44 protein-coding genes and 6 tRNA genes (2 of these 50 running past the window's edge) are annotated in these 57671 nt (G+C 49.6%); 22 read left to right on the top strand and 28 right to left on the bottom strand.

Features of this window, described 5'->3' with window-relative positions; translation table 11 throughout:
• The 10 genes from NATSA_RS05880 to hisF all read right to left on the bottom strand — a co-directional run.
• Positions 1-309, bottom strand: the 5' portion of a protein-coding gene (locus tag NATSA_RS05880; protein WP_210511075.1) for an OsmC family protein. Its footprint begins 120 nt before the window's first position; the window shows 309 of its 429 coding nt (coding positions 1-309); its start codon is at positions 307-309; its stop codon lies beyond the left edge, outside the window.
• A gap of 108 nt (positions 310-417) precedes the next feature.
• Positions 418-2013: a DUF4301 family protein gene (locus tag NATSA_RS05885; protein ID WP_210511076.1), complete on the bottom strand. Its 1596-nt coding sequence runs from the start codon at positions 2011-2013 to the stop codon at positions 418-420.
• A gap of 186 nt (positions 2014-2199) precedes the next feature.
• Complete coding sequence (gene pdeM / locus NATSA_RS05890) at positions 2200-2937, bottom strand: ligase-associated DNA damage response endonuclease PdeM (protein WP_210511077.1); 738 nt, start codon at positions 2935-2937, stop codon at positions 2200-2202.
• Between the two features lie 5 nt (positions 2938-2942).
• Positions 2943-5456, bottom strand: coding sequence for a ligase-associated DNA damage response DEXH box helicase (locus tag NATSA_RS05895; protein ID WP_336244689.1), 2514 nt, complete (start codon positions 5454-5456; stop codon positions 2943-2945).
• Between the two features lie 20 nt (positions 5457-5476).
• Positions 5477-6400, bottom strand: coding sequence for a sensor histidine kinase (locus tag NATSA_RS05900; RefSeq protein ID WP_210511078.1), 924 nt, complete (start codon positions 6398-6400; stop codon positions 5477-5479).
• 108 nt (positions 6401-6508) lie between these two features.
• Complete coding sequence (locus tag NATSA_RS05905) at positions 6509-9460, bottom strand: CotH kinase family protein (protein ID WP_210511079.1); 2952 nt, start codon at positions 9458-9460, stop codon at positions 6509-6511.
• A gap of 55 nt (positions 9461-9515) precedes the next feature.
• Positions 9516-12305 carry a CotH kinase family protein gene (locus NATSA_RS05910; protein ID WP_210511080.1) on the bottom strand — a complete coding sequence of 930 codons (2790 nt, stop codon included), beginning with the start codon at positions 12303-12305 and terminating at the stop codon, positions 9516-9518.
• A gap of 212 nt (positions 12306-12517) precedes the next feature.
• The gene (locus tag NATSA_RS05915) at positions 12518-15781 is read right to left on the bottom strand and encodes a T9SS type A sorting domain-containing protein (RefSeq protein WP_210511081.1); all 3264 of its coding nucleotides are present in this window, start codon (positions 15779-15781) and stop codon (positions 12518-12520) included.
• Between the two features lie 296 nt (positions 15782-16077).
• Positions 16078-16686 (bottom strand): bifunctional phosphoribosyl-AMP cyclohydrolase/phosphoribosyl-ATP diphosphatase HisIE, encoded by a 609-nt coding sequence (gene hisIE, locus NATSA_RS05920; RefSeq protein WP_210511082.1) that lies wholly within the window; start codon positions 16684-16686, stop codon positions 16078-16080.
• Positions 16687-16712: 26 nt separating this feature from the next.
• A complete protein-coding gene (gene hisF / locus NATSA_RS05925) occupies positions 16713-17468 on the bottom strand; it encodes an imidazole glycerol phosphate synthase subunit HisF (protein ID WP_210511083.1) in 756 nt (251 codons plus the stop codon).
• A gap of 104 nt (positions 17469-17572) precedes the next feature.
• On the opposite strand from hisF, the gene NATSA_RS05930 reads away from it, so the two are divergent.
• Together NATSA_RS05930 and NATSA_RS05935 are read left to right on the top strand one after the other, a co-directional pair.
• Positions 17573-18190 carry a hypothetical protein gene (locus NATSA_RS05930; protein WP_210511084.1) on the top strand — a complete coding sequence of 206 codons (618 nt, stop codon included), beginning with the start codon at positions 17573-17575 and terminating at the stop codon, positions 18188-18190.
• 80 nt (positions 18191-18270) lie between these two features.
• Positions 18271-19698 carry a DUF4139 domain-containing protein gene (locus NATSA_RS05935; RefSeq protein ID WP_210511085.1) on the top strand — a complete coding sequence of 476 codons (1428 nt, stop codon included), beginning with the start codon at positions 18271-18273 and terminating at the stop codon, positions 19696-19698.
• A 17-nt stretch (positions 19699-19715) separates the two neighbouring features.
• On the opposite strand, the gene hisA is transcribed toward NATSA_RS05935, so the two are convergent.
• The 3 genes from hisA to cysS all read right to left on the bottom strand — a co-directional run bounded on the left by hisA (position 19716) and on the right by cysS (position 23280).
• Positions 19716-20441 carry a 1-(5-phosphoribosyl)-5-[(5-phosphoribosylamino)methylideneamino]imidazole-4-carboxamide isomerase gene (gene hisA, locus NATSA_RS05940; protein WP_210511086.1) on the bottom strand — a complete coding sequence of 242 codons (726 nt, stop codon included), beginning with the start codon at positions 20439-20441 and terminating at the stop codon, positions 19716-19718.
• A gap of 224 nt (positions 20442-20665) precedes the next feature.
• Complete coding sequence (gene lgt, locus NATSA_RS05945) at positions 20666-21742, bottom strand: prolipoprotein diacylglyceryl transferase (protein WP_210511087.1); 1077 nt, start codon at positions 21740-21742, stop codon at positions 20666-20668.
• Positions 21743-21750: 8 nt separating this feature from the next.
• Positions 21751-23280 (bottom strand): cysteine--tRNA ligase, encoded by a 1530-nt coding sequence (cysS, locus tag NATSA_RS05950; protein WP_210511088.1) that lies wholly within the window; start codon positions 23278-23280, stop codon positions 21751-21753.
• A 252-nt stretch (positions 23281-23532) separates the two neighbouring features.
• Between cysS and NATSA_RS05955 the strand changes: the two genes are divergently transcribed.
• From NATSA_RS05955 to NATSA_RS05970, 4 genes are all read left to right on the top strand, one after another.
• Positions 23533-24864, top strand: a complete 1332-nt coding sequence (locus NATSA_RS05955; protein ID WP_210511089.1) for a glycerate kinase type-2 family protein — start codon at positions 23533-23535, stop codon at positions 24862-24864.
• Between the two features lie 95 nt (positions 24865-24959).
• Positions 24960-25889, top strand: a complete 930-nt coding sequence (locus tag NATSA_RS05960; RefSeq protein WP_210511090.1) for a VWA domain-containing protein — start codon at positions 24960-24962, stop codon at positions 25887-25889.
• 57 nt (positions 25890-25946) lie between these two features.
• Positions 25947-27071, top strand: coding sequence for an ATP-grasp domain-containing protein (locus tag NATSA_RS05965; protein ID WP_210511091.1), 1125 nt, complete (start codon positions 25947-25949; stop codon positions 27069-27071).
• 267 nt (positions 27072-27338) lie between these two features.
• Positions 27339-28142 (top strand): HAD hydrolase family protein, encoded by an 804-nt coding sequence (locus NATSA_RS05970; protein ID WP_210511092.1) that lies wholly within the window; start codon positions 27339-27341, stop codon positions 28140-28142.
• A 14-nt stretch (positions 28143-28156) separates the two neighbouring features.
• Here the strand turns inward: NATSA_RS05970 and NATSA_RS05975 are convergent, their stop codons facing one another.
• From NATSA_RS05975 to NATSA_RS05985, 3 genes are all read right to left on the bottom strand, one after another.
• On the bottom strand, positions 28157-31513 hold the full coding sequence (locus NATSA_RS05975; protein WP_210511093.1) for a coiled-coil domain-containing protein: 3357 nt from the start codon (positions 31511-31513) through the stop codon (positions 28157-28159).
• Positions 31514-31620: 107 nt separating this feature from the next.
• Positions 31621-32496, bottom strand: a complete 876-nt coding sequence (locus NATSA_RS05980; protein ID WP_210511094.1) for an MBL fold metallo-hydrolase — start codon at positions 32494-32496, stop codon at positions 31621-31623.
• An 85-nt stretch (positions 32497-32581) separates the two neighbouring features.
• The gene (locus NATSA_RS05985) at positions 32582-32923 is read right to left on the bottom strand and encodes a MerR family transcriptional regulator (protein ID WP_210511095.1); all 342 of its coding nucleotides are present in this window, start codon (positions 32921-32923) and stop codon (positions 32582-32584) included.
• Between the two features lie 59 nt (positions 32924-32982).
• On the opposite strand from NATSA_RS05985, the gene NATSA_RS05990 reads away from it, so the two are divergent.
• Together NATSA_RS05990 and NATSA_RS05995 are read left to right on the top strand one after the other, a co-directional pair.
• The gene (locus NATSA_RS05990) at positions 32983-34053 is read left to right on the top strand and encodes a glycosyltransferase family 2 protein (RefSeq protein WP_336244691.1); all 1071 of its coding nucleotides are present in this window, start codon (positions 32983-32985) and stop codon (positions 34051-34053) included.
• Positions 34046-34879: a class I SAM-dependent methyltransferase gene (locus NATSA_RS05995; RefSeq protein ID WP_210511096.1), complete on the top strand. Its 834-nt coding sequence runs from the start codon at positions 34046-34048 to the stop codon at positions 34877-34879. Before NATSA_RS05990 ends, NATSA_RS05995 begins: the two co-directional genes overlap by 8 nt.
• Before the next feature lie 37 nt (positions 34880-34916).
• Here NATSA_RS05995 and NATSA_RS06000 read toward each other — a convergent pair.
• The 7 genes from NATSA_RS06000 to NATSA_RS06030 all read right to left on the bottom strand — a co-directional run bounded on the left by NATSA_RS06000 (position 34917) and on the right by NATSA_RS06030 (position 36795).
• Positions 34917-34992: transfer RNA gene (locus NATSA_RS06000), tRNA-Glu, on the bottom strand.
• A gap of 10 nt (positions 34993-35002) precedes the next feature.
• Positions 35003-35076 (bottom strand) — tRNA-His (locus NATSA_RS06005).
• Positions 35077-35096: 20 nt separating this feature from the next.
• Positions 35097-35169: transfer RNA gene (locus NATSA_RS06010), tRNA-Glu, on the bottom strand.
• A gap of 25 nt (positions 35170-35194) precedes the next feature.
• Positions 35195-35265 (bottom strand) — tRNA-Cys (locus tag NATSA_RS06015).
• A gap of 15 nt (positions 35266-35280) precedes the next feature.
• A tRNA-Arg gene (locus NATSA_RS06020) sits at positions 35281-35354 on the bottom strand.
• A gap of 83 nt (positions 35355-35437) precedes the next feature.
• A tRNA-Pro gene (locus tag NATSA_RS06025) sits at positions 35438-35511 on the bottom strand.
• Between the two features lie 258 nt (positions 35512-35769).
• The gene (locus tag NATSA_RS06030) at positions 35770-36795 is read right to left on the bottom strand and encodes a glycosyltransferase (protein ID WP_210511097.1); all 1026 of its coding nucleotides are present in this window, start codon (positions 36793-36795) and stop codon (positions 35770-35772) included.
• Between the two features lie 184 nt (positions 36796-36979).
• Here NATSA_RS06030 and NATSA_RS06035 point away from each other — a divergent pair, with 184 nt between their 5' ends.
• Positions 36980-38119: a hypothetical protein gene (locus NATSA_RS06035; protein ID WP_210511098.1), complete on the top strand. Its 1140-nt coding sequence runs from the start codon at positions 36980-36982 to the stop codon at positions 38117-38119.
• Positions 38120-38280: 161 nt separating this feature from the next.
• Here NATSA_RS06035 and NATSA_RS06040 read toward each other — a convergent pair whose 3' ends face one another.
• The 3 genes from NATSA_RS06040 to rpsT form a co-directional block, all read right to left on the bottom strand.
• The gene (locus NATSA_RS06040) at positions 38281-40950 is read right to left on the bottom strand and encodes an ATP-dependent Clp protease ATP-binding subunit (RefSeq protein ID WP_210511099.1); all 2670 of its coding nucleotides are present in this window, start codon (positions 40948-40950) and stop codon (positions 38281-38283) included.
• A 163-nt stretch (positions 40951-41113) separates the two neighbouring features.
• Positions 41114-42625, bottom strand: a complete 1512-nt coding sequence (gpmI, locus tag NATSA_RS06045) for a 2,3-bisphosphoglycerate-independent phosphoglycerate mutase (RefSeq protein WP_210511100.1) — start codon at positions 42623-42625, stop codon at positions 41114-41116.
• A gap of 95 nt (positions 42626-42720) precedes the next feature.
• Positions 42721-42972 carry a 30S ribosomal protein S20 gene (rpsT, locus tag NATSA_RS06050; protein WP_210511101.1) on the bottom strand — a complete coding sequence of 84 codons (252 nt, stop codon included), beginning with the start codon at positions 42970-42972 and terminating at the stop codon, positions 42721-42723.
• Positions 42973-43143: 171 nt separating this feature from the next.
• Here rpsT and cmk point away from each other — a divergent pair, with 171 nt between their 5' ends.
• The 3 genes from cmk to nadA all read left to right on the top strand — a co-directional run bounded on the left by cmk (position 43144) and on the right by nadA (position 47125).
• A complete protein-coding gene (gene cmk / locus NATSA_RS06055) occupies positions 43144-43815 on the top strand; it encodes a (d)CMP kinase (RefSeq protein ID WP_210511102.1) in 672 nt (223 codons plus the stop codon).
• A gap of 138 nt (positions 43816-43953) precedes the next feature.
• On the top strand, positions 43954-45981 hold the full coding sequence (gene rpsA, locus NATSA_RS06060) for a 30S ribosomal protein S1 (RefSeq protein ID WP_210511103.1): 2028 nt from the start codon (positions 43954-43956) through the stop codon (positions 45979-45981).
• A gap of 103 nt (positions 45982-46084) precedes the next feature.
• A complete protein-coding gene (gene nadA, locus NATSA_RS06065) occupies positions 46085-47125 on the top strand; it encodes a quinolinate synthase NadA (protein WP_210511104.1) in 1041 nt (346 codons plus the stop codon).
• Between the two features lie 102 nt (positions 47126-47227).
• Here nadA and NATSA_RS06070 read toward each other — a convergent pair whose 3' ends face one another.
• Both NATSA_RS06070 and NATSA_RS06075 read right to left on the bottom strand, forming a co-directional pair.
• Entirely contained in the window at positions 47228-47479 is a 252-nt protein-coding gene (locus tag NATSA_RS06070) for a hypothetical protein (RefSeq protein ID WP_210511105.1), read from the bottom strand.
• An 84-nt stretch (positions 47480-47563) separates the two neighbouring features.
• Positions 47564-48535 (bottom strand): AAA family ATPase, encoded by a 972-nt coding sequence (locus NATSA_RS06075; protein ID WP_246481718.1) that lies wholly within the window; start codon positions 48533-48535, stop codon positions 47564-47566.
• A gap of 270 nt (positions 48536-48805) precedes the next feature.
• On the opposite strand from NATSA_RS06075, the gene NATSA_RS06080 reads away from it, so the two are divergent.
• From NATSA_RS06080 to NATSA_RS06125, 10 genes are all read left to right on the top strand, one after another.
• A complete protein-coding gene (locus tag NATSA_RS06080) occupies positions 48806-49327 on the top strand; it encodes an NADH-quinone oxidoreductase subunit J family protein (protein WP_210511107.1) in 522 nt (173 codons plus the stop codon).
• Positions 49320-49622 (top strand): NADH-quinone oxidoreductase subunit NuoK, encoded by a 303-nt coding sequence (gene nuoK / locus NATSA_RS06085; protein ID WP_210511108.1) that lies wholly within the window; start codon positions 49320-49322, stop codon positions 49620-49622. Before NATSA_RS06080 ends, nuoK begins: the two co-directional genes overlap by 8 nt.
• Positions 49623-49695: 73 nt before the next feature.
• Positions 49696-51717 (top strand): NADH-quinone oxidoreductase subunit L, encoded by a 2022-nt coding sequence (gene nuoL, locus NATSA_RS06090; RefSeq protein WP_210511109.1) that lies wholly within the window; start codon positions 49696-49698, stop codon positions 51715-51717.
• Positions 51718-51735: 18 nt separating this feature from the next.
• Positions 51736-53361: a complex I subunit 4 family protein gene (locus NATSA_RS06095; protein ID WP_210511110.1), complete on the top strand. Its 1626-nt coding sequence runs from the start codon at positions 51736-51738 to the stop codon at positions 53359-53361.
• Positions 53358-53639: a 4a-hydroxytetrahydrobiopterin dehydratase gene (locus tag NATSA_RS06100; protein WP_210511111.1), complete on the top strand. Its 282-nt coding sequence runs from the start codon at positions 53358-53360 to the stop codon at positions 53637-53639. The genes NATSA_RS06095 and NATSA_RS06100 overlap by 4 nt, the downstream gene beginning before the upstream one ends.
• A 9-nt stretch (positions 53640-53648) precedes the next feature.
• Positions 53649-55079, top strand: coding sequence for an NADH-quinone oxidoreductase subunit N (locus NATSA_RS06105; RefSeq protein WP_210511112.1), 1431 nt, complete (start codon positions 53649-53651; stop codon positions 55077-55079).
• A 152-nt stretch (positions 55080-55231) separates the two neighbouring features.
• Positions 55232-55600, top strand: coding sequence for a 30S ribosomal protein S6 (gene rpsF / locus NATSA_RS06110; protein WP_210511113.1), 369 nt, complete (start codon positions 55232-55234; stop codon positions 55598-55600).
• A gap of 37 nt (positions 55601-55637) precedes the next feature.
• Entirely contained in the window at positions 55638-55889 is a 252-nt protein-coding gene (gene rpsR / locus NATSA_RS06115; RefSeq protein WP_210511114.1) for a 30S ribosomal protein S18, read from the top strand.
• Between the two features lie 23 nt (positions 55890-55912).
• The gene (gene rplI / locus NATSA_RS06120) at positions 55913-56362 is read left to right on the top strand and encodes a 50S ribosomal protein L9 (protein WP_210511115.1); all 450 of its coding nucleotides are present in this window, start codon (positions 55913-55915) and stop codon (positions 56360-56362) included.
• Positions 56363-56462: 100 nt separating this feature from the next.
• A protein-coding gene (locus NATSA_RS06125; protein WP_210511116.1) for a hypothetical protein crosses the window boundary here: on the top strand, positions 56463-57671 show its beginning. 2298 nt of this gene lie beyond the right edge of the window; the window shows 1209 of its 3507 coding nt (coding positions 1-1209); its start codon is at positions 56463-56465; its stop codon lies off the right edge, out of view.

Raw genomic sequence — 57671 nt, forward strand, 5'->3', positions numbered from 1 at the left:
GTGTGCGTCACAGTCCAGGTCGATTTCAGAAATTTCAAAACCACTGTCGACTTTGACCAGGTGAACGCTGGCTGTGGTTTTAACACTCTGAGGCTCATAACCCTCTTTGCCCAGGGCTCCGGAAAAAGCCATGGAAAAACATCCTGCATGTGCGGCTCCAATCAGTTCTTCGGGATTGGTGCCCACCCCTTCCTCGAACCGGGATGAAAATGAGTACGCTCCTTCAAAAGCTCCGCTTCCCAGAGCCATTGTTCCGTTTCCTTCCGGCAATTTACCCTTCCACTCGGCATTTGCTGTTCGTTTAGGCATATCTTTTCTCCATTTATTTGATGAGGTATGAATTAGTTATACAACGATGTGTGAATCAGCCACAGAGCAATACGCAAAACTGTCTGTATTTCTGATATGGCTATAACATCAGTATAACTCTGATTCATTCCGGTGTTCTTCCCTTAGAAGGTCATTGACCGTTTTTACCGGACAAAATGTAGAACCGGGAACTTCAACAAAAACGGTATTCCAGAAAGCCATACTACCGTTCCACAAGCCCGGGAGTTCAAGTGCTTTCAGGTCCCGGCCCTGATAGGACTTCATCGAAATAAAGCCGGTTTCCGGGTCACGATAATACTGCAGATCAAAGGGATGGCCCTTGTAATCACGAAGAGAACAGACCAGATCAACCGGATTGAAATGGGTGGATGACTCGAATATTTTTCGCTGTTGTACATCCTCCATATTGACTTGTGCACTTTCAACGATTTGAAGGGATGTTGTACCGTCATCATGATTGACTATGAACGGTCCGCCTCCCGGCTCTCCTTCATTTTTCACCATCCCGCAAACGCGGATAGGGCGGTTCAGCCGGTTGTACAGCCATCGAATCACCAGTTTGTCATCGCTGCGCTGCTTTTTGGCTTCAGCAATCTCATCAGGCAGGTCGATGAATAATTCTGACCGGAGGAACGCGATGATTTCATCCAGGATATGGACCGGCACTTCACCGCGGTCAAGCTCTTTCAGATAGTAGAAAATCTTGTCCTGAATGGTGAGCAGATATCCGCCGATCAGCTTTTTATAGGTATGGGTAGTTTCCTTGAGCCGGTCGGGGACAACGTTGTCAATATTTTTAATGAAAACGATATCGCCCTGCAGCTCTTCAAGGTTTACCAGCAGTGCGCCATGTCCGCCAGGTCGAAATACCGCATTTCCCTCATCATCCAGAAAAGGCTGATTTTCAGGATCGGCAGCTATGGTGTCGGTTTCAGGTTTCTGAAAGGATGTTTCCACGTGAAAGCGGGTATCATCAGATTCAAACTTGCTGCGTACAGACTCCAGCCTCTGGTAAAACAGCTTTTCGTGCTCCGGTGAAATGGTAAAGTGAATGCGGATGGAGCCGTTTTCAGGACGTGTATAGGCAATGGCCTCTGCAAGATGTTCTTCCAGCGGAGCCCGGCGGTGATCATCGTACCGGTGGAACGGGATCAGGGCTTTCGGAAGTGATGCCAGTCCCAGGCCCCTGTTTTCGAGAACAAAGGACAGCAATGTGTGATAATCGCCGCTTTTTTTCAGTTCAGCCGGATCCTTGCCCGCTTTCTTAAGTACTTCAACCAGGTCTTCATAAAAAGCAAAAACCTCCAGGTTGTCCAGAAATGTTTTGGCAAACCGGACATCTTCGTGATCCTTGTTCGCTTCAAAATACTGCGGAGTAAGCTTTTCCGGCTCATTTAGCATGGACTGGAGCACCTTGAACATCCTGCTTGCCGCTCCAGAAGCCGGCACAAACTTCATAACCCTTCCCTCTTTTTGTGCCTGATGGAAGCGCTCAGTCAGATGAGGTTTCTGGTCTTCTGACAGGTCAAGAATTCCGTCACCTATGGTCGCCGGCCTGTCGATTTCAAGGTTGGAAAAACCTTTCCGGAACCGGTCAAGCTGGGATTGAACATCAGCAGGGGAAATACCGTGTTCCTTGATTTGCTGGTCAAGTTTTTCAGAAAACCGTTCGCTCATACTCATGGATGCAGTTTAATTATGTGTTTTAGTGTGCGGATGATGCTGTGCCGGTGACGTGGCGGGCACTGGAAAAGCTGTGCCTGAATCATACGTCACAATATGAAAATTACGCTTATCAGTAAAGTGCAGACCGGAATATAATATGTAATCTTCAATGCAAGGAAAATGCAAAGAAATCTTCGCTTCAAATTATTGTTCCTTGCTGATTACCGACCCGGAAGTGATCATGTAGAAACGGGCACCTGGGGTGTCCGGAAGAGTGTGTGATCCGGTAAAACTGCCGAATGCGGGCATGATGATACTATTGTTTCGGACCCTGAAGCACGGCAATGTCACCGTCTGGCGGGCACGTCCGCGGATGCGGCATGAGGGATGCAGGTGGCCTGCAATGTAAGTCTGGTCATCCTGCGCTGGTGGCTCATGCGTCATCATGAAGGGACCGGCCTGAAGTGTGCTGACGCACTCCAATCCCAGTTGATGGTATGTTTCCTGATGCATAATGTCGTGGTTTCCCATGACAAGGATCATCTCCGGTTTGCGGAAGTGAGTGTCCCGCCACGTGTCAAAAGCCTTCATTACTTTACTGATACTGCTGTTTTCCGTGCTGTGAAACAAGTCCCCCAGAAATATGATGCGGGTAACCGATAAATCACTTATCAGCGCATGCAGCCGCAGCAGGTCGTCATCCGTACCTTTGCCGGGTACCGGAATGCCCTGCTGCTGGAATGTTTCGGCTTTACCAAAATGGGTGTCTGAAAGAATGAGCGTGCCGCCAGCCATCGCCTGATTATTCCGGGAGGGTTCGGATGCATCAGGCCAGTAAATCGCTTTTTGCGGAAGGAGCCAGAGTGTCTCTCCGGCTGCCTGCACGACACATCCACGGGAAAAATCGTATCTGTTCTGACTGAATAATTCAGGTTTTTGCATGGTATTTATGAAATAATCTGTTGCTGCATTTTTTTGATGCGATCCTCAAGCTCTTCCGAGCTCAGCTGGCCCCGCAGCCGGTCAGCAAGAATGGGAATGCAAAACGGCGACGGCTTTTGCAAAGGCTGGACTACGATCTCTTGTCCGGCAATCCGGTCCACAGCAGCTTTCAGCCGCCGGAGGTCTATCTGTCGGTTCAGCACTTCCGAGACAGCCTGCCCGATCAGCAAGTTCTCAGGATCATACTTCCTGAAAACGTCAAAAAGCATTTCCGAACTGGCTTGCAAGTGTCTGGCACCTTTTGGATTTCCCGGGTAACCGCTGAACACAAGACCCGCCACCCGTGCAATTTCCCGGAAGTGTCTGCGGGACATTTCCGATGCGTTGATGGCCGCGGTCAGGTCTGATACCAGGTCATCCGGAGAAAACAGGTCTTTGAGCAGATCCGGTGTAAGGTCAATATGCTGATCACTAAGCAGCTCAAAGCCGAAATCATTCATGGCGAGGGAAAAAGTGACCGGTATTTTCCGGGCAATCCGCCAGCTCACCAGTGAGGCCATGCCTTCGTGGATGGCCCGCCCTTCAACCGGATAAAAAAACAGGTGGTATCCTTCACGGCTTTTGAACTGCTCTGCAAGCAATTCATTATTCCTGGGAATGCGCGATCTTTCCGACTGTACGGTAATTATTCGGGCGATAGCTCTGGATTCGGCTGTGTCAAAAACACCTTCCGAAAGTTTCTCAAACACGGCCCTGATTTCACCTGCAAGCTGAGAGCTGAGCTGCATCCGTCCGCCCATCCACCGGCTGACAATGCCCCGCTTTTTCTTCGAACGCCTGACGTATACGGTCATGTCTTTCAGGCGCACGATAGTGAGCCATTTTCCTGCGAACAAAAATACGTCGCCACTCCGCATGCGTGAAATAAAAGACTCTTCAATTGTTCCGAGAAAGCCTCCCTTGAGATACTGCACTTTGAGGACAGGATCGTCCACTATGGTTCCGATCGAAAGCCGGTGCCGCCTGAGCTGCTTTTTGTCTGTCAGAGCGTACAGGCCGCCGGTATATTCCAGCTTTTTGTAATCCGGGTAGGACCGAAGCGCCTCTCCGCCGGTACTCAGAAACCGCAGCGCCCACTGCCACTCCGCATCTGTCAGATTCCGGTAAGTCACCGTTTTCCGGGTCATTGCCAGTGTATCATCCGGACTGAATCCGTTTCCTGCGGCCAGTGTCGACAAAAATTGCAGCAGGACGTCAAGCGGCTTGTCATATAGCGGCCGCGACTCGATACGGTTTGCAGATGCCGCGCGGTGCAGAGCATCAGCTTCAATGAGTTCCATTCCGTGAGTAGGCACAAACCAGATCCGGCTTTCGGATCCGGGCTGGTGTCCGCTTCGCCCGGCCCGCTGGAGATAACGGGCCACGCCCTTCGGGCTTCCGACTTGTATTACGGTTTCGACCGGACTGAAATCTACTCCCAGATCCAGACTCGATGTGCTGATAACCACCTTCAGTTTTTCATCCCTGATGGCCTGCTCCACCCATTCACGCAGTGACTTGTCTACCGACCCATGGTGAATGGCTATTTGTCCGGCCAGTCCCGGTTCGTATTCAAGCAGTTTCTGGTACCATACTTCCGTTTGTGACCGCGTGTTGGTGAAAAGCAGTGTTGTCCTGCTGTCGCCAATTATCTCTTCCACTTTGGGCAGCAGTTTAAGCCCCATGTGGCCGGCCCATGGAAAACGATCGGCGCGATCGGGAAGCAGGGTCTGCATCCGGATTTTTTTCTTAACTCCGGAGCGTATGAGCTTGAATTTCTGTTGCTGTTTATGATCGCTGCCTGCGAGGACGTTCATCGCCTCTTCAAGATTTCCAATCGTGGCGGACATCCCCCAGACGGAAAGCTCCGGCTGCAGATATCGCAAGTAGGCGAGGGCGAGTTCGGTCATTATACCGCGTTTGGAGCCTGTGAGCTCATGCCATTCGTCAGCAACTACCGTATCAAGACTGGAAAACAGCTCCTGGTTTTTGGAACCCGAGATAAGTACATGAAGACTTTCGGGAGTGGTGATGAGGCAATCCGGCGGCTTTCTGGTAATGGATGTCCGGGTTGCTGATGAAGAGTCACCTGTGCGTCTTTTGATATTCCAGTCTGTTTCCAGTTCGGCACAGATACGCTTCAGTGATTCTTCGGTGTCACGCGCCAGCGCACGGAGCGGTGTGATCCAGATGACCTTGATTTTCCGTGATGAGCGTGAGCTGACACTTTTTCCGGTCAGTTTTTCAATTATGGGAAGCCAGATGGCAGCGGTCTTGCCGGTACCGGTGGGCGCGTTCAGTAAACCGGAGTAACCCTCAAGATATGCCCGGTATGCTGCAACCTGATGTTCAAAGGGTTCCCACTTCCTTCCGGAATAAAAACGCTGCATCAGCGACGGAGAAAGCTCACTGTTCTTTTTGGGATGACGGATGTTATCAGTTGCCGGACGCTCTTTCATGGCTATCAGAACAGTCTGCACGGCAACCGGGTTTCCTCTGGCTAAACATCTTCCTGTGTTTCTGCCGGAACCGGTATTTCAAGTGTTATGGCTGTACCCTTGCCCGGCAGGGAATCGATCCACATCCGCCCGTTCATTTTCTGTGTGACATAGCACGCTTTGGTGAGTCCGAAACCGCCTCCCCGGGTTCTGTCGCCGGCGTTTTTGCCCCGGTAGCCGAAGTGTACAACCATGTCAATGTCCTGCTCGGGAATTCCGATGCCGTTGTCCCGGACCTCCAGGACAAGTTTTTCCCCGTCATTTGCAAGCAGTGCCGAGATCTGTCCGCCGGGTTTTGTGTATTTGCGGGAATTGGCGATCAGGTCTCGCAGGCAATCCTGAAGGATAGTCGGCATTACAATGGTTTCTTTATCCGGACTTTCGACAGTAAAGGTGAACAGATAGTCGTTTTCTTTCTGATCTGCCTGGTTGCCCACGATCCGGTATCTCCCCCTGCTGTTATTTTCTATCGCGCGGAGCATCTCCTCAAGATTGCTTTTAATATCACTTATTTTGAGTGATTTCCACATTTCAGGAGCGATCTTCTGATGAGTGTGCATCCTGACGAGGTTGTGCAATATCCGGAATAATGATCGTATGTTGTTGATGGTTTCATCAATGGCATCCCGGTTTTTTTCCGCGTCCGCAAAGTCCCGTATTTCGCTTGCAATCTCCTGTTCCACAAGGTTATGCAAATCCTGGATGTGATGTGATGACAGCAACGGAAAGCTGGTATCATCAAAAGCATTTTTAATCCGGCCTGCCATCCGGCGTGATCCGCTGAAAGCGTCGGCATTACCAAAGGATCCTGCAAGGGAGGCCAGATCATCGGCAAGGATGTTCAGTATATTGAGGTAGCTGTGGGAATAAAGAAGCGCTACCTGATTTTCCGTTAATGACAGAGCCCGTGATATTTCTTTTTTCATGATGTCAATCTAACCAAAAAATCATTTCAGATGAACAGGCAATCACGGGAGCTGTACTACGCACTGACTGAATACCGGCAATTTCACGGAAACGCGGTGTGATGCCGCCTATTTAATCAGCGTCATTCTGCGCACTTTGTGATAGTCCGTGTGCCCGTTTTGTGACATAACCTGCATCCGGACAACATATATCCCGCTGGCCCACCTGTCCGCATCAATCTGAAGCTGATGCCTGCCGGCATTCTGCATTCCTTCATCGAATGTGGCAACACGCCTTCCGTCAACAGAATAGACCGTAATAACCACGTTTCCGGCTTCGGGAAGCTCGTAGGGTATGGTGGTCCGGTTATTGAATGGATTCGGATAATTCTGGCCAAGACGGTAGGCTTCCGGTTTTGAAGTGTCATCATCACTCTGGCCGGCAGAGGTGTCAACGGAGCGAAACACGGCAGTGAGTTCCAGATCATCTTCCGAAGTTATGGTCAGAAGTGAATCATGATGATCCGGATATTCTTTCCATCCCTCGAATATGTGACCGCTGTCGGGAACAGCAGTAAACGTTATGGGATAATCCTTGAAATAGGTTCCGCTCCAGGGCCATGGATCATCGGAAACACCGCGGGTACTGCCCTTTACAGCCATATCATTAATGCGAATATGCCCGCCTGTTCCTGAACGGCTTTGCTCTGAGGTCGTCATTTTCCCGACAATATCCCCGTTGTCCGCGTTGTTCCCGGAAAGGGACTCTTCGCCGAACGTTTCCGAAACATCAAGGGTAACCCGTATGGTATCGGAAAGCTCATCGAAATATCCGATCATGTGACTGCGATGGGCGGCCGGCCGGTCCGAAGCGAAATTTTTCAGAAATTGAATGTGCGCATGCCAGTTTTGCAGACTGGTGGGATACTGCCAGCGGCTGATATGTTCTTCAATGACGGGCGCAATGGCTTCCCGGTAGTGCCGGATGTGCTCCCGGACATATTCCGGTGAGAAGAACGTGTTCATGTAATTTGCGGAGCGGTTGATGAATTTGCTCCGAAAGGTCTCGTTCTTCAGAAGGCGGCTCAGCTCAATGGTGGACCAGCCCGGATTCGGCGCTTTGTCACTGGGTGTTCCCGTAGCAATGGCAAGCATATCAAGGAAGGCATCCTCATCCGGATCACCATGGCCGCGTGATGGATCCCGGTGGCCAAAGCCATAATCCGTGTCCACAAGCATGTATCGCCACCGCCCGTCCCGGCCGGGGCCGGCATCCGGATCATATTCGGTCTGATACCGGAAAAAATCGCGGTTGTTTCCCGGCCAGTCCCGGTTGGCAATGTAAATATTCGTGATGTTGTAATCGATGAAGTTGTCGATATCCAGCATGGTGGTGATATGCGCGTAATGGGAGCTGTCCTGCATGTCGTTACCGGACAAGTAGTCCCGGTACTCGTCATAATGACTTCGCGAACCTTCCTTGACCGTGGAAAACTGGGTCATCAGATCAATGCGGTCATCGGGAATATCATAGGTTCTGCTGATGTAGTGACGGTCATAGCGCTCGCGTATATTCATGATGCCCCAGAACTCCCCGTTCAGAAAAACCACCGCGGGACGATATGCCTGGGTGTCAAAATTAAGATGGTCCACCAGCCCCTGTGCCATGGCATCGCGGAACATGGTGGAAAACAGGAAGAAATCCTGACCGGAGTTGCGGAGTATGAGCCGGTTGTAGGAGGGAGGGTCGTCTCCCGCACCGAAATGAGGGCCGTCATACTCCGGACGGGAATCGGGATGATCAAAAAACGGGTAGTCAAACCGCCGCTCTCCGTATTCACTTCGGGCATAAAGACGAAGCGACTTCAGCGGGAGGGATCGTGATGTGCTGCCGTGAATCCGGATGCCGATGTCCTGGGCAAGCACCCGCCCTTCGCCGGGCTCGAAAAGCTCGAAGCCGGCATGTCGCTCCCACTCTCTGCCGCGGTAGAAGTAGTTTCCGTAGGGCATGCCCCAGGGGGGATTGAAAAAGCCATCCTCATAACGCTTTCCGGGAATGTAAATGCCGTCCTCGTGATCAAAAAAACCGTGCGGATCCGTAGTTATGGAGACCACAGGAAGCGGATACCTGCTTGCCGACGGATCGCTCCGGCTGTAAACTTCTGCATCATGTTCACCGGCTGCTGCGCCTTCATCGCCGGTCACAAAATAGGTGTTTGTGATAATTCGCGATGGCATGGCACCGTCACGGAAACCACGGATTCGCAGGTTAGTTGCCAGAAACGGTGGTTCTTCGGGTTCCCTCCAACGCCGGTTTTCGGGCATTTCAGGCGGATTTGTCGGGATCAGGGATAACAGATCACCGTCCGGCTGGCGCTTGCTGATGGTCATGGTGTCCGGCCAGACAGGGTCATTTTCATCTGGCTCGGATCCATCCAGGGTGTAATGAAGCCGGGTTCCGGGTTCGCTTGTAACAGTGAGAGTGATGGGACCGTCATAAAAACCGCCGGAGTGCGACGGTTCCGGATCGGCGACCTGATCATCCCACGACGGCTGCCTGTTCGGACTGGCCGGGGTGGGGAAGTTGAAAAAACGCCAGTTGTCGGTTCCGTCCGGATAGCGGCCGTACGATATGTCGGACGGAATGCGGGTCGGCGGGACATGGTCGATCCGCTCCCCGGTTTTGTGGTGAGTCAGCAGCACCTCTTCACCGGCCTGTGCAATACTGAAGCTGGTGTGCAGCTCTGCGTCAGGATCCCGCCGGTCTTTGCCCGATGCCCAGACAAGCAGATAATCTCCAGGGGCCAGCTGTACCCCCTCGGGAAACGTCCATCGGAAGGGGCGGTCGTAATCATCGGAGAGTCCGTGAAACGACAGATCGGCAGTATCGGAGCCGGCGTTGTAAAGCTCGATCCAGTCCTCATAATCCCCGTCAGCATCGGCATAGGTCGTGTTGTTGGATGCCAGGATCTCATTGATGACCACCCGGGGTCCGGCTTCCGAAATATGCACGAAACCCATTATCGCGCACAGCGTTATCAGGAGGGTGAATGATGTTGCATACGTTCTGTCCGGACTCATTTTGCCGGGTTTGCATCGGAGTTGTTCTGTGCTGACAAGCTAAGGAAGTATTTGCTTAACGAACAATCACCATTTTGATTGACTCGCGGACAGGATTGCCTCCGGACTGCGGCTCCATGTTCAGCCGGGCAATGTAGACACCGCTGGCCATGCCGGAGGCATCGACACGGACGGAATGTTCGCCGGGCTGCTGCGTTCCTTCACGGATACTGCGCACCAGCCGGCCGTCAGCACTGTAAATGTCCAGTGTTACAGCCGCATTTTCGGGAAGCTGATACGGAATAACGGTCTGGTTGTTAAACGGGTTTGGGTAGTTTTGCTTTATCCGGAATTGATCCGGGATTTCCTTCGCTTCCTCAGATACGACTGTCAGGCGGCGAAATTCGGCAAGAAGGTGGATATCTTCTCCCGGTTTCAGCTTTACGTTTTCCTCCGTTGAATAGACTATGGTATCATCCTCAACAACCTGCAGCCAACGCTCAAAAACTGCCTCTTCTGCGGGTTTTGCAGACAGGGTGGATGTGAGTTCGCGGGGATAGGTGCCGGTCCAGGGCCACGGGTCGGCTTCAACACCCTCGGTCGATCCGGTGATGTCGATGGAGTTGACCCGGACATGTCCTAGTGCTGGGTCGGATACATCTACGGTCAGATCTGATGTCCGGTAGCCGGTCCGGTCCAGAAGGTGATCCCATTGATATTCTTGACGCTTTTCAACAAACTCGCGCATGACATTGACTTCATCCACCCATTCCTGCTTTGAGATGACAGGCCGGTAAAAATGGTCCCAGACCTCCGGTTCGTTTTTGTTCCACCGGATGATATGTTCTTTGATTTCGGGTTCGTAAATCGCCTTCATGGAGTCCAGAACGGCCTCCATCCGTTCCGGGCGGAATGTGGTGTTGAGCATATCGGCAAAACGCAGGTAAAAATCCTCACGAAACGACCGGTTTTGCATAAGTTCGCGGAACATCATCGTGGACCAGTTATCATCAAAAACATGGTCGAACATATTCCGGGTATGTGCGCGCCGGTCGAGCAGCCGGGGCCCGTCCCAGTCGTTGGGGACAAACGGGAAATTTTCCGATTGCCACCCGAAGCCGAAATCCATGTCGAACATCATCCAGCGCCAGCGGCCGTCCTGTTCGGGGATATCCGCATCCGGATTGTAGTCGCTTTGATACCGCCAGTAGTCGATGTTGTTGTGGGGCCAGTCGGTATTCCGCGCATATATCTGGGCTATATAGTAGTCACGGAAGTTTTCGGTGTCCATCATCGTTTGAATGTGTTCCAGGTGCTCGTCATCCCGGGCGCCGTGCTGTTCAAAGTAGGATACCAGCCCGTCATAATGGTCGCGGGACCCGTCCTTCAGAACGGCGTTACCGGTCATCAGGTCAACCTCTTCGCGGTCAACATCGTAATGGGTCTCCAGAAAATGGATGTCAAAACGCTCGCGGATGTTGTACAGGCCCCAGTACTCTCCGTTGATAAACACCTTGACCGCCCTGGCTGCCTGAGTGGGAAAATTCATGTGCTTTACGGTTTCCTGGATGTAGGCGTCGCGGAACATGGTCATGGTTACATCCTGCCCGGAATGCCGCAGTATCAGACGGTTGAAGTTGTCCAGATCCATCTCCGGGAAGAAACGATAGCGGAACCGACTGGTGCCGTAATCACTTCGCGAATACAAACGGAAGCTTTTTTGCGGGAAATGCCGGGATGCACCGCCGTGTATCCTGACGCCAATGTCCTGCGAAACTACCTGCGATCCGTCGGTCTCATACATTTCCATGTGCATCGGGCGCTCCCAGTCGTGCCCGCGTCCGGCAAAATTGGCATCGGCTCCAAGGCCGTGCCGTTGCCCGTCCTCGTCCCATCGCCGGCCCAGCACATAAATCCCGCGGTCATATCCGAACAGGCTGTCGGCATGCGAACTCAGAGAAATAACCGGAACAGAGTAGCGATCATCGCCGCGTTCATCCACAAAATAGGTTTGGGTAACCACATCACTGCGGACACCGCGTCCGAAAGCGGCTGCCCGGACTACCGTTCCTTTGAACACCTTCTCGATGGGCGGGGCGGCATTCCCGTAATTATTGGATATTTCGATGATGGTGGAAAGGTCGTTGGGCTCGTCGGACCGGTCGGTTATCCGGATGGGGTCCCGGTACCGCTGTGAGGCTGCAGTGGGAACCGAACCATCCAGGGTGTAACGAATTTCATATCCCTCTTCGGCAGAGAGTGCGATGTCGATGGAGTCCTGATAGAATCCGCCTTTTTTCGAAAAGGTGACGGCCTCAGGGATCAGGGCATGATCACCATCGGTATTGGATTCACCGGGGGTTGGGTTCCGGAAGAAGACCCAGTTGTCGCTGCCGTCCGGATCGCGGCCATAGGACTGGTCCGAAGGAATTTCGATGGGGTCGATTTCGTCGAGGCGTTCACCTGTCTGAAAATGGGTGAGCAGCACTTCTTCTCCGGCCTGGGCAATACTGAAATTGGTATGGAGCTCTCTTTCGGGATCGTTACGGTCTTTTCCGGAAGCCCATACCAGTAGAAATTCGCCGGCGCCGATGACCGTACCCTCCGGAAAGGTCCATCGAAACGGCCGGTCAAAATCGTCGGAGAGTCCGAAATGGCTGATGTCGAATGGCTCGTCTCCGGTATTGTATAATTCGATCCAGTCTTCGTAGTCACCGTCTTCATCAGCGAGGGTGGAGCTGTTTGATGACTGAACTTCGTTTATCAGTACCTGCGCATCTGAAGGCGATGCGGCGGCAATCAGGAGAATTGCGAGCAGCAATGCGGCGCCGGTCTGCCTGAAAACAGAAAAACCTGGTAATTCCATGATCATGTATTGTCCCTGTAGCATTATTATATCCAACTGACAAGATAGTCAATTTATTTTTAAAGGCTATTCGGGGGGGCGACGCAGCAAATAAAAAAAGCGGAAACGGGCTTGTCACCGGGACAATTCCGCTTCCGCTTCAGTAAGGGACACGAGAAAAAAACATTGCGAAGCCGGTCAGAAGCCGCTCCGCAATGCCGCGCAAGGCTCTTCTATTTGACCATCATCATGCTTCGTGTCTGTTCAAATTCGCCTGCCTGCAGGCGGTAGATGTACGTACCGCTCGAAAGTCCGCCGGCATCGAAGCTGACTTCGTATTCACCGGGACCCTGTGTTTCGTTAACAAGCCGGGCTACTTCCTGGCCGAGCGTGTTGTAAACCACAAGTGTAACCGAAGCTTCTTCCGGAAGCTCGTATCTGATTTGCGTATCCGGGTTGAATGGGTTCGGATAATTCTGCTTGAGGGTGAAGGATTCCGGATTTTCAGCAAGCTCATCCGCACTGGTTTCTGTGGGAAGCCCGAGCGTAAGGGAGAAGGTTTCTTCGGCATGACGCGCAGTGTCACCGGCACTGGCTGTAACATTCCAGTAGGCGGTTATTGATTCACCTTCAGCAAGACCCTGATCCATCAGGAAATCCTGAAGCTGACCTATGGTAAGCGTGAGCTGGGTATCTTCTCCGTCATTATCCGATTTACTTTCCAGCAGCACATCATCCAGATCACTGTCACCGGCAAGTGTCCAGTCGTAGGTCAGTTCATTTGAGGCAACGGATCCGGCCTCTTCCCATTCAATGACCACTTCCTGATCTTCATCTCCTTCAACCGTGAGGTCGGTTTCGTCTGCTGGTGCAACCAGGGCAAACGGCTCGATGTTGGCTATGGTGGTGTAGCTCCAAACCTCTGACCATTCTCCTTCAGTGTCATCGGTCAGAGCGCGGACTCGCCAGTAGTAGGTCTGGGCGTAGTCGCGTTCACCGAAGGTGTGGCAGCCGGACTCATCGACCCTTTCACTTACGACCGGGTCTTCGAACTCTTCGTTCTCATCGACCTGGATTTCATAGCCCGCAGAGGCATGTTCATTGCTGCCCCAGCAGTAAACGGTGTTGTCGTCAACCTCACGAGCTCCGGCTTCCGGCGACTCCAGGGCTACCGGTTCGGGGACAACCGGTTCTTCCGGTTCGGCTATTTGGACCACCTCGCTGAACTGACTGGTGTTGCCGTCACTGTCGGTAGCAGTGGCAACGATCGTTGCATCATCCGGAATGGAAGTTCCGAATGCCGGCTCTACTGATCCCAGGGCCCAGCTGGTAGCGTCACCATCGGAGTAGCTGACCGATCCCAGGTATGTTTTTCCCTGCTGCTCTTCATTTTCAACAAGGTAAAGGTCGATGTCAAGGGGATAAGCAGCATTCCCGGCATTGGTGCGGACACGGTATCGGAACTCTATCTGACCGCTGTTCGGATTGTATGTGGTTTCCTCTTCATCAAACTCCGGAAAATTCTGAAGATTGTTCGGACCGGCATCTCCGCCGCCCACATCCACATTATCCATTCCCAGGTTGATACCGCCGCTGTTGGCAAATATGCTGTTGCCGCGAATGGCATTATTGACAGCATCTTCCTCAGCTCGACCAAGATCCACAGCGTATTCGGTATTGTAAGCAATGATATTGCCTTTTCCGGCTGATCCTGCTTCATCGGAAACCGTTTCACCGGCGGCGTAACCGATGATGTTATCAGTGGGATGGCTATCGGATGAAGTTATGAGATTTATCCCGGTGGCGTTAGGAATTGGATTTCCATCAGTATCGACACCAATATAATTACCCTCTATGCGGGCACGTGTAAAACCAAGAACCGTGAAAATTCCTTCTGAAGTATTGTAACCGATGATGTTGCCGTCACCGCTACCGGAGCCGATACGTATATCAAGATCATTCCAGTTCTGGGATAACCTGATACCCGTTTTATTACCGATATCATCACCGTCTTCATTGGTCCCGATATAATTGTTCAGAATGGATATACTGCTGCCTTCGGCATTGAACAAAGTAAGTGCTACTCCGGTATTGTTGTTTCCAATTACGTTTGCATCGGAAATATCTTCGGAGCCCAGGGTGTTGTCACCTTGGGCAAACTGGACACCATACAACTCCTGGTCGTAAACCTCATTTCTCACCACTGTGTTGTCTGTTGACCGAACCAGAATGCCGATACGATTGTTGGCAACCAGAGAACTTCTTACCTCATTGCCAGTTCCGCTTTGGATCAGGATACCATATTCCTGTCCGACTTCTTCTCCGTTCGAATTGGTGCCGATTAGATTTCTGCGGATACTGTTGTCGTTCCCTTCAACATAGATACCGGCCTCCTCGGAATTTGCTATAGTATTGGCCGCAGCTCCACCGCCACCAACGGTATTATTGGAACTGAACAGGGCTACACCCGATGAATCATTTCCAAATTCGGCCAGATCGTCTCTCGAATCCCTTTCACCATTGTGAGGCAGACCGATGTAGTTGCCGAAAATGGTCTGGTTATCCGCCTCTGCGATGATACCGCCCTGGTCATTGTTAGAGATGGTGTTGGGTCCCGAAAGGAAGGAGCTTCCGATAACATTATCCTGTCCGGCAGACGCGGCAATCTTGATACCGGTACCACGGTTGCCCCAGGAAGGACGAAACGTGTCGCCGGAAGTTCCGGGTCGCAGGCCGATAATGTTGTCTCCCACCAGTGATGCTGCTGATCCTTCATCAATAAGGATACCGTTTTCGTCCGTATTCAACACGATATTGCCGGAGATCTGTGTAATGTTTGAGGCGCCTGTATCAGAAGCACCACGTACAACAATACCATTTCCTCCGATATCACCGGGATTTACGGCAACTCCGGGTGATAAACGGATTCCAATGATATTGTTCTCGATGGTATAACCAGTACCACCTGTCAGCAGGATACCATTGTTTGTGAAATTGATGATTCCCAGACTGTTGACGGTAGAACCGTTACTGCCTGACCGGAAACGTAATGCACTGATATTGAACCGCTCAGGTCCCGTAAAATCGAGATAGACTCTGGGCAGCTCATTGTCTTCATCATACAGGGGATGCGTTGTGCCGTCGATGGTCAGCTCGTTTTCAATCCAGGGAAGACCCGATTCAATGGAGATGATGGAAAGCTGATCATTGACAAAGGCCGCATCGGTTGTGGGTATCTGATTGGAAAAGTTGATGGTCACCGGATCGGATACTTCATTTGCTTCCTGAATGGCCGCACGCATGGTGCATTCGACAAGCTGGTCTCCATTGGCGGAAACAGTTTCACCGGTATCGCAATTGCCGTCACCCACGGTTTCGGCAGGCAGGTCGGACAGGGAATTGACCGTAAAGGTTGTTTGTCCCATGGATGATGTTGCAAAACCAGCAAGCAGAACCATCAGGATGCAGCTTTTTAGCGCTTTTAGAGGGTAAATCATTCTTGTAGTAGCGGTTTGTGACATATTGCTCCTTTTCTGTTTTTTTTTACGTCTTCTGATGATAGACAAAACGCTTCACTGCAAGTGTATGTGCAGTATTGAGTGTCAAAAACGGGCAAGGGGTAATCGTCAAACTGTAGAAGATTACTCAACTGATGAAGAACCAATCACAGGACATCAGGCATGTATATGAGTCATCTGCCTGTTATTGTGATCCTTTACCAACTGCCGCGTTTATTTGAAGAACGGCCTAATGTATTGATATATAAGAGCCATGTCAATAAGAAAAATAAAAACTACTTCTTGTGGCGCGTTTCAAGTTCGGATACAAGGTCTTGGAGCGTCATGTCTTCACTTGAGAGCAGCATCATCAGATGGAAAAGCAGGTCGGATGCCTCGTAGGTGAACTCTTCACGTGAGTTTTTTACGGCAATGACGGTTTCCACCGCCTCTTCGCCCACTTTCTGGGCAAGTTTGTCACGGCCGGCACGGAACATCTTGCTGGTATATGATCCCTCGGGCAGCTGCTCTTTGCGCTCATACAGCAGCTCTTCCAGTTCTTTCAGAAAGGCCAGATCATTGCTGTAAGGTTTCTGATGAAAACAGGATGTTTCGCCCGTGTGGCAGGTAGGTCCGGCCGGTATGGCTTCAACCAGCAGTGCATCTTTATCGCAGTCTTCCTGGATTTCCACCAAGTGCAGCACATTGCCTGATTCTTCTCCTTTCATCCAGAGCCTTTGTCTGGATCGGCTGTAAAAGGTTACTTTTTTCGTATCCAGTGTTTTCTGAACAGCGTCCCGGTCCATATACCCCAGCATGAGGACCTGTTTGGTTCGGCTGTCCTGAATAACCGCCGGTATCAATCCGTCAGAGGATGAAAAATCAAGCTTGTCAACTGCGATCATAAAAATGGCATTAATGTGTGAGGTAATTACAGCCTGACGGGGATGCCGCTGTCATGCATCACCCGTTTCAGATCCGAAATTTCGATTTCACGGAAGTGGAAAATACTGGCAGCAAGTACGGCATCGGCCTGCCCTACTGTAACAGCATCGATACAATGCTCCACCGTTCCCGCTCCGCCGCTGGCTATCAGCGGAATGGAAACGGTCGATGATATTTTCGAGAGCAACGTATTGTCAAAACCGATTTTCGTTCCGTCGCGGTCCATGCTGGTCAGCAGAATCTCACCGGCGCCGCGCCGGGCCACCTCTTCGCACCAGTCAACGGCATCAAGGCCGGTATCTTTTTGTCCGGCATTAATATATACATTCCAGGAGCTGCCTTTGGACTTGGCATCCACCGCCGCAACAATACACTGCGACCCGAAACGGTCGGCGGCTTCGGTAATCAGTCCGGGATTGCGCACGATGCTGCTGTTCAGGGATACTTTGTCAGCACCAGCGTGAAGCAGTGCCGCTATTTCATCAGTGCTGCGTATTCCGCCTCCCACTGTAAAGGGAATCCGGATATGACGGGCGATGTCCTGAACCAGGGGCACAAGTGTTTTACGTTTTTCATTGGTGGCGGTGATGTCGAGAAAGACAAGCTCATCGGCTCCTTCTTCAGAGTAGCGTCCGGCCAGTTCAACCGGATCACCGGCATCTATGAGCCCGACAAAATTTACACCTTTGACCGTCCGGCCGTTTTTTATATCAAGACAGGGAATGATTCGTTTTGCCAGCAAAATTCTGCGATTTAAAATTACATTGTGATATCATATACTTCATTACGTTACAACAGAGTTAACCTGTTATAATCACCGTCAATAATACACAAAATAGACCAGATATGTTGCCATTAGTAAAAGGTTTCCCTTTCCTTATTCTGACCTTCTCGCTTTTTCTTTTTATTTCGGCCTGTAATGGCGAGGAGGAAGTGGAGCCTGCACCGGAGGCCGAAGTTGAACTGACATCAGAGGAAGCTTTTTTTGAAACCATGCGCACATTTTGCGGCGAGGAGTTCTATGGAGAAACCACCTATATCGACGATCCTGACGATGAAATGGCTGATGCCGAACTCCGTATTCATCTGGCAGAATGTGATGAAAACGAAATCCGGATTCCGTTCCATGTTGATGACGATGCCTCCAGAACCTGGATCCTGACCATGGATGATGAGGGATTGCTTTTCAAGCACGACCACCGGCATGAAGACGGAACACCCGAAGATATTACCAACTATGGCGGATACGCTGATCATCGCGGGGATGCCTACCATCAATATTTTCCGGCTGATGAAGAAACTGCCGAAATGCTCCCCGAAGCTGAGACCAACGTCTGGATGATTGAAGTGGACCTGGAAGAGATGAAACTTATCTACGACCTCCAGCGTCACAATGAGCCGCGCTATCGTGCCGAATTTGTATTGCAGGAAGAAGCACCCGGCCAGGAGCAGCAGCAACTCTGAAATTGACCGCCGCCGGAACATGCCCGCTCAAAACATGCGTGCCTGTTCCTTTATAAATAACACTTAACTCCATCACGCTCATGAATCCGGACCTTATCTCCGGAAACCGGCACGACACCGCTGTTGTGCCGGTTCCATTTTATCTGAAATGGCTGATTCTGCCGTTTGCTGCAATGATTTTTCTGCCGGCAGTTCTGTCAGCATCACAGAAGGGACAAAAACAGCTGGATCTTACCGTTTATCAGGGGTTCGGCTGGATACAGGACACCAGAACTTTTGAGCTGGTGGAAGGATCAAATGAAATTCGGTTCCCCGGCATCGCCAGACAGCTCGATACCGGATCGGTACGGCTTGAAAGTGACGGGGAGCTGATCTCCCTGCGAACCGATATGGGGCATTACGGCTGGGATGATACTTTTGAGGATCTGAAAGGTGAGCAGGTCCGGCTGATCAGCAGCTACGGTGAGCTTGTGGAGGGAAAAATAAGCGATTATGTTCACGGCCGCCTCTATCTGGAAAAAAGTGACGGCAAGTACACCATGATTCCCAATCCGCACAGCTACCGGGTGGAGCTTAAGGAACTTCCCGGCCCACCCGCTTCCGGAGCAAATATCCTGGCCCGGGTGAACATGCATTCTGCCGGGGAATTCCCTGTTACACTTTCGTATGTTCTGGGTAACATCGGATGGAGAATGGACTATTCCCTTGTTGTTGATGAAGATACCGGAACCGGCGTGCTGACCGGACTGGCCGGTATCCGCAATGATACCGGAACGGATTTTAAACAGGCTTCAGTCAGACTGGTTGCCGGACAGATCAATGTGAGACCGGGTCATTTTCATGCTCCGGCAGATGCCAGGGGAGAAGTTGCGGCAATGGCCGAACAGGCTGATACGCAGCCTGACCGGTATTCTGATTTTTATGTCTATGAGATATCTGAAAAACTGGACCTTGAAAAGCACGGGATGTACCAGGTACCTCTTGTATCATCGGAAAAGGTGTCTTTCCGGAAGCAGTACCGCCATATGATACGTCCATTCTCCGGAAGCAGTGATGACCCGCAAAACGCGGACATCCGTTTTATTTTCTCCAATACGGAAGAGGATGGATTGGGCAAACCGTTGCCGGCGGGCAATGCGCGGGTATATGCAAGGGAGGCAGAGGGGAGTGTCCGGCTGATCGGGCAGGACCGCATTTCACATACATCCTCCGGAGATGAAATCCGTCTGGGCACGGGCAAGGCGTTTGACATCCGCGTCATCGAAACCGTGACCGGGAGAGAGGAGATAAGCCGAAACGTCCGCGAGGAGGACCGGAAAATCACGGCGAAGAACGAATCAGAAGAACCGGTAACCGTCACGCTTGAACTTCCGCTGCACCGGAATATCACTGTTACAGCATCCGATACAGATCCCGTGAGTGAAACAGCAGACCGGAAGGTATACGAGATCAGTGTTCCTGCGGAAGGAGAGCAGACGTTCAGCATTACGCTTCGTCAGGGGAACTGATGCCCGTAAGCTGATATTTACGCATCTTCATGAAAGGAGAGCATCTCTTCAAGGGAGATTTTTCCTTCATAGTAGGCGCGTCCTATCACGACACCATAAAGTCCTTCAATGGCAAGCTGTCGCAGGTCTTCTGTACTTGCAACGCCGCCTGATGCAATAGTGTTTACCATCGGATATCGCTGCGCTATTTCGTTGTAAAGTCCCGAGTTTACACCGGTAAGCATACCGTCCCGTGAAATATCGGTGCACAGAATGGTTTTTACTCCGACACGCACCATGCTGCCGAGGAAATCCATCGCATCTTCATCGGAAATGCGCTCCCATCCGCCATAGGCCATTTTGCCGTCCTTGATATCAAGGCCAAGGATGCATGTGTCCCCGCCATAGATATCCAGCGAGGCAATCCATTCATCCGGACGCTGAACGGCCATGGAGCTGCTGACTATACGGGATACGCCGACATCCATCAACGTCTGGATGTCTCCCCGGCTGCGGATACCTCCGCCAAACTGAACACTCACACCGGTTTTTTCAATAATATTTTCAATGACCGGCAAATTCATGAAACGGCCTTCGCGTGCCCCGTTGAGATCAACAACATGTATATGCGTGAAACCCGCTTCGCGAAATTTCTTGACAAAGGAGGCCGGATTATCAGAATAAACCGTAACCTCTTCGTAGTCGCCTTTTTTAAGCCGGACAACCTGCCCGTTAAGCAAATCGATAGCTGGAATAACTTGCATCGTTTAAAACACCTGTACTTATACTATTAATAAATGACTTATCTGTTTTCAGAGATAAAGTAATAATGGCCGTTTACAGTCATCCTCCAATATACACTTGCCGTTGCAATAGTACACTGCTTTTTAAAAGAAAACCGGAAATAACAGTGGTGACTACCGGGCATTGCTTTATGTCAGACCATAATGCCTGCCAGGAAGATGCCGCTGCAATATCCTGATATATCTCAGGAGCGGGCCGGCTGGCGCCAGTTGACTTTTTTCCAAAGCACCCAGATCCCGAAAATGATAAACGGCAGACTGAGGAGCTGCCCCATGCCAAAAGCCCATGTTTCCGTAAAAGGAGCCTGTTCTACCTTGGTATATTCGATGAAGAATCTGCTGGTGAACAGAATGATCATGAATACCCCGGTGAGAAGTCCCTCAGGCGGATACTTCCGGTAATACTGGTACAGTGCAATCAGCACAACAAAAATAATAATGCAGAATATGGCTTCATAAAGCATGCTCGGGTGCCTGGGCAGCTCATCAACCCGTGCAAATATCACCGCCCAGGAGACGTCGGTTGGAAGACCGTAAATCTCCGAATTGAAAAAATTTCCAAGACGGATAAAAGCGCCTCCCAGAATTACAGGAATACTCAACCGGTCTGTAAGCCAGAAAAAAGTGATTTCCGGATGCTTTCTGATAAAGAGCCAAAGCGCAAGCAATATGCCCACTGTAGCTCCGTGACTGGCCAGGCCGCCCTGCCAGATGTACAATACTTCCTGGATGTTCCGGATGTAGTAATCGAAGTCATAGAAAATCACATGACCCAGCCGGGCTCCGATTATGGTGGCAATGACAATGTAGGTAAGCAGCCTGTCTGCCAGCGCCACATCTTTTCCGGCATCCCGGAACAGTTTGCGGCCGATAAAATATCCGATCAGAAAAGCCGAAGCAAAAAGCGCACCGTACCATCGTATCAGAATCGGGCCAAATTGTTCGATGGTTGGGCCGGGCAGAACAAAAAAGATCAGCTGGCCGGCAACAAGACATCCGATCAGCAGTCCCGCACTCTGCCAGCCGGTCAATTCGGCCGGTTCATCTTTGCCGGAGGAACCTCGCGAACGTCTCCGGCGCTTGTGCTTATCCGCTGATTGTTTCCGCTTATCCGACTTTGCACCTTTGAGCAAACCCGGCAGAAGCAGAAAGGCCAGAATGGCAAGTATCAGACCGGGAATACTGAGCGCAAAAGGCAGTGTGACCTCACCAAGGTCCAGCATGACCGGGTTTCCTTCCCAGAAAAAAAAGTCATTATTCATAGCTCAGATCAGGATTTTTTATAAACGGAGCCATCGGGTCCGTCTTCGATTGTTATGCCGGCCTCTTTGAGACGGTCACGAATAGTATCAGCCATCGCCCAGTCTTTGTTCTTTCGTGCCTGCTGGCGGATGTCCAGCAGAAGCTGCATCACCTCGTCAAACGGAACATCCGACCCGGATGTCTCTTTTTCTGCGGGATTCCATATGGCAAGCACGTCTCTGCAGAACACAGTGATGAATCCGGAAAGTTCGGAGATATTGGCCGGGATGTCGCCTTTCTGCAATGCCGGTTTCAAAGGCCTGAGCTTTTCAAACAGAAATCCGATGGCCTTGGCCGTATTGAAGTCATCATTCATGCGTTCATGCAGGCCATCCTGAAGCGCCTGAAGGTCAAAACTGTCACCGTTTTTGCCCGTGGATGAACCGGAAGCCTTGCCACTTTGGCCGGTGCTCTTTTCTCCGGACTGACTATTGCTGTCATCGCTCTCACCGCCAGCCTGATAGATCAGATCCAGGATTTCCGACAGATTCTGATAGCCGGCCTCTGTTGATTCCAGCGCAGACTCGGAAAAATCGGTGGTGCTGCGGTAATGACTTTGAAGCAGGAAAAAACGGATGATATCCGGCGACCAGGATCTGCTGAGCAATTTGTGGCTTCCTGTGAAAAACTCCTCCAGTGAAATGGCGTTTCCGAGTGACTTGCCCATTTTCTGACCGTTCAGGGTCACCATGTTGTTGTGCATCCAGTAACGGACAAATGGCTCGTCGTGGGCTCCTTCGCACTGTGCTATCTCGCACTCATGGTGTGGAAACTGGTTTTCCAGACCGCCTCCGTGGATATCGATGGTGCGCCCGAGATACTTGGTAGCCATTGCGGAACACTCTATGTGCCAGCCGGGGAAACCGTATCCCCAGGGAGAGTCCCATTGCATGATGTGTGACTCATCGGCTTTTTTCCAGAGAGCAAAGTCGGCGGGATTTTTCTTGTCACTGCTGGTCTCGACGCGGGAGCCGCTTTCCGCTTCATCCAGACTGCGTCCGCTCAATTTTCCGTAATCCGGAAGTGTGGTGACATCAAAATAGACGTTTCCGTCAGCTTCGTAGGCATGGCCTTTTTCAATGAGCCGCTTGATCATGGCTATCTGTTCCGGGATGTGGCCGGTTGCACGCGGGGAGATATCCGGTCGCTGAACGCGAAGCCTGTCCATATCCCTGAAGTAGCGATAGGTGTATTTTTCCGCCAGTTCCATGGGCTCCAGGCGTTCGATGCGCGACTGTTTGGCCATTTTGTCTTCCCCTTCATCGGCATCGTCGGTCAGGTGGCCGACATCGGTAATATTTTGCACGTACCGGACACGGTAGCCCAGGTAGCGGAAATATCGTACAACCACATCGAAACTGATGTAACTCTTGGCGTGCCCGAGGTGAGGGTCACCGTAAACTGTAGGGCCACAGACGTAAATCCCTACAAAACCCTCTTTCAAAGGTTTGAATGGCTCTTTTTTTCTCGTCAGTGTATTGTAAATATGTACTTGCATAAGTTTTTCCGGAAGGGCAAATCCGGCAATAATGTTTTTTAAAATCAATTTCCGGAGCCGGCAACGGGCAATTATCCTGATTTCCTCATCAAAAATTCCATTGTCCGTCCCGGCAAAACTGATTCAAAGATACAAAAGCCATGAGGAAAGCATAAATATTGAATGTAAAAAATCCATATTATCCAACGGATTGTCATGGATTTCTTATTTTTCCATGAACATTGACCCTGTACCATTGCGACCGGAGAGCATATGACCGACGAAAAGATTGACCTGCTGTACAAAAAACAGAATACGGAAGTAAGGGAGCTGTTTCTGCATGGTCTTGAAGAAGTTACTCCCGGGAAAATAATTCAGTCATCGGTTTCGCTTTCCGGTGACGAACTGGTCGTGTGCGGAAGGGCCTATGACTTGAAGGAGCTCGGGAAAGTCTGGGTTTTTGGTTCGGGAAAAGCCGCGGGGCATATGGCGGAATCTCTTGAGAATATTCTCGGGAGCCGTGTTTACGATGGCATTGTGATCTGTCCTTATGGACTGAAAACCGGAACAACCCGAATTCAGCAGTTTGAGGCTTCCCACCCGGTACCGGATCTCAACAGCCACACAGCCACACTTGAGCTTATTGATGTTGCCGGGGATGTCAGGGAGAATGATCTTGTACTCTTTGTGCTGAGCGGCGGAAGCTCATCGCTGCTATGCTCTCCGCCGGAAGAAATTGACCTTGAAGACATCCGTGAGCTGAACCGGCAGCTGCTGAGCTGCGGTGCTCCGATTCGCGAAATGAACAGGATCCGGAAAAGTGTTTCCGGAGTGAAAGGAGGCAAACTCCGTGACGTCTTCGGCAAGGCCATAGTGGAAGTGCTTGCCGTATCGGATGTTCCGGACAATGATCCGGCTGTGATCGGCAGCGGTCCTTTGGTGCATGACCCCGTTCCTTCAGGCGAGGCATTGCGTCTGCTTGAAAAGTATCAGATCGATAAAAAAGTCCCGCGCAGTATCATTAAGTTTCTTGGAAAGGATGATCACTCTGATGTCGCGCCGCCGGAGCTTAAAACGTACTACAATATTCTGGCCAGTGTAGAAAAAGTTGCCGAAGGTATACGGGAAGAAGCCGGGAAAAGAGGATACCATACATGGCTTAATGACGGTTTTGTTACCGGTGAGGCCCGAAAAGTGGCTCGTCAGATTGCTGGAAAAGCTTTTAAGGTTCTGGAGAACGGAGATCCGGTTTCGCTTCCCGCGGCATTGATATTTTACGGTGAGACAACGGTCACCGTTACCGGTTCCGGTAAAGGCGGCCGGAACCAGGAAATGGCTCTGGCCATGGCCCTGGCCATTGAAGGCAAACGCGGCATCACCTTTCTGAGCGCCGGAACGGATGGCCGCGACGGAGAGACGAACGCAGCCGGGGCGGTTTGCAACAGCATGACGGCAGCGGGGGCCAGAGAGATAGGTATTGATCCCGAATCATATCTCGAGAACAATGACTCCTGGAATTTTTTCAGAAAGACAGACGGATTGGTAATTACGGGCGTTACGGGTAATAACCTGATGGATATTCAAATTGTGCTGATTGAAAAATGATTTGGGAATCACCCGGATACTTATTTCTGCTGCTGCTTATACCGGCTTTATATTTCGGCGCCCGATATATCTCGGAGCAGATCCGGAAAAAAAGAATGGCCTATTTTTCAGATGAACTCTTTTCCCGCCTTCAGGCACACCGGGATGAAAGGACGCTGAAAATCAGGGAAGGACTGTTTTTTGCGGCACTTTTTTTCCTGATAATTGCGCTTGCAGGTCCCAAGGTGGGAACGGAAGTCAGGGAGGTGACCCGGGAACAGCTTGACCTGATTGTTGCCCTGGACCTGTCTCTCAGTATGAAAGCGGAGGATGTGCGTCCCAGCCGGCTTGAAAAATCGCGGTTTGAAATTGGCCGGATGATTGACCATATGCAGAATGACCGGGTCGGACTGATCGTGTTCACCGGTCATGCGATGCTTCATTGTCCGCTGACAACCGATTATGCCGCATTCCGTATGTTTCTGGATATTGCCGAGCCCGATATCATGCCGTCAACCACCACGGACTTCCGTCCGATGTTCCGGGAGGCGGTTTCCGCTTTTGAATCATCCGGAAACAGCGAAAGCAACCGGGGGAGTGATCCTGCAAGGGTACTGGTGATATTCTCCGACGGGGAAGATCATTTCGACAGATACAGTGAACCGCTTCAGGAACTGATGGGGATGAATGTTCATATTTTTGCGGTCGGCATCGGCACTGAAGAAGGGGGAAGAATTCCCGTTCCGCACCCCGAAACCGGCGAACTTCTGGATTATCATCGTGACAGACATGGGCAAATAGTCACAACACATCTTGTCCCTGAAACACTCAGGGAAATGGCGGAGATCACCGACGGCCAGTACTATCAAATATCACGAACCGCTCACAATATTGAAGGTTTTGTCAGACAGCTGCAGCAGTTTGACCGCAGCACCTTTGCCACGGAAGAGGTTACGGAATACAGGAACCGTTATGGCATTCCGGCTGTATTTGGGGCTATTTGTCTTATAGCCATGTTGCTTATACCCGGGTATCGTCGCCATTGAAAGCTTCCCCAAATACTAAAAAACTGATAAATTCAAAATTTGGCAGATTGGGGAATCATGAAAAAATCACTTAGAGATGTTAAATCAGTACTCGTATTAGGTATTGAAAATAATATTGTACTTCCTGTAATCAGGGCATTAGGACGATTAATGCCGCATGCCAAAATATTTACGCAATCACCCATCAGTAATGGCCGGCCGGCATGGGCATCTTCTAAATATATCGCGGATCACTATTATTTTCATACAACCGGAGACTCTGACAATTTAAGGGAGGTAATCGCCTGCATTGAACGCACGCAAGCCGATATCATAATTCCGGCCAATGAAGACTATGTTCGATGGGTATCCAAAAATAAAGACACCATCAACAAACACACACTTGTCCCACCTCTTCCATCACCCACGCAATTTGATCAGCTGGTTCCGAAACATAAGCTGAATGAGTTTTTAATCGATCACAATCTTCCGCACGCCAATAATTATCGGCTTGATGATCCCATTTTGCACAACTGGAATATTGAAGTTACTCATCTTATTCTAAAACCGATTCGTGGATCGTCGGGCACGGGAATGAAAAAAATAAGTAGTATTAAAGAGTTGCATGAAACCATCCAAAATCTGGACCCGGAAAAATATTTCCTGCAGGAAGAGATTGATGGCGAAATAATGGACTGCAGTTTACTTGCAATTGATGGCGAAATAAAAGCCTGGTCCATTAAAAAAAATCTTGCGAAAGTTGGCTATAACTTTTCTACTGCCATGGAGTTTATCGAGCACAACGAGATATATAAAACAACGTGTAAGCTGGTTGAGCTTTCAGGGTATAGTGGATTGGCAAATCTGGATTATTGTCTGGATAAAAAAGACGGTCAGCCAAAACCGATTGATTTTAACGCCCGATTTTGGGTCTCTCTTTTAGGTGCGAAAGCAGCCGGGATTGATTATACTGAACTGTACTGCCTGGCAGCTTTTGGCCACTCAATAAGCAGACGTGAGTATAATAAGTGTATTTATTTGATGGGAAAAAGCGCAATGAACCATTACAGGAAAAAGGTTTTGAGTCCTTTTTCAAAACATTCCTCAACATGCATACACACTGACTTATGGGATAGAGTTACTGATCCGAAACCGGAAATTCTTCAGCTGATTAGAAACAGGTATCGTAGCGGCGTTACTTGAAATAGTACATTTTTTAAATAGTAAACACTGCTGAAAGATTTCTTGTCAGCCCGTCAACGTAAACGAATCATTACATAAAGCCTTGGTATTACATCTGACGATAAAAACCTGCAGGTTGTCGTTTCACCCGTTACCGGTTCGTTTATCCCATGGAGCCAGGATCCGGATCAGATGTTACTCTGCGATTTTTTTCATCAGCGGATTCCGGGTTGACTCAATCTCTGTTGAACCATATGTTTTTCCGCTTCAAACCGTTTTAAAATTACCATGGTACGATATTTTATTCTCGACATAGACGGATGCGTAACCATTCCGTTTCAAAGCCCCGACTGGACTGCCATCACACGAATTCGTGACCTGCAGCAGCAAAGCAAGTACGATGAACATGTCCCTGCGCTGAGTCTGTGTACCGGGCGGCCGTTGCCCTATACCGAAGCAGTGGCCCAGTGGCTCGGCATTCGCAATACTATCATCTTTGAAAGCGGAGGCGGATTCTACCATCCGATTACCAATGAGCTTACCTGGTCACCTCACTTCAGCGATGAGATCCGCCGGAAGTCCCTGGAACTGCGTAAATGGTTTCAGGATGATGTGCTGTCCCGGTTTCCCGGAGTGATGCTGGAATTCGCCAAGAAGACGGATGTCGGTATGGTGCACACAGACATCAATGAAATCAGGAAGGTGTATGACATCGCAGTGGAAAAAATCGCGGATGGGTATCCCGAATTCGAAGCACATTACACTGAAGTTTCGGTGAACATTATCGTTAAAGCGTGTAACAAAGCCTCGGGGTTGCAGTTTTTTGCAGATGAACACGGCGTCACGGCCGATGAGATTGCTTACATCGGAGATTCTTCAGGGGATACCATGGCACTGGAATGGGCTGGAGCACCCTACGCACCGGCTAATGCAATCGAAGAAGTCCGGAAACGGGCCGATGTGATGAACGGTAAAGCGACCCGGGGTGTGTTGGAGGCCTATCAACAGATCATCGCCCGCAATATGAAGAACATGTCCGGAAACAATGTCCCCGCTCAGCACAAGCAGAACACTGCCAGTGAGGATCAGTAATAAAACTCCCAAGCTCAGTTTTCGGACCTGATGCCGGGCTCATCCATCTGTTCCTCCATCAGTTGAAAGTAGCGTTCAATCAATCGCTGATAGTCGTCACGGAAACGGGAGAAATCGCTTGATTCTGCTCCTGAGCGGATCTCTTCCCTGAGTTCCTCCATGGTCATTTCAGGAATCTCCTGTTCATCGTAATCTTCTGCCGTTTCACCAAGACGCTCCTCCTCATCTTCATCCCGCCGGTGTACCGACTCCTCGACCTCAAGCATGCGTGACAGAATATTGTGCTGCCTCTCGACCATCAGGTCATCCGTGGAGCCGCCGCGCATATCATTGATGGCATCTTCCATTTCTTCGGAAAGGCGCTCCATTTCGCTCATCAGGCGGTCACCTTCCAGGCCACCGCGCCGCTGAAGTTCCCGCATTTGCTCTCTTATCTGATTCTGCTGTCGTGCCATCTGGTCGAGACGCTCCATGTGATCCCTGGTAAGCCGCTCGCCTGCAATATCATTGATGAAATCCTGAATCTGTTCGTTCAACTGCTGCTGTTCCTCAGACATGCCCTGCATCTGCTCCATCATCTGCTGCATGCTCATGGCACCTTCTCCGCCGCCGTTGCTCATGTCGTTAAGCTGATCGAGCAGATCGGCAACCATGGTGCCAATCTCATTCAGGCCGCCAAGTGACAGGCGTTCCTGTGACGTCGACCTTGACCGGTCACGGTCAATGAGATAATCGACAGCTCTGTCCATATGGCGCTGAATCTCCCGTTTGCGGTCATTGATTTTGTTGGAAAACTGGGGGATTTCAGCGGAAACCTGATACAGCGAATCCGTGAGCATATTAAACTGGCCGTTGATGTTGCGCTGCCGGCGGGCCTGCTCGATAAATCCCGGACTGTTGGAAGTCAGGTCGGATGTCCGCCTGAGCACATCTTCCTGCTCTTCAGACAGCAGAATGACAGACTCCAGTATGTATTTCAGGGCCTGCATGTTGATGTCGATGGTCTGCTGCTGCATGCTTTCCCTCATACCGGACATGGTCTGGGCCATCTGGTCCATTTGCCGGCTCATGTCCTGCTGATCCTGCTGCATTTGTGACGGATCAGCCTGGTCATCCTGCATGTCCATGATATTCTGCTCCAGCTGCTGATCCAGATCTTCCATCTGCCGGCCGATTTCCTCGCTCATTTCCTGAATCCGCTCCTGTTGCCTTTTCGGACTGCTTTCGGGCATTTTCTCGATCTTGTCTGACAACTCCTTCATCTGCTCGCGGATTTGCTCCTGCTGATTTATCTGCTCCGGGCCATACTCCTCAGATTCCGATAGCTCTGACTCTCGCTGGCTGAGATCCTCAAAAAGTTTGGACATCCGGTCAAGATCCGCATCAAGACGAAGCGACTTGAAAAGCTCGAGGGTTCGCTCGAGTCGCTCCCGGTACTTTTCCTCGCTGAACTCGATATTGTCAATTTGTTCACGCAGCTGGCTTTGGTCGAAATTGCCCAGGTTTTCCTGCATCTCTTCAAGCAGTTTCAGGATCTCCGGATCATCGATCTCATCCATCAGCTGCTGCAGCTCCCTGTATCGCTCAACCGTTTCGTCCGACATCATGTCCTGCTGTTCCATATCCCTCGTCAGTTCATCAAACTCGCGCTTGAGATCTTCCAGCTGCTGTTCGATGTCGCTGCGCTGATCACTGATATCTTCAAGCATCTGGGACTGCTCCCACTCATCATCCGGATTGGTCCGGATTTCCTCGCGCAGCTGCTCAAGGTCATCCTGCATTCTCCGGTGTGATTGCTCAACCTCAGAAAACCGGTCCTCGAAATCCGACTCTTTTTCATCCTGTTCAAAGAACCGGGAAGCCAGTGACGGTATCTCTATCACGTGGGTTGATGAACGCGAGGTCTGGTATCCGCTGATCTCGTTGTTGTCGGTTACCTCTACCCAGTATTCCAGCCGGTCCATGGGGCCAAGTCCCATATCGCTGACATCCCAGTCGAACTCAGCCATTCCGCTCGTGTTCTCAGGTACGCCAAGGTCGATGCTGCCTTCAACCGGCTTGTCAACAAACGCCTTGTGCAGGCGATAGTTCAGTTCCGATCCGGTAAAACCGAAGTCATCTTCATATTCGTAAAGCAGCGGCACCATATCGCCGACAAAATCTTCCACTCGTGATTCCGGGCTCAGGATCTCGACGCGCGGTGCCTGGTCTTCAATCACGGACAGGCGGAAACGGAAAGGGTTGCTGTTGCGCAGTCCGTATTCATCCTCCATGGCAAAATGAAAACGTTCATCTGATTCGGCTGTGAGCCCGGCCGTCATCAGCGTATCGGGGGAGACAGATAGAGTATCCCCGCTGTTTTCAGCAATGAGGGAAATACTGCTAAGCGGTTTGTTTTTTCGCGTGGTTATGCTGATTTCGGATCCCTTGACGGTTTCAACCCGGTTAAACGGATAGGAGTGGGTTTCACTGTCCATGCCGGTGTACTCCGGCGGATGAGTGGTCACTTTGAAATCCTGGAGACGGGGAAGCAGTTCGACCCGTACGTTTTTCCGCTCGCTGCGGAACCCGTCCATATCCACAAAATATTCGCTGTCTTCAAAAAGGTCGGTTTCCCTGGAAACGAAGCTGCCGTCATCGCCGCGGGTCATGCCCTGGAGCCGGGATTCGCTTTCCTGTCCGGACCGGATTCCCATGCGCACCTGCTCCGGCACGTCTCCGTCAAAACGAACCGAAACCTGGAATGAGGAACCCTGTTCGATGGTGGTATCGCCGGGAGTAATGGTAAACTCGTAGGGTATGGGCGGCTGATAACTGGCCCAGAAGGTGCTGCTTCGGTAAAGTGCGTCACTGAACAGAAAGATTGCACCCAGAAAGATCAGGGCGGATGATGCTGAAATCGTCAGTGACCACCGGAAATATCGGGAGACCGGGTGGGTGTGCAGGTATGCATTCAGCCGTTCGTCCGGATTCTGTCCGGTAATCTGCTGAAGATTTTGCTGAATAGCTGCATCAGTCAGCCCGGAGGTGCCTTCGTTGCTGCTGTTGATGATGTCCAGGGCATGGCGAAGGCCGGGCATGCCTGTCTCATCGGCTGTCTTCCGGTAAAACTTCTGAAATCCGGGAAGGTGCAGTTTTTGATGCAGCAGCCATCCCGCAGCTGCACCGGCACCCGCAACGGCAACCCAGCTGACAATTTTGGCCAGCGGTGGCAGATAAAAGGCCTGTTCAACAATGAGGAACAAGATGAGCATCCCGATGGCTGCTGAAATGGCAGCAAGTCCTGCCGTCAGCCGGCGCCGTCTGCGAAGTACGCCGTGTACAGAGCGAAAAACGGCTTCAATTCTGGTAAGATCGGGATGTTGGGACATGGCGTGATGCGTCGGTGTAAATCTTCTTCTAAGTTACGATTAAACCGTCATGTTAGTATATGGCAAAATGGTGCCGGAAAACTGCAGATGAGCGGGCCGTCAGGATGCTAAAGATCGTCAAGAGTCCCGCTCCAGCTAATCAGCGGCCGCGCCGGATCCTCGGACAGTGTGATGATCTCATTATTCGGATCGTGTTCCAGATAGATAAGTGTTTCGTTTTCAATGCATCCGGAAAACACTTCCATTTTTTCTTCGAACGTCTGAAGCGGACGCACATCAAATGCCATCACCCACGCCTGGGGCAGGTGGGCCGTGCTTGGCAGCAGGTCGGCGGCAAAGATCAGCTCGCGGTTCCCGTCCGAAATGATCGGCAGCTGCTGTCCGGATGAATGTCCGTGTACCACCCGTATCTTAAACCCCGGCTCGTAAACATGATCATCATCAATTTCCCGGATCATGCCCGATTCAGACAGTGTGCCGATATTTTCAGGAAGGTAACTTGCACGTTCCCTGATGTTGGGGCTCAGTGCATTCTCCCACTGCTTTTTATGCACCCAGTGGCGCGCATTCGGGAAGGTCATTACAGGACGATTTTCCCCGTCAAGCGATACGGCACCACCGCAGTGATCGAAATGAAGGTGAGTGAAGATGACATCTGTTACATCCGAATAGGTGAAGCCCTGTTCAGACAAAGATCTGGCAAGGGAATACTTCGAGAAATCCAGATCGTAAATTTTCGAGAATTTTTTGTCAAACTTGTGACCTGTTCCGGAATCAATCAGATAAACCCTTCCGCTCGCTTCTGACTGAACAAGCAGGCTGCGCGAGGTCATCCGGATGCGGTTCTTTTCATCACAATCAAAATAGCGGGACCACAGGGTCTTGGGTACAACACCAAACATGGCACCTCCGTCCATGCGAAAATGACCGGTCTCGATGGTGAACAGTCGGAAACTCCCGAAGGGTGAAGAGCTTTGGCTCATAACAAAGTAATTTGGATGCAGATTTGGCAGATAGCCGGAACTGGCAGTCAGACGATGCTGTCAGTGAAACGGATCCGGTAGCCGGTCAGATTTTTTTCAGCAAATCTGCCAGAAAAACCCGCACGCGGCTCAGATCCTGTGTCAATTCAACAGGCAATGACCCGTAATCTTCCTTATCTTCAGGGGATCGTTGTTTCTTTTGGTCTCTGAGAACTTTCTGTGCCCCGGCGGTGGAAAACTTTTTTTGCTGGATAAGTTCCTTCAGAGTCAGGATCAGCTGAATGTCATCCTCCTTGTAAACACGTTTGCCGGCCCGGTTTTTTGAGGGACTCAATTCGTTGAAAAGGCTCTCCCAGTATCTGAGTACATGAGGTTCCACTCCGGTCATCCGGGAAGTTTCGCCAATGGTGTAGTAGAGTTTTTTCATTTTTCGGATATTAACAGATATACAACTCAGATAATAATAATTTAAAACAACAAAGTTTGGTGAAAAATCAAAGCTCAGGGACAACAGGGAAAAAATCACGGGGAAATGCTGATGAAACAGCGGGTCCTGCAGATATTGATGTGAGTATTGTCGTTCCGTTGCTGAATGAAGAAGAATCACTGGATGAGCTGATCAGACGTATTGATCAGGCCATGTCGGGGCAATGGGAGCATGAGGTGATTCTGGTCGATGACGGCTCTACGGATGGCTCATGGGGAAAAATTTGCGAGCTCAGTGAAAACCATGCGCATATCCATGGCATTCGTTTCAGGCGGAATTACGGCAAGAGCCCTGCCCTGCAGCAGGGTTTCCGCAAAGCCCGCGGCCGGTATATCGCCACAATGGATGCTGATTTGCAGGATGATCCCGCTGAAGTACCGCAAATGATCAGCATGATACGTGAGCGCAACCTGGATTTGGTTAGCGGCTGGAAAAAGGAGCGGCATGATCCCATCAGCAAAACCATACCGTCACGTTTTTTCAACTATGTAACATCATTCACAACAGGCATCAGGCTTCATGATTTCAACTGCGGATTGAAAGTATACCGCAGCGAAGTGGTCAAGCATATCACACTGTATGGCGAGCTGCATCGCTACATTCCCTATCTGGCAAAAGAACAGGGCTTCAATCGTATTGATGAAAAAGTGGTCAAGCATCACCCCAGGGAGTTCGGCACCTCGAAATTCGGTCTCAACCGGTTTATACGCGGGTTTCTGGACCTGGTCACGCTGCTCTTTCTGGATAAGTACATGAAACGTCCCATGCATTTTTTTGGCGGGATCGGCACTCTGTTTCTGATTGTCGGCGGCGGGATCACAGTTTATCTCTCAATCATGCGCCTGTTTTTTGACATGTATCTTACCGGCCGGCCGCTGTTTCTGTTCGGAATGCTGTTCATGCTCCTCGGAATTCAGCTGTTTGCAATCGGTTTTCTGGGGGAGATGTTCAACCAGAACCGTTTCAGAACCCAGGGCGATCCTGTGAATATCAGAGCAACCACAGGGTTCGGTAATGTGCAGGAAAAGCATGCACAGCAAACAGAAAAGGGTGGGAAGCAGCATGAGTAAAATTGCCTATGATCCCACTAAGGATAAATTCGCCGCGTGGATCCGCCGATCCCGTTTTCTGCGGACCCTGTTTTTCCGGATTCTGGACCTGTTTTTTTTGAGGAGCTGGTATGTCCGCTCGGCAATGCGCCGGACCTTCCGCCGCGGGTTCTCATCACGGAAAAGCTGGCAGATACTGGATGCCGGCAGCGGATTCGGCCAGTATGACCGGTTCATGCTCAAAGCCTTTCCGAATGCCCGGATTCACGCCATTGACATCAAGGATGACTACCTGGATGACTGCCGTTATTATTTTCAGAAAGATATCGAAGCCGGCAGAATCCAGTTCAGGAATGCGGACCTGGTTACCGATGATCTGCAGGCGGAGTCGTATGATTTGGCGTTGTGTGTTGATGTGCTTGAGCACATTGAGGAGGATGTCAAGGTCATGGGTAATATAAAAGACGCCCTGAAGCCCGGCGGCTTATTCATCATGCATTCCCCTTCTCATTACTCTGAAGAAGACGCCGGAGATGAAGATTTTTTTGTGGATGAGCACGCCCGTGCCGGTTATTCTAAAGAGGAGCTTGGCGAAAAGCTTGAAAAGGCAGGCCTGGAGCCGGTTTCCCTGCACTATTCATACGGGAAATGGGGACATCGCGCATGGGTGATGCTCATAAAAATTCCCATGCTGTGGTTTACCCGCTTCGGGATGTATACGCTGCTCTGGCTGCCGTTTTATTATCTGCTGACGCTGCTGCCCGGTGTCTTCATGATGTGGCTGGACTGCCGGAAAAATAACGAGCGGGGTACGGGTATCCTGGGTATTTCCCGCCGTCCGGAATAAAAAAAAGTCCCGGCTTCCTTGGAAACCGGGACTTTCATGGTACCGCGTACGGGATTCGAACCCGTGCTACCGCCGTGAAAGGGCGGCGTCCTAGACCCCTAGACGAACGCGGCGTAATATGTGGGAGCCCAATGGGATTTGAACCCACGGCCTCCAGGGCCACAACCTGGCGCTCTAACCAACTGAGCTATGGGCTCCGTAAAGATCGGTGGAAATGTACCGCGTACGGGATTCGAACCCGTGCTACCGCCGTGAAAGGGCGGCGTCCTAGGCCTCTAGACGAACGCGGCAGCAGATTGTCTGGTACTGATACTGAGGCGACAGGCGGATTCGAACCGCCGTACGAGGTTTTGCAGACCTCTGCCTAGCCACTCGGCCATGTCGCCATAATTGCGGTTGTGTACGCCCGACAGGACTCGAACCTGTAACCTACTGCTTAGAAGGCAGTTGCTCTATCCGGTTGAGCTACGGGCGCTTTCAGGATACATGAAAACACCTTGCACTGCCGGTGTAAACCAGTAACCGCAAAAGAGTAACGGTTACGATGTATCAGTGTTGTCGGGGCGACAGGATTTGAACCTGCGACCCTCTGCTCCCAAAGCAGATGCGCTACCGGACTGCGCTACGCCCCGTACAAATATCAACCGGATATGTTCCTGTTGCCTCGTACCGATCTTTTCACCATCACTAACTGAAAGAACACCCTGAAGATGCAGCAGACATGAAATTTGCCCGTTTATAATGGGCAGATCGCTGCATTTGCAAAGACTACAAATATAAGATAATTGCAAATCCAAATCAATGAATACATGAATCAAAATTTTCAGAACAGGAACAATTCAAATCTTCCGGCCAGTCATGAATACAGGATTTCCGGAAAAGCATGCCCTTTATTTATAAAAAGTTGACTCAAAAGCCTTTGCCTGCTTCCTGCCAAGAACGTGAATCAATACAGCCGCATGGATAAGGCCAATGCCATATCCGGTAAGCTGAACAACACCGGCTGCAGGTGCCAGCAATGCCGCCGCAAGACTCCCTGTCCATCGCATAGCGTCAATAAAAAGTATCAGCAGCAAAATAAGGACCGGATAGAAGAAGGGACCACCTGCAAAAGGCAAAGAAACAACGGCAAAAATAAGATAGAGCACAAAAAGCGAGGGCAGCAGATGCAGCGCCTTCATGGTACCCGGATGCAGACGGTTCAGCACCACCCGGGCCATTCCGGAATTGTAGACCTGCTTGAAAAACTTTTTCAGGTCGGTTCTCCGCTTGTGATATACCCAGGCATCTTCAATAAGCACAGAATGGCACCCGTTTTCCATAAGCCGCATGCTTAAATCAAGATCTTCACCAAAACGAAGCTCTGAAAATCCGCCCGTTTTATCGAAAGCCGCTTTCTTCACACCCATATTAAAGCTGCGGGGATAGTACCGGTCAAGCTGTTTTTTGCCGCCGCGAATGCCCCCGGTTGTCAGAAATGAGGTCATTGTATAATCAATGGCCTTCTGTACGGGACTGAATGATGCCGCAGCACGGTCAGGTCCACCGAAAAAATCAGCTTCCTGTGATGAAAGCACCTGTTCAACCGTCTCGAAATAATGTTCCGGGATCACGCAGTCCGAGTCGAAAAAAATAAGCCAGTCTCCCTTCGCTGATGCCGCACCTGTGTTTCTTGCCGCCGCAGGACCGGCATTTTCCCGGTACAGATACTGCACTTCCAGTACATCAGAATACTTGCTGCATACACGGTCCGACTTTTCCTTCGATCCGTCCTCAACAACAATGACTTCGAAATTGCCTGCCGCAGAATTATTTCCGGATTTCCGGCTTTTCAGGACGGACAGGCTTTCCATAAGCTCTTCCAGTTCATCCGGACGGTTGTAGACAGGAATAATTACACTGAAACGGGTAGTCATGTGCTGCTCATTGGATGTAGAGTATTGAACAATTATTGCAGCTTCAATGTTAGCAAATCATAATATGAATTGCTCAGTCATCTGCCGATTAACTTCTGGATTAGGTGACATTTTTTGTATTTTTATCTGTTTTTTCAATCACATATATACCGATCAGGATATGTCAGACGCTCGTTTTTTTTGCATGGCTCTCTTCTTGTGCGGCCTGGTGTCAGTTACGGCTGCCACCGCATACAGCCAGGATGTTTCATTCAGCTATTCACCCGGCACCGGAAATTTCGCTCCGGACCAGTTCAGAACGGACCTTTTTGATGACAGTGACGACCCGGGTTCCATGCGACTGCGGGAAGGGGAGCTGGTGTTCGGTGATGGCGCCAGCATGGTTTCAGGTTTCAATCAGATGGCATTAAGTGATGACAGAAGTTATGCCGGATTCCTGTTCAAGCAGGGGGGGAATGTCACCGTGGAAGTGTACCGGACCGACGGGACGCTGCTGCACAGATTGTCTCAGCTGGTCGAGTATGACCCTGATGACCCGTCAGTTAAACTCTATATGCTGAACAACGGAAGTTTTATCTACAGGGATAATATCGCCGGTTTTACTTTTTTCGACGAAAGGGGAAAGGAAATCTTTGATGCCTACAACAGCACGGGCAGTCCTGACGGCGAATCCATTTCAGAATTTGCACCAACTCCTTTTGGCAAAAAATCCGTCATGATCAATCCCAAAATCTATCAGGGAGACAATGTCAATTCGCGTGTCCGGCTGACCGGCAGAGACGGTGATGCCACGGAGCTGGCCCATTTTAATGATATGTCAATAGAAACGGTTGACTGGCATCAAAGCACCCGTCTCATGGTTGTGCACGGCCGTGATGAAAATGACGGCAGCCACTACGGCAATGTTCTGTCATATCGCGGTAATCTTCTTCTTGAGGTTAATTACGACGATGATGAGATTGAAGAGCTTGTTCTGAGTGACTGCGGCCGGTATCTGACGGCGAGAACCACCGGACGCGCAATTGTACATCGCATATCAGACGGTGAACGGTTGGGAAGCGCCAGCTTTCGTCAGCGTATCCAGGCTGCCTCCTTCATGCCTGATGGTATGCTGGCGGTCATTACCGGTACGGATGACAACGGTCACCTGAAAAATCTCCGCGCACACATCATTGATGTGGAAGAAAGGACTGCGGCCAGGGAAGAAACAACTCTTGAAACCCATTCCAGTCCGCAGCTTTCTGTTCGTATGGAATATCTGGAGCCATCGGTTTACAGGCTTGCGGGGACCAGCAGGGAAATCATCATCCGTCACTCACTCTGAATCCGATACTCAGTCTGAACGGGAACGGTTTCATATAATTCACTATGTGAATCCCGCCACCAACGCATTATGAAATGATTGGCGGATCAAAGCGATGCTGCAAGGCTCCGGAAAAACGAAAAACCTTGTACTTTCAACAACCCCGCTGCGTATCCGCTTGACTAATTTTCGGAGTATTTTTCCGAAGTTTGTCCGCCTTTCGCGTCACCCTGCTGCGAAGGCCCCCCGTTTCCGGTACCTCCACCGTCTGAACTTGCCGCATCTGAGCTTTGCTGACTTTCCTTCTGCGACCCGGGGGAACTTCCGGTTTTATCGGATGACGTTTCAGGCGCTTTCCATTCAAACGCCAGTCCGTCCCTGGCCTTGTTCATCTTGATTTTGATCACAGACCCCTCGGCTTTCTCAGCACCGAGTATCTCTTCGGCAAGAGGATCCTCAACATAGCGCTGGATTGCCCTTTTGAGCGGCCGTGCACCAAATTTCTGGTCAAAGCCTTTGTCACTCAGAAACTCTTTTGCACCTTTGCTGATGTCGATCTTGTAGCCAAGGTTCCTGATCCGCACAAAGAGCTCTTCTGACATGTTGTCGATAATCCTGAAGATATCCTCTTTTTCAAGCGGCTTGAATACGATCACATCATCCACCCTGTTAAGGAATTCCGGATTGAAAACCTTGTTCAGTGCATCCTGGATCGTGGTTTTCATTTTGGCGTAATCAAACGTCGCTTCGGTATTGGAGAATCCGATTCCGCGTCCGAGATTTTTTATATCCCTTGCTCCGATATTGGAAGTCATAATGATGATGGTATTGCGGAAATCCACTTTGCGGCCGAGGCTGTCGGTCAGTATGCCATCATCAAGCACCTGCAGCAGGAGGTTGAATACATCAGGATGTGCTTTTTCAATTTCATCAAGCAGTACCACACTGTACGGTTTGCGCCTGACTTTCTCGGTCAGGATTCCGCCTTCTTCATATCCGACATAACCCGGAGGGGCACCAACAAGTCTGGAGACGGAAAATTTCTCCATGTATTCACTCATATCTACGCGGATGAGTGCATCGGTACTGTCGAAAAGATACTTCGCCATTACTTTGGCAAGTTCTGTTTTTCCAACACCAGTGGGCCCGAGAAAGATAAATGAACCGATCGGGCGGAAGGGATCTTTCAGTCCGGCCCGGGTTCTCTGGATGGCCTTGCTCAGCTTGGTAATGGCCTCATCCTGTCCGATGACATTGTTGGACAGCTCTTCTTTCATCTTCAGAAGCTTCTGTCCCTCGCTTTGGGCAATTTTGTTCACAGGAATGCCGGTGATCATGGCAACAATGCTGGCAACATCCTCTTCATTAACATCATAGACAATTTTTTCAGACTCTTTCTCCCATTCTCTCTGCGCACTTTCGAGTTCCTCCATGAGCCGCTTTTCCTTGTCACGAAGTCTGGCCGCATCTTCGAAGCGCTGTTTTTTGACCATATTGTTTTTTTCCGTGCTGGTCAGCTCAATTTCTTCCTCAAGCTTTATGATATGCTCGGGCACTGTGATGTTCGAAAGATGGACCCGCGCGCCGGCTTCATCGAGCGCATCAATGGCCTTGTCCGGCAAAAACCGGTCGGTTATGTAGCGGTCGGTGATGGTTACACAGGCTTTGATCGCCTCTTCAGAGTACCGCACGCTGTGGTGTTTCTCGTATTTGCTCTTGATCTGATTGAGAATGGTCATGGTTTCGTCCGGAGTTGTTGCATCAACCATGATTTTCTGGAATCTCCGCTCAAGAGCCCCGTCTTTCTCTATATATTGCCGGTATTCATTGAGCGTGGTGGCTCCGATGGCCTGTACGTCTCCGCGGGCAAGTGCCGGTTTAAGCATATTGGAGGCATCAAGCGAACCGCTGGCACCACCGGCTCCGACAATCGTATGCAACTCATCTATGAAAAGGATGATGTCGGGCGTTTTTTCAAGTTCGCTCATCATCGCTTTCATACGCTCTTCGAACTGGCCGCGGTATTTTGTTCCGGCCACCAGTGCTGCAAGGTCAAGTGCCACAACCCGTTTGTCATACAATACTCTCGACACTTTCCTTTTTATAATCCGCAGTGCAAGTCCTTCGGCTATCGCCGTTTTACCGACACCGGGTTCACCGATAAGCACAGGATTGTTTTTTTTCCGGCGGCTGAGCACTTGAGCGACTCGCTCAATTTCCTTTTCGCGACCGACAATCGGGTCGAGCTTGTCTTCTTCGGCAAGCTTGGTCAGATCGCGTCCGAAATTATCAAGAACGGGGGTTTTTGTTTTTTCCATTTTTCTTTCTCTTGCGCTGCCTGAGGATGATTTTGGATTTCGCGATGACGGAGTTTCGCTGGAACTTGTATGTGACGATTCTGACGATTTTGGTGCCTGTCCTGATACAATGAGATCCAGGTCTTCACGAACCGCATCGTATGTGATATTGAACTGCTGCAGGATTTGTGCAGCGATGTTTTCATCATCCCGTAAAAGGGATAGCAATAAATGTTCTGTGCCGATGGTGTCGCTCTTGTAGAGCTTGGCTTCCAGATAGGTGATCCGCAATACCTTCTCGGCCTGCTTTGTCAGGGGGATATTCCCCACAGTAACCGCAGCACCGGTTCCGCGGATGGTTTCTTCGATGGTCTTTTTCAGTTTGTAAAGATCACACCGGAGGTTCTTTAGTATTTTGATTGCAACACCATCGCCGAGGCGCAATATGCCCAGAATCAGATGTTCGGTGCCAATGTAGTCATGCCCCAGCCGCAAAGCTTCTTCACGACTGAACTGGATGACATCCCGCACTCGGTTTGAAAAATTCCCTTCCATACAAAAAATTCAGATTCTGTTTTATGATTACCGGGCAACGCCCTTGCGTCCTACAAAAACCACAAAAGCCCTGCATGCGTTCGAATCAACTAACGAATCTATACAGGGCTTAGTGTAAATGCAAGTACCGTTATGTGCGCCGGGTGATGCTTTTCAGGAGATGTCAGATCAGTGCCTTGCCGTCCATTTCTTCCGGTTGGGAGATGCCCATCAGTTTCAGCAGCGATGGTGCCACATCAGCCAGTATTCCGTCCCTGGCCGATGTTACCTCCGGAGCGTTGATCACTATGAAGGGAACCCGGGCAGTAGTATGTGCCGTATGTGGGCTCCCGTCGCTTTCTTTCATCTTGTCCGCATTTCCGTGATCAGAAATTACAATAATTTTGTAGTCCTGTTCGGTTGCCGCATTGACTACCTTCTCGAGGCACTGATCAATGGTCTCAACGGCTTTGACCGTAGCATCAAAATCACCGGTATGACCAACCATGTCCGGATTTGCATAATTCAGAATGATCATATCGTAAGAGTCATCCTGAATGATTTTGACAAGCTCATCGGTAAGTTCGGGGGCACTCATTTCAGGCTGATGATCGTATGTCGGCACTTTCGGACTCGGAATCATCTTCCGGTCTTCCCCTTCGTTGGGTTCCTCAACACCCCCGTTGAAGAAGTAGGTCACGTGCGGATATTTTTCTGTTTCGGCTATTCTGAGTTGACGTAACCCATGGTGTGCAATGACCTCACCGAGTGTGTTGGTCATTGAAAGGGGAGGATAGGCGACATGGACATTGGTGTAGCGCTTGTCATACTGGGTAAAGCAGACATAGTGCAGATTCAGGTCTTTTTCGACCGGAAATCCGTCAAACCCGCTGTCTGTAAGGGCAGAGGTGATCTGACGGGCGCGATCACCGCGAATGTTGTAGAAAACAACAGGGTCATCCTTTTCAAGCCGGGATGATGCCGAGTCATCGAGAAGTATCGGTTTGATAAACTCGTCCGTCACCCCTTCATCATACGAGGCCTGAACGGCTTTGGCCGGATCACTCTCTTTTACTCCTTCTCCATGGACGAGAAGATCATAGGCAAGTTTTGTACGCTCCCAGCGTCTGTCACGGTCCATGGCGTAGTACCGTCCCACAATGGAAGCAAGTTTGCCACCGCCAATCTCCGCGGCTTTTTCCTGAAACTGTCTGATATAGTTGAGACCGCCGTGCGGGGAGGTGTCCCTGCCATCCATGAATGCGTGCACGTAAATTTTTTCAATATTCTGCTGCCTGAAGAATTTCAGCAATGCAAAAACATGATCGTTGTGACTGTGCACGCCGCCGTCAGAAAACAGGCCCATGATATGAACCTTTCCTGCCTTCCTGGCTTTTTCGGCTGCCTCAAGCAATGCCTTGTTTTCAAAAAAGCCTCCGTCGGAAATGTCTTTGTTAACCCTGGTTAATTCCTGCCAGACAATGCGTCCGGCACCGATGTTGAGATGCCCGACCTCAGAGTTGCCGAACTGTCCATCGGGAAGTCCGACATCCATACCGGATGCACTCAGGGTTGAATTGGGTTTGCTTTCAAGAAGCTTGTCGACAAACGGGGTATTGGCTTTTTTAATGGCGCTTACAGAATCATCATCCGGGATTCCGTAACCATCAAGAATTGCAAGAAGAGCTTTGGCCATGGATAAAATAGTGTTTGGCCGTCAGTAATCCGGCCCTGCCGGTCCTGCAGCATGTACCGGATGACGGAATGAATAAGAAATGGTACTACCTGTTGTTACAGGCTGTTGACGTGCCGGACGATGCGTGATTTCCGGTTGGCTGCCGTATTCTTGTGGATAAGTCCCTTGCAGGCCAGTCTGTCAATGTAGGATACAGCGTCATTCAGGAGGGGCTCCGCCTGTTCCTTTTTGTCTGTTTCCAGAACTTTACGGGTCAGTGTGCGCATTCTGGATCGTTTTTCACGATTCGCCAGACGACGTTTGGCAGACTGGCGAACACGTTTTTCTGCTGATTTGTGTTGAGGCATATTTGCTTAGAAAATCATTCTTGGTTTCAGTTTGATTATTTTCAATACAGAATCCAAATTTATCATAATATCGATCTTTATACAAGAAATTTTTGCAAAGAAAGAAGATAAGGCATAAATTTCCCCACATTTTCAGTTCTATTACCAAACCGGATGTAATCTGATTAATCCTTGATCATAGTTATTGATGGTCCGGCCGGAGCCGGAAAAAGTACTACGGCAAAAGAAGTCGCCCGACGCACAGAAAGTGACTACGTCGACAGCGGAGCTGTATACCGCGGGTTTACGTATCTTTTTATGATCAATGATTTTGATAAGTCCCGTTTGACTGAAGCGCTGAAAAATCATGACCTGCACTTTGATTTTCATATAGATAATGTGCGGGTGACTCATGGTGACAAGGATATAACGCAGACAATACGGTCAGCGGAAATCAATAATCGCGTAAGTGAAGTTGCGGCAATGCCTGAAGTCAGAGATGAGGTCCGCCGAATTCTCCGCGAGATTTCCGGGGACAGGAAAAGAGGTGTTGTACTGGAAGGCCGTGACCTGGGAACCGTTGTGTTTCCGGACGCCGATTACAAGTTTTTTCTTACCGCGGCTCCGGAAGCCAGGGCTCGCAGAAGATTTGACGAGCAGACCCGTGCCGGGGCGGACACAAGCCTCGAGCAGGTACGTGAAAACGTTGAAAAGCGGGACAGAATCGACTCAACACGCGACATCGACCCGCTGAAAAAGGCGGATGATGCTGTTGAAATTGATTCGACGTACCTGACTTTTGAAGAACAAGTAGCAAGAATTACCGACTTTGTACGTAGTATGCGTACGGAGAATAATTCCTGAAAATCAATATGTTGCAAACAGCGGCAATTGATGGTTTCAGGAGGAACAGAATCAAAACTATAACTGAAACATAAACCTTAATCCCCTGATAGCGTGCAGTTTTGTATCAGGCGGCTCACAGAAATACAGGATATCTAAATGACCGATGAAGTAAAAAAAGAACTCGAAAACGAGGAAAAGGCAAATAGCCAGACTGAAGCAAATCAGTCCGATGAAAGTGCTGATCAGAAAACAGAAGCACAGGATCAGGAGAATACATCTGAAGAAGCAGCAGGCATGAACAGTCAGTCTGCCGGCAGTCAAGAAGCGGCTGGTCAGGATGCCGCGGCAGAACAAGCCGTCGCAGAAGTGGATGAAAGTTCCATCCCTGCTTTCAAAGGTGAAGTTGGCGACAAGGTATACAAGCTCGAGGAGCTTGAAGAAGCCTCTGAAGAGTATGATGACGACCAGTACAATCAGATGGTCAGCATGTACGAGGGAACGCTTACCGCCTTCACGGAAAAAGAAATTGTAACCGGACGTATTCTCACTTTCGATGACAAGTATGTCATTGTTGATATCGGATTTAAATCCGAGGGCATTGTTCCCGTTAACGAGTTCAAAAATCCTGAAGAACTTAAAGTCGGAGATGAAGTAGAGGTTTTTCTTGATAAAGTCGAAGACCGTGACGGTCAGCTCGTACTTTCACGCCGGAAAGCCGACTCACTTCGTGTATGGCAGGATATTGAAGAGGCGCACAACAGCGAGAAAATTATCGAAGGTTATATCAAACGACGTATCAAAGGTGGTATGGTCGTTGATATCCACGGAATTGACGCCTTCCTTCCAGGCTCACAAATTGATGTGCGCCCGGTTCGCGATTTTGATGCCTATGTCGGCAAAACCATGGAATTCATGGTGGTCAAACTGAATATGTCCAGTGAAAATGTCGTTGTCTCACACCGTGCTCTTGTCGAATCCGATCTGGAAGAGCAGCGCGAGCAGATCCTGGCCAGCATGGAGCCCGGTCAGATTCTGGAAGGTGTGGTCAAAAACATCACAGACTTTGGTGTCTTTATTGATCTCGGCGGTGTTGACGGCCTTCTTCACATCACGGACCTTTCCTGGGGACGCGTTGAGCATCCATCAGAAATCGTTCGGCTTGATCAGCGCCTGAATGTGGTTGTTCTGGAGTTTGATGAGGAGCGGAAGCGAATTTCACTTGGACTCAAGCAGCTTCAGCCGCATCCGTGGGATGAGATTGATGACAAGTATCCGGAAAAAATTCATGTTCAGGGTAAAGTCGTCTCCATTGCGGATTACGGAGCCTTTATTGAGCTCGAAAAAGGTGTTGAAGGTCTTGTCCACATCAGTGAAATGTCATGGACCCAGCACATAAAGCATCCGTCACAGCTGGTTGAAAAGAATCAGGTGATAGAGTGCGTCGTTCTGAATATAAACAAGGATGAACGCAAAGTTTCGCTTGGTGTCAAGCAGCTTCAGTCAGACCCCTGGGAGGACTTGCTTGAGCGGTATCCTGTCGGATCAAAACACAAGGGCGTTGTCCGGAACCTCACCAACTTTGGCGTATTCGTCGAACTGGAGCCCGGCATAGACGGACTTGTACACATATCCGATATGAGCTGGACCGGCAAGGTTAACCATCCGAGTGAGATTGTCAACAAAGGTGATGAACTTGAAGTAGTCATTCTTTCGGTTGATTTCGACAATCGCCGTATTTCGCTTGGACACAAGCAGATTGAAGATAACCCCTGGGAAAAGTATGCTGTTGAGTATGCTGTTGGCAACGAAACAGAAGGAAAGGTGAGCAAGATAACGGACCGTGGGGTCTTTGTTACACTGCCGCTTGGTGTGGATGCTTTCATGCCGGCCAGGGAAGCTGAGCACGGCGACAATCTCTCAGAATCCTACAAGGAAGATGATGAGATAAAAGTTGTTGTCATTGAATTTGATGAGAACAACAAAAGTATTGTCGTGAGCCAGAACAAAATCGGCAAAATGGACAAAAAGAAAGAGACTGCGGCAAAAACAAAGCAGAAAGAGCAGGAAGCTGCCGCAGGTTCAGCCTCGGGTGCGCTCACCCTCGGTGAAATGTCCGGCTTGCAGGATTTGAAAGAGAAGCTTCAGAAAAAAGAAGATGACAACGATAAGAAAGATGGCAAGTAATCAGTAATTACTTGTTTGTTTTTTCTATGTTTAATATGAAAGGAGGTATAAATTGCGTTAGCGCCTTATACCTCCTTTTTTTTTACAACACTGCTGAAAGGTTATGAGTGATTATACTACAGTACCACAGAATGCACAACAAACTCTTGAACAGCTCAAGAATAAGCTTAAGGGTATTGTGCCGGAAACAGAGTTGGTTATCAAAGCTGAAATAGCTTATGAAATCAACCGGTTGAAAAGAGAGAAAAATGCGGTCATTCTTGGCCATAATTATATGGAACCGGCTCTTTTTTACAGTATCCCGGATCATGTCGGGGATTCACTCGGCCTTGCCCGGATTGCCGCGGAAACCGATGCAGAACGTATTGTATTCTGCGGTGTACGGTTTATGGCGGAAACCGCAAAGATTCTCAATCCGGAAAGAATGGTGCTGCTGCCTGCCAGGGTTGCCGGATGCTCGCTGGCGGAAAGTATAACTGCTGAGGATGTAAAAAAACTGAAGGAAAAATATCCCGGTGTTCCTGTTGTTACCTACATCAATACCTATGCCGATGTAAAAGCGGAAACAGATGTTTGCTGCACCTCAAGCAACGCAGCTGACATTGTCCGGAAACTGGACTCTGACTCCGTCATCTGTCTTCCCGATGAGTTTCTGGCAAAAAATATTGCAAGAGAAACAGGAAAAAATGTGATTTACCCCGGCAGCGAGCGAACCGGTAATGACGATATGGTCATATGGGACGGGCGATGCGAGGTGCACGATAAATTTACTGTTGAAGATATTGAAAATGCACGCAGACAATTTCCCGATACTGTTGTTGTGGCTCATCCGGAGTGTCCGCCCGAAGTTGTACAGGCGGCAGATTACAGCGGATCAACTACTGCCATGACGCGATTTGTGAGGGAGTCTGATGCGGAACGTTTTCTCATTCTTACCGAATGCGCAATGGGGGATAACATCGCGGCTGAAAACCCTGAAAAGGAAATGCTGCGCATGTGCAGCATTCGGTGCCCGCATATGAACGAAATAACATTGCAGGATACACTGGTTTCACTCAGAGAAGACAAATATCAGATTGAGGTGCCGGAAGACATCCGGCTCAGGGCCAAACGAAGCCTTGACCGGATGCTTGAGTTAAGCTGACCAGCTTAACTCTTTGAATTCACTTTGTATAACATAAAAAAAGCCTTCAGGTAATTTTGAAGGCTTTTTTTTGTAATGATGATAATACAGGTGTGAAAAAATCTATTTTTCCTTGTAGAAAAATACTTTTCCGTTTACCGTATCTTTGCCGCTTTTGATTTTTGCACCGGTTTCTCTGTTGTATGTGTATACAACATTTCTCATGGAATTTAACTCTTTGTCGTTGCTGTAGGTAACTTCAAGAGCATCACCACCTGGTTCAAGCTTGTTCAAAGCTTCAATTAACGGCCGGAATTTTGAAGAGCTTTTTTTTGTGACTCGCACATCAGTTCTGGGAACAAATTTTAGTTTCATTTTTTTTCTTTAGGTTGATGCATTGTATGTACATAAAACTAACTACAACTTTACATAAATGTCAACGTCGGAATATAAATTATATTATGGTACCTGAATGTGTGACAGTATAGATTCAATGATATCCTCTGTTTGAATTTCCTCTGCCTCAGCTTCATATGTTAAAACTATACGATGACGAAGAATATCATAGGCAACAGCCCTTACATCCTCCGGTGTAACATATGCTCTGTGTTGTATAAAAGCATGTGCGCGGGCAGCAAGATTCAAGTTAATCGTCCCTCTGGGTGATGCCCCGTATTCAACCAAACCCTGTATTTTTTTTATACCATATTTTGCAGAACTGCGGGTGGCCATTACAATATTGACAATATACTGCTCAACTTTTTTGTCTATGTATATTTCGTTTATTGTATTTCTGGCTTCAAGAATGGTTTGAGGATGTACTACCGCTTTTGGTGTTTCCTTTTTAGTTGTCCGGGCCATTCGTCTCATGATTTCCATCTCTTCCGACTCTGACGGATAATCAATTTTGATCTTCATCATAAAACGGTCCACCTGGGCCTCGGGCAGCGGGTAGGTGCCTTCCTGTTCAACCGGGTTCTGTGTTGCCAGAACAAGGAAAGGGTCGTCAAGCGGGAAGGTGCGTTCACCAATGGTGACCTGGCGCTCCTGCATGGCCTCCAGAAGCGCACTCTGTACCTTCGCAGGTGAGCGGTTGATTTCATCTGCAAGTATGATATTCGAGAATACTGGTCCCTTTTTGACAGTAAATTCACCCGTTCTCTGATTGAAAATCAAGGTACCCACAAGGTCGGCAGGAAGCAGATCCGGAGTGAACTGTATGCGTTGAAAGCCCGTATTGATAGCTTTGGCAAGGCTTGAAATCGTTAGCGTCTTTGCAAGGCCGGGAACACCCTCCAGCAAGACATGGCCGTCAGAAAGCAGGCCAATAATAAGCCTGCTGATCATCTGTTTCTGCCCGATGATGACCCGGTCCAGCTCTTCGGTGATGTCATCAATAAACAAACTGGATTCTCTGACCTTTTCAGTCATTTCCTGTATGTCAGGACCTTTTAATATCATGTGACTCCATTGGTTTTGTTTTGTCCGAATTCTGCCGGCCGGTAAAAAAGCTGAACAAAAATCATATTTTTCTTAAATTCATGCCCGAATTTACTAAAAAAAATCAGCTATTATAAAACGACTCCTGCCTTGTCACAGCACCGGTACTTTTTCACAGAAGTCGTTAAGAATTGATAGTTCTTCTTGAAGACACAGAGATTTTTAGGTACCTTGTTGCACATTTTCAAAATGCGATAATTCATGGAATCTTACATATTTGTCCTGTTTGCAACACTGGCAGTAGCAGCAGCCATTGGCATGATCACAAGCAGGGATACCGTTAACAGCGCCCTTTTTCTGGTCCTGAATCTGATTTCAGTTGCCGGGATCTTCCTCTTGCTGAAAGCACAGTTTCTTGCCGTTGTTCAGGTGCTGGTTTATGGCGGTGCAATTATGGTGCTTTTTCTGTTTGTCATCATGCTGCTGAATCTCTCAGATGAGGAAAATCTGCTTTCACGCCTCAGTGTCAAATATATCCTGGCCTTTTTTCTGGGGGTAATCGTGCTTGCCCAGCTTTTATACGCGATTTCCAGCTACACAGGGACTCTCCCCGATGTATCCGCGGAAATCGTTCAGATTGGTACAGTGGAGAGCATCGGCGATGCTCTTTTCAACATATATATTCTGCCTGTACTTGTAACCGCAATGCTGCTTACAGCCGCAGTTGTCGGCGCATTGCTCCTTGCTCAACGTAAACTTAGCGATAAGAAGCCAAATGATTGAATTGGACTGGTACCTCGGTCTGTCTGCTGTCTTGTTCACCATCGGTGTCATTGGTGTTCTGACCAGGAAAAATGCGATCGTGATTTTCATGTGTGCCGAACTGATGCTCAATTCGGTTAATCTTACACTTGTGTCTTTCAGTACGCAGCTGGCCGATGTCCACGGGCAGATACTGGTTTTTTTCGCACTCTGTATTGCCGCTGCTGAAGCAGCTGTAGGACTGGCCATTATCATCGCCATATACCGTAACAACCTCACCGTTGACGTGTCCCGGATAAATCTCCTGCGATGGTAACCTCACAACGTTCTGTTAACTATGATCATCCTGATGACGATGGTTCATTCAAAACCGGTAACACTGTAATTTCATGAGCGCATATGTTCATTTAGTACCCTGGATTGTTCTCATTCCGCTTGCAGGTTTCCTGATAAACGGGTTGATGGGACTTGCCTCCGAATCATTCCGGAATAAAAAATCCCTTATCGGCGGAATTGGTACACTCGCAGTTTTTATTCCCTTTCTGATGGCGGTCTGGCTGCTGATTGCAATGCAGTCTGACAGCGAAGCTGCATCGATAAGTCTTTTCACCTGGATTGAAGCCGGCAATTTTACGACAGATATCGGCTATCGGCTTGACCAGCTTTCGCTTGTCATGACACTGGTAGTAACAGGTGTAGGTGCGCTTATTCACTTTTATTCAATCGGCTACATGGCCGATGATGAAGGGTTCTGGAAGTTTTTTGCATTCCTGAATCTCTTCATTTTTGCGATGCTTAATCTCGTTCTTGCCGATAACATGCTGCTGCTGTTCCTCGGCTGGGAAGGTGTCGGACTTTGCTCCTATCTGCTGATCGGTTACTGGTATACCGATATGGCAAAATCCGATGCCGCGAAAAAGGCATTTCTGTACAACAGAGTAGGCGATTTTGCCTTCCTCATTGCCATGTTCATGATCTTTCAGGTGATCGGATCTCTGCGTTTTGAAGATATTCTTGCCGGAACGGGCCTGTTCACTGCAGATCAGGTGTTTATCATCGGTCTGCTCATACTGATCGGTGCAACCGGGAAAAGCGCGCAGATACCGTTGTTTGTCTGGCTTCCGGATGCCATGGCCGGTCCCACCTCGGTATCCGCACTGATCCACGCGGCAACCATGGTGACATCAGGAATTTACGTCATTTCCAGAATGTCGCCGTTCTTCATGATCTCTGCCGAACTGATGCTCTTTGTGGCTGTGATAGGAGCGTTTACCGCTATCATCGCCGCTACCATCGCCCTTACCAAGTACGATATCAAAACCGTTCTTGCCTATTCCACCGTCTCTCAGCTGGGCTTCATGTTCCTGGCACTTGGCTCGGGCGCCTATATAGCGGCCATGTTCCATGTGGTTACCCATGCGTTCTTCAAAGCCTGTCTGTTTCTTGGTTCCGGATCGGTTATTCATGCCATGCATCATGTTGAGCACAAACTGCATGACCAGGGGAAGGATGTGCATTTCGATCCCCAGGATATGCGGTATATGGGAGGGCTCAAAGACTATCTGCCCTCCACATATAAAACCTTCCTTATTGCGACCATCGCCATTGCAGGCATCCCGCCGCTCGCGGGATTCTTTTCAAAGGACCAGATTCTGATGATGACATTCAATGCCGGAATGGGAGAGTACGGCGCAGTATACTTCGGGCTTTGGGGGATAGGTGTTGTCACGGCATTCCTGACCGCATTTTACATGTTCCGCCTTACATTCGGAACATTTCACGGCTCTTTCCGGCTGCCCGAGAAATTCGAACAGGCGCGCGGATCCGCCTCTTATCTCCATGAAAGCCCGTTTACGATGACATCGGTGCTCTGGGCTCTTGCCGGACTCTCCATCGTCGGCGGATTCATCGGCATTCCCAACTTCGTTGTGGCAACGTTCACCGGGACATCCGCGGATGTGAACATCATCGGCAGGTGGCTGGATATCGTCACACTTGAAACCGAACTTGTACTTTCCAAAGAAGTAGAGTGGGTGCTTCTGTTCGGAGCCATCATTGTTGCACTGGTCGCCGTATTTCTGGCCTTCAGGATGTACGGAGAAGGCCAGCTGGAGGTTTCTGACAAACGCATCTCCAAAAGACTTGGCGCTCTGTATCAGGTATGGGACGAGAAATACAAATTCGATGAAATCTACGAAGGAGGTATCGTCCGTCCGACAGTACGCTTTTCCGACCGCTTTCTTGCCGTTTTCGATATGAAAGCCATTGACGGGTTTGTCAACTTTGTTGCCGCACTGGTTCGCTTTTTCGGAAGCGTGTTCCGCTATTTCCAGACCGGACTGGTTCAGACCTACGCCTTCGGTATTGTTCTGGGCGTCATCCTGGTTGTCTATATGTTGCTGTTTCGATAACAAATTTATCCTGAATAGATGGAATTACTGCTAAATATTGTCATTTATCTGCCGCTGTTCGGTGCGCTGCTCCTTTTGGTTATACGGAAGGATGAATGGGTCAGGTGGACCAGCCTTTTCATCACATCAGCAGCTTTTGTGCTTTCCTTACCGCTTCTTCTGAATTTTGACATATCGGCAACCGGATCAGCGCAGTATCTGACCGTCTCTGAACCCCTGCTCGGGGACTGGGATGTGAAATACATGATGGGACTCGACGGGCTGAGCATGCTTCTGTTCATGCTGACTACATTCATGGCTCCGATAGTTGTACTTTCTTCCTGGACGTCCATCACAAAACATGTCGCCGGGTTTTACTCCATGCTGCTGATATTGCAGACCGGCTCGCTCGGTGTCTTCGCGGCACTTGACCTGTTCATGTTTTACATATTCTTTGAGCTTACCCAAATCCCCATGTTCTTCCTTATCGGGATATGGGGCGGCAAAGACCGCATTTATGCTACGGTCAAGTTTTTCATCTATACACTGGTCGGATGGCTGCTCATGCTCGTGGCTCTCATATATACAGGGTATGCCGCTGGAAACATGGTTAACGACGGCGTTTTTACCACCGACTGGCGCCTGCTGACCGACCCTGCATTCCAGCTTGGCCTGGTTGAACAAACCTGGCTGTTCCTTGCATTTGGTTTCGCCTTTTGCATCAAAGTGCCCATATTTCCGTTTCACAGCTGGCTTCCGCTTGCGCACACCGAAGCTCCGACCGCCGGTTCTGTGGTTCTGGCGGCCATTGCTTTGAAAATGGGGACTTATGCTGTACTTCGTTACCTGATTCCTCTCTTCCCTAACGCCGCTATCGCCTTTGCTCCCATGTTTGCCGTCCTGGGTGTTATCGGAATTATTTACGGTGCGCTCGTGGCGATGGTTCAACGGGACGTGAAAAAACTGGTGGCGTATTCATCCATCAGTCACCTCGGATTTGTAGTGCTTGGTATGTTTGCATTCAACACGACCGGTGCCCAGGGTGCGATTATTCAGATGGTCAATCACGGACTGTCAACCGGGGCGTTATTTATTATTGTGGGGATGATTTATGAGCGCCGCCATACCAGGATGATTGCCGACTTCGGCGGTATTGCAAAAAAAATGCCCGTGTTTACAGTAATGTTCATGATGGCTACGCTGGCATCCATAGGACTGCCCGGCCTGAACGGTTTTGTGGGAGAATTCCTGATTCTCGTCGGTACATTCCAGTCTGAAACTCTTGGTTCCTACTGGTATGCCATAATCGGAGCGCTGGGCGTGATTCTGGCAGCTGCTTATATGCTCTGGATGTTCCAGCGTGTTATGTTCGGACCAATTACCAACAAAGAAAATGAGAAGCTCACGGATATCAATGCCAGGGAAATCGGACTTCTGGTACCCATCATGATTTTTATCGTATGGATAGGTATCCGGCCCGGAGATTTCACAAAGTACTCGGAAGCAGAAGTGACCCACATGATTGAGGATACACAGAACCGTGCAGAAGTCATCGCTCAAAATGCATCCGCTGAAAACATTCCCGGATGGGCTGCCAAACTGTATGACATTACCCCGCAGCTTGCTTCCAAAACCGATAACGATCAAAAGGAGAATGAGTTATGAGCAAGGAACTGGACAAGGCACAGCTTGAACAGGAACTAAAAAATCTTGACGGCTGGTCAGTTGAAGATGACAAGCTGACCAAACAATTTTCATTTTCGGACTTCAGGGAAGCCATGTCATTCATGGTAAGGGTGGCTTTCGAAGCCGAAGAATTGGGACACCATCCCGAATTGTTCAATGTCTACAAGGATGTCCGCATTCAGCTTGCCACGCATGATGCCGGCGGCAAGATTACAAACAAGGATACCGAACTGGCCAAACGTATCGACGCTATCTAAACAGAATACATGGAATCAGCAAACGAACTATTGACCATACTGCCTGCAATTATTGTCGGGACGGGCGCGCTACTGGTAATGATGCTGGATGCATTCACCGGTAATGCCCGTCAGGCTTTTGTTGTAACCGTAATCTTCTCATTTGCCGCTCTTGTTGCATCGGTGTTTGATCTTTTTGGTCCTTCCGGTGAAGCATTCATGGGTCTGACCACCTATGGCGGAACGGCTGCGTTCGGTACCGTTCTGGTTATGACAGGAACCCTGTTTTCACTTCTGCTGACCAGGGACTATCTTGAGCAGACCGGCAGTCATATTGCTGAAGTCTATTCCATGATCCTGTTTGCTTCCTTCGGGATGCTGATACTGGTTATATCCAATAACCTCGTAACACTTTTCCTTGGCATCGAAATGATGTCAATTTCTTTGTATGTCCTTGCGGGACTGGTAAAGAACGAGAAAAAAAGCATCGAAGCAGCACTGAAATACTTCCTGCTTGGAGCCTTTACTACCGGTTTTCTCCTCTACGGAATCGCACTTCTTTACGGGGCATCGGGATCTACCTTCCTTGTCGACATAGCAGCCACCGAAGAAAAAGGAATGATCTACTGGGCCGGAGTGGCAATGCTTCTGGTCGGCTTTTTCTTCAAAGTATCTGCCGTACCGTTCCATATGTGGACTCCCGATGTTTATCAGGGCGCTCCGACAACCATTACAGCCTACATGGCTACCGCATCCAAAGCCGCTGCATTTGTCGCATTCATCCTGGTATTGAACCGTGCGCTCCCTGAAGCGCGGGCTGAATGGGCGGATGTGATGTGGGTTTTCGCCGTCCTCACCATGGTAATCGGTAATATACTGGCCCTGGTACAGGACAACGTCAAACGCATGCTGGCCTACTCATCTATAGCCCACGCCGGATATATCATGATAGGCCTGGCTGCCGGAACCGATGCTGCATACAGCGCTGTGCTGTTCTATCTCTTTGCCTATACCCTCATGAATGTCGGAGCTTTTGGTATTGTAGCCTTCTATGAATGGCACAAAGGTTTTGACTTTACCGAGATAAAAAATTATTCCGGTCTGGGATATCAGCAGCCGGTGATGGGCGTCATGATGGCCATATTCCTGTTTTCCATGGTTGGAATTCCGCCATTTGCCGGTTTCATCGGGAAATACAGGGTTTTTGCCGCTGCTGTAGATGAGGGTTTGATAGGTCTGGTCATTATTGGCGTCCTTGCAAGTGCAGCCAGTGTCTACTACTATCTGCGACCGCTCGTACATCTCTACATGAAAGAAAACGAATCCGGCATCTCTCTGATTCGGCCCGGTTTTATGTATTCCGGAGCTCTGCTGGTCCTTGCTGCGCTTACCCTTTATTTTGGAATTCAGCCCGGAGGACTCGTTGAACTTCTGGGTTCATTCAAGGGCCTTCCGTATTGATGAAGTAATTGTGACGGACCGGAGTTATATTCATCCGGATGACTGCATCAGTGAATTGCGGGTATTTTGCAAAAAGCTGATATTATTGGTATATTTGCGCCGCCTGCCGCCGGAGACACCGGCGGCTGTTTTTTAAAACAACCGAAGGTAATATGAAAACAAATTTTTATGAAGCAACCTTTATCATCAATCCTGTACTTGAAGAGGATCAGGTGAATGAGGTAAAAGAAGACTTTGAAACGTTCCTGAAAGAAAATGGAGCTGAAATCGATGAAATCGACGAGTGGGGTATCAAGAGGCTCGCCTACGAAATCGATGGTAAAAACAGCGGGTATTACATCAACGCATATTTCAATGCCCCGGTAACGATTATAAATGATCTCGAACGTTATTTCCGGCTGCAGGAAAATATTATCAGGCATCTCATCCTCAAGTATGACAACAAGATGCTGAAGCACAGAGAGCTCCAGAAAAAAGGGAAACTTCCCGTCGTTTTTTCTGAGACTGCTGAAGAGGAATAGATATCTGCCACCTGTATAAATTGAAAAAAACAATATTATGTTAAAAAATCCTGCACATCCCAAAAAAGGCAACCTCAAGGAAAAAGAATGCAAATTCACCAAAGCCGGGGTTGTATACATAGATTATAAAGACGTGGATACCCTTGTGAAATTCGTAAACGATCAGGGCAAAATCCTCCCACGCCGCGTAACCGGCACCAGCGCCAAATATCAGCGGCAGCTCTCACTGGCCATCAAAAGGGCCCGCCACCTCGGACTGCTTCCATTTGTCGCCGAAAATCTCAGATAAACACATTTCCAGGAGTTAAATCAATGCAAGTAATTCTCAAACAGGATGTCGAAAAACTGGGTTTGGCCGGTGAGGTTGTTGAGGTCAAAGACGGTTACGGACGCAACTACCTGATACCGACCGGCAAGGCTGTACTTGCCACCGAAAGTGCCAAAAAAGCCGTTGACAATCAGCTCAAAAAAGTCCTCGAGCAACGTGCCCAGGATCTTGAAAAATCAAAGGAAACAGCAGAAGAGCTGCAGAACACCAATGTCACCATCGCTGTCAAAGCCGGCGAAGAAGGAAAAATCTTTGGTACCGTTACCAATGTACATATCGCCGATGCGCTCAAAGACAAAGGGTTTGATGTCGACCGGCGCAAGATTCAGATTGACCAGGATGTCAGGCAGCTGGGTGAATACACTGCGACAATCAACCTGCATGAACAGGTCAATGCAACATTGACTTTCTGGGTTGTAAAAGCACAGGATTGACGGCTTCCGAAAGACTATCGGCTGTCATTCCATCGTTTTGAAAAGGAAATGCAGGTTACCCTGTGTTTCCTTTTTTTTTACCGGGTAATTATTCGGTCTTTTGATTATACGAACTGCCTTTCTGATCCTTTTGGTCTGCCATTGCCTCAGTACTCAGCTGCTGGCTCAGGTGTCCATTGAAAACAGAAGCAGCGTTGCGATTGCTGAAGAAGATTCGGTTTTTCAGCTCGACGAGTGGATTCTGCCTGAAACGTTTCGTGTGCGCGCAGATACACTTGAGCTGCCGGAAGATCAATGGACGCTTAATCCGGCCACCGGAACCTGGACCTGGAACCGCGACGCTCAGTACCGCAGCCGGTTCGACTCCCTTTTTTTTCACTATGAATTCTGGCCGATAGACCTTCCGCCGACCATAGCCGCAAGGGAACGGGTGCAGCTGGATACCGTTGATGCCGAAGAGGAGCCCGATGGTCCTGTCGAGGTTACCCGCCGCCCTCTCAGGCAGCAGGACCTGTTTGGTGATACGGATCTGCAACGAAGCGGGAGTCTGCGCCGCGGTGTCGTCGTAGGAACTAATCAGGACCTCTCGCTGGAAAGCGGACTTAACTTTGACATCAGCGGCCGGATTACCGATGATCTCGAAGTCATCGCGTCACTGACCGATCGCAGCACCCCCATCCAGCCGGACGGAACCACTCAGACGCTGCGTGAGTTTGATCAGGTTTACATCCGACTGATGCACGAAGCAGGCACTCTTCAGATGGGTGATGTGGATATGCAGCTTGATCAGAGCAATTTTGCCGCCATCGACCGTCGGCTGCAGGGTGTAGACATCGAGGCCGCCCTCGACCCTTATGGCAACTATAAGGGTTCTGCAGCGGTTGTCCGGGGCCAGTACCGGGAAATGCAGTTCAGCGGTGAAGATGGCGTCCAGGGACCGTACCGGCTTACCGGAGGAGATAACGAAGACTTTATTATCGTTCTCGCCGGATCAGAAAGAGTGTACATTGACGGAGAGAGAATGGTCAGAGGTGAGGAAAATGACTATGTCATTGACTATGGCCTCGGTGAGATTACCTTTACCTCCAACCGCATCATTACAGACCATACACGAATAACCGTAGATTTTCAATATCTGAGAGATGCCTATACCCGTACCGTGCTGGCTGCCGAGGCGGAATACGATCAGTTGCTGAACAACCGCGTCTCTTTCGGGGCAACGGTCATCCGGGAAGCCGATAATGTCAACCTCAGCACGCAAACATTTCTTTCCGAATCAGAACGGGATGTCCTCCGCGATGCAGGTGAT

Source organism: Natronogracilivirga saccharolytica, from assembly GCF_017921895.1.
Taxonomy (GTDB): Bacteria; Bacteroidota; Rhodothermia; order Balneolales; family Natronogracilivirgulaceae; genus Natronogracilivirga; species Natronogracilivirga saccharolytica.

Bases quoted from the DNA above. Each gene is read 5' to 3' on its own strand.
- NATSA_RS05885 (WP_210511076.1), bottom strand. From the start codon at position 2,013: ATGAGTATGAGCGAACGGTTTTCTGAAAAACTTGACCAGCAAATCAAG.
- pdeM (WP_210511077.1), bottom strand. From the start codon at position 2,937: ATGCAAAAACCTGAATTATTCAGTCAGAACAGATACGATTTTTCCCGT.
- NATSA_RS05900 (WP_210511078.1), bottom strand. From the start codon at position 6,400: ATGAAAAAAGAAATATCACGGGCTCTGTCATTAACGGAAAATCAGGTA.
- NATSA_RS05905 (WP_210511079.1), bottom strand. From the start codon at position 9,460: ATGAGTCCGGACAGAACGTATGCAACATCATTCACCCTCCTGATAACG.
- NATSA_RS05910 (WP_210511080.1), bottom strand. From the start codon at position 12,305: ATGGAATTACCAGGTTTTTCTGTTTTCAGGCAGACCGGCGCCGCATTG.
- NATSA_RS05915 (WP_210511081.1), bottom strand. From the start codon at position 15,781: ATGATTTACCCTCTAAAAGCGCTAAAAAGCTGCATCCTGATGGTTCTG.
- hisIE (WP_210511082.1), bottom strand. From the start codon at position 16,686: ATGATCGCAGTTGACAAGCTTGATTTTTCATCCTCTGACGGATTGATA.
- NATSA_RS05930 (WP_210511084.1), top strand. From the start codon at position 17,573: ATGTTGCCATTAGTAAAAGGTTTCCCTTTCCTTATTCTGACCTTCTCG.
- NATSA_RS05935 (WP_210511085.1), top strand. From the start codon at position 18,271: ATGAATCCGGACCTTATCTCCGGAAACCGGCACGACACCGCTGTTGTG.
- hisA (WP_210511086.1), bottom strand. From the start codon at position 20,441: ATGCAAGTTATTCCAGCTATCGATTTGCTTAACGGGCAGGTTGTCCGG.
- lgt (WP_210511087.1), bottom strand. From the start codon at position 21,742: ATGAATAATGACTTTTTTTTCTGGGAAGGAAACCCGGTCATGCTGGAC.
- cysS (WP_210511088.1), bottom strand. From the start codon at position 23,280: ATGCAAGTACATATTTACAATACACTGACGAGAAAAAAAGAGCCATTC.
- NATSA_RS05955 (WP_210511089.1), top strand. From the start codon at position 23,533: ATGACCGACGAAAAGATTGACCTGCTGTACAAAAAACAGAATACGGAA.
- NATSA_RS05960 (WP_210511090.1), top strand. From the start codon at position 24,960: ATGGCCTATTTTTCAGATGAACTCTTTTCCCGCCTTCAGGCACACCGG.
- NATSA_RS05965 (WP_210511091.1), top strand. From the start codon at position 25,947: ATGAAAAAATCACTTAGAGATGTTAAATCAGTACTCGTATTAGGTATT.
- NATSA_RS05970 (WP_210511092.1), top strand. From the start codon at position 27,339: ATGGTACGATATTTTATTCTCGACATAGACGGATGCGTAACCATTCCG.
- NATSA_RS05975 (WP_210511093.1), bottom strand. From the start codon at position 31,513: ATGTCCCAACATCCCGATCTTACCAGAATTGAAGCCGTTTTTCGCTCT.
- NATSA_RS05980 (WP_210511094.1), bottom strand. From the start codon at position 32,496: ATGAGCCAAAGCTCTTCACCCTTCGGGAGTTTCCGACTGTTCACCATC.
- NATSA_RS05985 (WP_210511095.1), bottom strand. From the start codon at position 32,923: ATGAAAAAACTCTACTACACCATTGGCGAAACTTCCCGGATGACCGGA.
- NATSA_RS05995 (WP_210511096.1), top strand. From the start codon at position 34,046: ATGAGTAAAATTGCCTATGATCCCACTAAGGATAAATTCGCCGCGTGG.
- NATSA_RS06030 (WP_210511097.1), bottom strand. From the start codon at position 36,795: ATGACTACCCGTTTCAGTGTAATTATTCCTGTCTACAACCGTCCGGAT.
- NATSA_RS06035 (WP_210511098.1), top strand. From the start codon at position 36,980: ATGGCTCTCTTCTTGTGCGGCCTGGTGTCAGTTACGGCTGCCACCGCA.
- NATSA_RS06040 (WP_210511099.1), bottom strand. From the start codon at position 40,950: ATGGAAGGGAATTTTTCAAACCGAGTGCGGGATGTCATCCAGTTCAGT.
- gpmI (WP_210511100.1), bottom strand. From the start codon at position 42,625: ATGGCCAAAGCTCTTCTTGCAATTCTTGATGGTTACGGAATCCCGGAT.
- rpsT (WP_210511101.1), bottom strand. From the start codon at position 42,972: ATGCCTCAACACAAATCAGCAGAAAAACGTGTTCGCCAGTCTGCCAAA.
- rpsA (WP_210511103.1), top strand. From the start codon at position 43,954: ATGACCGATGAAGTAAAAAAAGAACTCGAAAACGAGGAAAAGGCAAAT.
- nadA (WP_210511104.1), top strand. From the start codon at position 46,085: ATGAGTGATTATACTACAGTACCACAGAATGCACAACAAACTCTTGAA.
- NATSA_RS06070 (WP_210511105.1), bottom strand. From the start codon at position 47,479: ATGAAACTAAAATTTGTTCCCAGAACTGATGTGCGAGTCACAAAAAAA.
- NATSA_RS06075 (WP_246481718.1), bottom strand. From the start codon at position 48,535: ATGACTGAAAAGGTCAGAGAATCCAGTTTGTTTATTGATGACATCACC.
- NATSA_RS06080 (WP_210511107.1), top strand. From the start codon at position 48,806: ATGGAATCTTACATATTTGTCCTGTTTGCAACACTGGCAGTAGCAGCA.
- nuoK (WP_210511108.1), top strand. From the start codon at position 49,320: ATGATTGAATTGGACTGGTACCTCGGTCTGTCTGCTGTCTTGTTCACC.
- nuoL (WP_210511109.1), top strand. From the start codon at position 49,696: ATGAGCGCATATGTTCATTTAGTACCCTGGATTGTTCTCATTCCGCTT.
- NATSA_RS06095 (WP_210511110.1), top strand. From the start codon at position 51,736: ATGGAATTACTGCTAAATATTGTCATTTATCTGCCGCTGTTCGGTGCG.
- NATSA_RS06100 (WP_210511111.1), top strand. From the start codon at position 53,358: ATGAGCAAGGAACTGGACAAGGCACAGCTTGAACAGGAACTAAAAAAT.
- NATSA_RS06105 (WP_210511112.1), top strand. From the start codon at position 53,649: ATGGAATCAGCAAACGAACTATTGACCATACTGCCTGCAATTATTGTC.
- rpsF (WP_210511113.1), top strand. From the start codon at position 55,232: ATGAAAACAAATTTTTATGAAGCAACCTTTATCATCAATCCTGTACTT.
- rpsR (WP_210511114.1), top strand. From the start codon at position 55,638: ATGTTAAAAAATCCTGCACATCCCAAAAAAGGCAACCTCAAGGAAAAA.
- rplI (WP_210511115.1), top strand. From the start codon at position 55,913: ATGCAAGTAATTCTCAAACAGGATGTCGAAAAACTGGGTTTGGCCGGT.